Raw genomic sequence first — 56,958 nt, 5'->3', positions numbered from 1 at the left:
TGTTTTTGCGGCGGCGGTATTCTTCTTCCGACAAGCCGAAATCGATCAGGTTGCTGCTCGTCATCTCGTGCAGCGCCTCTTTCACAAACGCGGTCATCGCTTCCAGCGTATAGACCGGTTTTTCGTCCGGCTGCTCCGGCAAGCGACGGCTCATGCGCAAATAGAGCAGGACGCCGATCACGATGAGGATGCCCGCCAGAAGCAAAGCGTTCAGCGCGAACATCATCGGTCATCGTCCTCCTTCCCGCCGAAAAGAGGCTTGTTTCGTCCGACGTTGTTGATGATCGCCTGCGCCAATGCCCGCACCTGTTGCATAAAGGGATCGTTTTCATGATTGCGCGGCACCTGTCGGTTGCGAAATAAAAAACGGACGGCTTCTCCTTGTTGGGTCGCATCCAGCCAGCCCGTATTATGGACAATCGGGTACGCGGGCTCCCGCCGATGAAACTGGCGCTTCATGTTTTTGACGGTCAACGCCGACCCGGGGTCATATTGTCCGAATACAAGCAAATGCTTCCGGTCGGACTGAAGCTGCGCCTCCACCAGCGAAAAAGCTTGCTCCAGTTTGAGCATGTTTTGCGGCATACAGGCGACCAGTAAATCCGCCTGACACAGCAGCGCCTGTGTCCACGCCGACAAATTGCCGCTTCCGCCGTCCAGCAATACCAGATCGTAAGCGCGCCTTGTCAGTTCCAAAAGGGACGCAAGCCATTCCTGTGCGGCGGAAACAAACGATGCATCCGGCTTGTTCGATCCCGGAAGGATGTCGAGTCGGTCGGCGAGCAGCGGCAGCGTGTAATCCCGCAACCTGTTCGGTTCCAGCTTGCGGTTTTGCAAAAGCCTGAGCAGCGCGTCGATGCCAGCGTCAGGCGGGGCGTCCGCATTGCTCATCCAGGACCGTCTCGGGTAAAAGCCGCGTTCGATGGCCGCGTATTCGCTTTGCAAATGCCCAAGCAGCAAAAGGCGCGAGGAGTATTCCAATCCGAGCAGCGCCGCGGCGGCGATCAGATTGCTCGTCGTACCGGCCTGTCCCGAAACCGGGCTCCAAAACACCACGGTAAAACCCATTGTTTCATCTCCTTTCGCATAAAATTACCGGACACGCGAACGCTTTCGGGAGCGCGCCCATGCCCGCCGGGCGGTTTTGGCATCACAATCAAACAACTGTTGCAGCATGTCCAGCACGGTCCGGCGATACGTCCCGGACAGCCGCCTGATGTCGATGCGGCCATGATGCTGGTTGTCCAGTTCGACCGACATATCCCGTTCGTCCAGCGGAAAGCGGAACACGGTGTCCTCCCAACGTATCGCCTGCTGCGGCAGCAGCGAATCGATATACAGCTCGGGTATGGCGATCGGCAGAGTGGGAGCGATCATTTTGTAAAACGACAGCGGCTGACCTTCCGCTTCGTGAAGGCACAGCCGCTGCATCAGTTCCGCGTTTTTATGCATGCCGAGCCGGCTCCAATTGCTGCACCAAACCCGCTTGTCATAGCCCGGCAGCTCTCGTCCTTTCACAAATTCGGTGTGATCGGTGTCGAGCAGCATGACATCGTAGGCCGCTTCGCCTTCGGCTTGAAGCAGGGAGCGTTCCAATTGCGCTCGCGTGATGAGCCCGGTCGCCACATCGATGCCTTCAAATTCCCGCAGCGAATCGCCGAATTCTACTTGCGGCAAATAGCCTTGCATGGACTGGGCAAGGGTGGAATCCACGATCAGCACCTTTCGCTCCATCGCCGTGAGCAGCTTGCCCAGCACAAGGAGCAGGTGGCTTTTGTCCGGCGCGCCGAAAAACACGACTTTTTTCATGACGGCCTCCTTCACTGGTTAAAAATGTGCTCCAGTTTATCCTTGCTGGCAGGCGCTTCCGACGGCGATGCTGGCGCTGATGGCGCTGGCTCTGCGGACGCTTCCGGTTGATCTTCATTCGTCGTTGTCGGAGCGGAAGGGGAAGGCAGCGGCTGCGCGGCTGGCGGTTCGTGATCGACCGTAGCCGTTGCGCCTGCCGGTTGCGGCGATGGAACCGCTTCTTGCATCGCATTGCCTTGCCGCGTGACGATCCGTTCGTTTTGCAGTTGCTGCTGAACCGTTACGCTGCCGCTCGTTACGCGCAGTTTGTCCGACTCGCTCATCGCCTTCAGATTGCCGTCCAGTGTCGAGCGAAGCTGGCGGGCAAGCTCGGTTATCGCTTTTTCGAGCAGGTTCGGATCATGCGCCATCAAATCGAGCACCTTCGGATTGGCGGGATAATTGACCGCCGCCGCTTCCTGCAAGCCTGGCTCGATGTAGGGTAGGGCATACAGCCGCGCGCCTTGCAAGTACGCGTCGATAATTGCGCTCGAAGTCCGTAATATATCCAGTTCATTCATTTCCAGCCAGATGACAGTGCCGGACAACTCCCGCACTTTCTTTTTCGCCAGCAGGACAAAATCCTCGCCGGTCGGGAAGTTGATTCGCACGTCGATATACTGTCCCTTTTGCAGATTGGAGGGAAGCTGAATGACATGAAACTCCTGCACCCGCAAATCCTTCGGGATCGGCGCGCTCTCGTACAGCATGGACGGCATCAACGGCGTGCCTGGCTGCAATTCGATTTTGGCGCTTTTGCCGATGGCCGCATTCTGATCGGTAATCATCCCTTGCGGCACCAGACTCGCGGGCATCGGGACGGACTTGAGGTCTTCCGCCGCCACGGTGCCGCCTGCCGGAATGGTGCGCGCCACGGTCCAAACACTTCTGCGCGATTGTTCCTCTATCGTTTTCAGTTCCTCGATTTGCCTTTCATATTGTTCCTTCATTTGCTCATGCTTCTGCTCTTGCTCTGATTGCTTTATCAGAGAAAAAATAGCCGCAGCCGCAAGTAAACAAACGCTTACGGCAATCGCGGCGATAATAAGCGTCTTGCGGTGCCGATACGTCCACGACATCGCTCACGTCTCCTTTCTCCTATATATTAGGAATTGCATCTCTTACCGGACCTCGTCACGGCGCTTCGGCTTTTGCTGGGTTACAGCCTGATGCTGCTCCAGTTTTTCTTGCGCCCATGCGGGCATATGCTCCGGTTTTAGCAGACCCATAAAATCCTCGCGATTCCAGCGAGCCTCCTCACCGGTATACAGATTGATCACGTAAACGGCGCGACCTCGGGAATAGGCAGAGATGCCAAACCCGCTTAGCGCCAGCACAAGCTGGTTAACTGCGGTGCGATATTCGGGTCGCAACCGTTCCGGCCGGATGACAACAACCTGGTTGTCAATGCGCATGTCTTCACGAATCGGCTGGCATTGGGCTTGGGTAAGGGGAGATAAGGGCACCTTGACACTGGCCCTTTCTTCTTTGAGATCCTCCAGCTCCCATTGCACGCGGGAAACAAAGTCATGCACGGCTTCAAGATAATCCGCGCCGGCTGCAAACGCGTAAAATTGCTCGACACCCAACGAATTGTTTCGGGTGCAGGTACTAACCATGTACGGACGTTCGGCATTGGTTTCGTCTATGCCAAGCAGCACTTCCACCTTCCCGATGGAGATGGCCTGAACGACTTCATACTTGTCCACCATTCGCTTTATTTCTTCCATTGTCCGTCCTCATCTCCTGGAAAATTGCGGTCATTCTTCGTTCCCCGGCTTCGCTTTGATTGGCCGGCTTCACGAGATTTCTTGTTTCGCGTGTGCGGCTGCTCGGTCTCATCCTCCAAAACTTCAAAGCGGTTGAAACCCGGCTTTTCTTGCATCAGGCGCTCATATTGACGACGCCTCCCTTTCGTGAAATACACCATGAATCGCCTCCCCAAAAATGGGCATAAAAAAGCTCTCCGTCCTAGGGGAGAGTGCCTGCCGAACAGGATACAGGCTAACGTTCCTGTTCCCGTTGCCGTTTTTTATACCAGCTTTCCAACAGTTGTACGATCAGGTCTTCCTTTTGCTTTTCGGTAAAGTCCCTCGGAAAGAAACGGTCGATCCGCTCGCGCCGAATGGTCATCTTTTCTTTCTGGTTCGGCTTTTCTTCCGTAAGAATCGAGAAGATCACATCCACGTTGAGCCGCCCGTCCTGGCTCAGTTTTTTCATGCGCTGCGCCTGCGTCAGCGAAGGCGTGCAGTCTTCGGACTGCATCGTTTCGTACAGGGCTTGCTGTTCTTCTTCGGACAAGTAAGAAAGTTCTACGGCCGGATTAAACGCGATCCGTCTATCGTCTACCATTTCGAGAATGGAGGAAGTCAGTTCGGTAAGGCGGATATAGCGCTGGATTTGATTGCGACTTTCCCCTGCTTGATCTGCCAACAATTGATCGGACCGCTTTTGTGTCCCAACTTGGGACACATTTTCTCTATTAGGTCTGCCCACCTGTCTCTTCATCGCCTCCAACTTCATTTTATAGGCGAATGCTTTCTCGCTTGGCGCAATATTTTCCCGTTGCAGGTTGCTGTCCACCATAATAATGGTCGCCTGATCGTCGTCCAGTTCGCGGACGATACAGGGCATTGTCTCCATGCCGGCCAGTTCGCTCGCTTTTTTACGCCGATGCCCGGCTACCATTTCGTAGCCGCCATCGCCTTTCGGACGTACCAGTCCGGGAACAAGTACTCCGTATTGCTTCACGCTGTCCGCCATTTCCAGCATCGCTTCATCCGCCTTCACCTTGAACGGATGGCCGGGAAAATCGCTGATTTCCGATAATGGTATTTCCATCACCTTTTCCCGCTGCTGGTCGGCGCGGCTCTCCTCCGTCGAGAATAAATCAGCGACTGTGGTCAGTTTGATGCTGGCGCGCATGTCGTCTTTCGCTGCCAATGCTCTGCACCTCCTTCGTAAAGGCGGCATACGCTTTTGCCGTTTGACCATTGGGGTCATGAGCATAAATGCTTTTTCCCTTGGCGCTCGTTTCCGCCGCGCGAACGGATAAGGGAATTTCGGTGTTGAACACGCGCAGCTTGTCGCCGTAGTCGCGCCGAAGAATATAGGAAATGTCTTTGGAAAATTTCGTCCGGCTGTCTACCATTGTGAGCAGCACGCCGTCCAAAACCAACTTCGGATTGATCTGCCTGCGTACACGGGCAATGGTCTGCAACAGTTGGGTCATTCCTTTAGCCGGCAAATAATGCGCCTGTACGGGAATAATGACGCTGTCCGCTGCCGCCAACGCGTTGATGGTCAACATGCCTAAACTCGGCATGCAATCGATCAGCACGTAATCGTAGTCGGCTTTAACGGAGTCGATGTACGAACGCAAAATCGTTTCTCTGCTCATCGTATTGACGAGCGATACTTCAACAGCAGACAGTTCAATATTGCCTGGCATCAGGTCAACGCCTTCATGGTGATGCAAAATACCTTCCCGCGCTTCATAGGATTCTTCCAGCATCGTTTTCGCCAGCAATGTGGCCAAAGATACCGACAGATTATCCGGCTCGTGGAACCCTAACGAATCCGTCAGGTTGCCTTGCGCGTCCGCATCGACCAGCAAAACCTTTTTCCCATCCCCAGCCAAACCGATCCCCAGGTTGACCGCCGTTGTGGTTTTGCCCACGCCGCCTTTCTGATTGGCGAGGGCGATTACCTTAGTCATTCCGACATTGCTCCTTTCATGCAAAAAGCCGGTGCGCTGAACATATCAGGGCAACCGGCTTTTTGATTAGTATCTATATAAAAAGAGAACACCGCAAGAAGGGCGTTCTCTTGAATATTCATATGTTGCAGTAACTTCATTTTCAAATATCTCGTGAGCTTATTCCAATGAATTCAACAATCTACACACACGATGTCCAAATCCAGGTTCAAAACAACGGAAACTCCAAACTCCAAACTAATCATTGAGTGGCTGTTTTTGTGAAGTCACTGCCGCTGCGGTTCGCCATCAAGGAAAATTCTTACGGCTCCGTTGAAATCCATTCTTTTGCAAAAAGAATCACCGACTAATGATTGCCTCAACCAATGCTTCCCTCAATTGCAAAACTACATTGATTCAGACTATTTTTACATGCCGATAAAGATTCGGCTTCTTTCACCTAAACTCAGTTCTTTTGAAAGGAATAGACGATGTATTATCCAATTTTCATCAAAATTCCTTTATTTGCTGACTATTTTACATTCTTTTTAATTTGGCACACATTCCGGGAGGTTCTTTAGCTTCCTCACTCGAACAAAAAGAAACTGAACTTGACTTGGATACGCCAATTCTTTACGAATTGCGTCTCATCATCTCACAATTTGCTCGGTTAGCTAGCCAATCCAAAGCGCATGGTGTTAGTCTCCATGCTTGAAGGGCGACAGAGGCATAAATGATCGCTTCCTCCTCACTCCCCCGTGAACGGTATGCGGGAACATAGCCTATTTGGTTGGCATTTGTTGGATTCTGCTAGAGCCTTGATTTATAAGGGTTTTCTTCATTTGAGTATGGTTCTAGTTGGTTGTCGTCTTGATCTAAATGACCGCTTTCGTCCCCAATCCGTCCCCAGTTGAAAAGGAAAGGTTATCCCTCGCTTGAAGGATAACCTTAATGATTTTTGCGTAGGTCGATTAAATCAGTTCAGATTTTTGCAGGAGTCTTTGAACAATAGCAGCTACCTCTGCTCTGGTGATGTACGCTTTCGGCTCAAGCTCTTTACTGTTTCTCCCAGAAACGATTCCTGCCTGCAAGCAGTCGGCAATACCGGTCTTCGCCCAATTGGAAGCCTCGGTCGCATCCGCGAATGGACTCAGCACTTCGTCTGCCGCTTTGGCAGAAATCTTGGCTTTCAGGTCGGTGATCGTCATCGCTTTGGAGATGATGACCATCGCCTGTTCACGTGTGATCTTGTCATTCGGGCGGAATGTTCCGTCTTCATACCCATTGATCAAGTGATACGCATATGCCGTGTTAATGGCACTGCTGTACCAATCTGCTACCTTCACGTCCGAGAATGGTGTAGCCTCATTCTCTAGCTTAAGCCCCAATCCGCGAACGATAATGGTTGCAAATTCAGCGCGGGTAATATCTCGGTCTGGACTGAACATGCCGTTGCCTGTACCGTCGATGACCATCCGTGATCCCATGTCATTGACGGCATCTTTCGCCCAATGGTTCGCGACGTCCTTGAATTCAAGCGGATGCCAGATGACGGAGTACGTACTGTTGGTCACGCTGTTGATTTTTGCGTAGTACTTCCCGTCGATCACAACGACTTTGGTCGGTACATGACGTAAGGTTCCGTCCGGTTCGACGACGACTCCTGTGGTGATTTTGCTCGGATCTGCGCCGTCCGGAATGGCAATGGTTCGTTCTACATACGCGTTGAACTTCGACACTTCGATGCTCGTATCTCCATACGTGCCCCTTACGGTGAAGTTGAGCGGCGGGACGACAAGGGTAAACGTTCCTTTCGCCGCTGCGTTCTCCACGACTTTCACCGTATCGGCTGTCGATGCGGCAATTTCAATCTGCACCTTGATGTCTTGCAAATCCACCGACTTCCCGATCTGATCCGATATGGCGCTAATGTTGATTTGCTGCGCAGGGAGCGTATAGGTCGCTTGATTAGTTTTGATCTCCAGAACCGCTTGCATATCTTCCATGTTTTTAACTATCTGACCGTTTAATTCACCAATGACAACATCGGACTTGGCGTTCACCGGAATCGTGACTACCGCACGCATGCCTTCCGCCGCGAGCTTGTCCTCCAACTTTTTCTGGTCCAAAGCGATGGTCGTCACCGTTTGGTCATTCACTTTGGTTGTCGTTGCCGTTCCCGCATTTTCGACTTTGCCGTTGACAAGTACATCCACACCCGTATTAGTGGTCTCCGGTGTAGTCGAAATCGTTGGCTCTGTCGCTCTACTACTGCTACTACCGCTGGATGGCGACCTCGGGATGACCGCGTTGGACTCGGCAGAAGATGCACCGCTTCCCGCACCATTAATAGCCTTCACCGTAAAGGTATAGCTCGTTCCATTGGTCAGGCCTGTGATCGTAATCGGACTTGTTGTTCCTGTTGCTGTGAAGTTCCCCGGTGAAGCTGTTACCTCATATCCCGTGATCGCATCTCCGCCATTGTCCGTCGGAGCGGTAAAGGTAATAGTCGCTTGGCCGTTACCAGCCGTTGCAGTGACGTTGGTCGGTGCTGCTGGGACGGTTTTCGGCGTTGCACTCACTTCGTTAGAAGCGGCACTGTCTCCGCCCGCATTCGTCGCTTTCACCACGAAGTAATAGGTCGTCCCATTCGTTAATCCGGTTGCCTCATAGCTGTACACCGAACCGCTGACGGTCGCCGCTGCCGCTCCATAGCTTCCCGAGGTGGTGCTCATATAGATTTTGTAGCCCGTAAAGCCAATCACCGGATCCCAGCTCAAGGTCACTTTGGCGTTCCCTGCTACCGCTGCTTGCAGTACCGGCGCTCCCGGTGACGAAACTTGCGGCGTTGCGCTCACTTCGTTGGAAGCGGCACTGTCTCCGCCCGCATTCGTCGCTTTCACCACGAAGTAATAGGTCGTCCCATTCGTTAATCCGGTTGCCTCATAGCTGTACACCGAACCGCTGACGGTCGCCGCTGCCGCTCCATAGCTTCCCGAGGTGGTGCTCATATAGATTTTGTAGCCCGTAGAGCCAATCACCGGATCCCAGCTCAAGGTCACTTTGGCGTTCCCTGCTACCGCTGCTTGCAGTACCGGCGCTCCCGGTGATGGAACTTGTGGAGTTGCACTCGCTTCATTCGAAGCAGCACTCACTCCTCCGGCATTAATAGCTTTGATTACGAAATAGTATCGAGTACCGTTCGTTAAGCCAGATACTTGATAAGTGCACACTGAGCTACTCACTGTAGTTAATGGATCTCCGTATGAGCCTGCTGTTGTACTTTGGTAAATATTATATCCTGTTGCATTTGAAACACTTGTCCAACTGATGATTACATTCGAATTACCCGAAATTGCAGATTGAATCACCGGCGCATTAGGTCGATTCATTGTCCACTTCGCATACAGCGTGACGTTCGCGCTTCCCATGCTGAAGGTGGCATTGGCCGCATAATCCGTTCCGCTGCCGTCCGCCGCTGTGTTCCAACCTGCAAAGGTATATCCCGTCCTCACCAAATTTCCGGTATTGCCCAACACGGTGACGGTTGCTCCCTGCTCATACGTTCCGTTGTCTGTCGGAACGCTTCCTCCGGTGCTGCCGTTGCCGTTATACGTCACGGTGTAGGTCGGGTTCGCTGTCCACTTCGCATACAGCGTGACGTTCGCGCTTCCCATGGCGAACGTATTGCCTGCTGCATAATCCGTTCCGCTGCCGTCCGCCGCTGTGTTCCAACCTGCAAAGGTATATCCCGTCCTCACCAAATTTCCGGTATTGCCCAACACGGCGACGGTTGCTCCCTGCTCATGCGTTCCGTTGTCTGTCGGAACGCTTCCTCCGGTGCTGCCGTTGCCGTTATACGTCACGGTGTAGGTCGGGTTCGCTGTCCACTTCGCATAGACCGTGGTGGTACCCGTGATCGGGGTGTTCGCGAAATCAAACGCGGTCGTATACGTGTTGTCGGTATACCAGCCTGCGAACGTGTATCCGGTCTTCGTCGGGTCGGTCGCCGGTCTCGTCGCATGGCCGTTATAATTCACGGTCTGATCGGCTACGGCCGAACCGCCGTCAGTGTTAAAGCTCACCGTATAACTGTTGATCGTCCACTTCGCATACAGCGTGACGTTCGCGCTTCCCATGCTGAAGGTGGCATTGGCCGCATAATTCGTTCCGCTGCCGTCCGCCGCTGTGTTCCAGCCTGCAAAGGTATACCCCGTCTTTACAAGATTGCCGGCGTTGTCAAGCACAGTCACCGTCTCTCCAAATTTATAGACGTTGTTGTCAACCGGAACTGTCCCTGACGTCGCCCCGTTTCCGTCATAGGTTACTGCGAAGTCTGTCTGATTAACCGTTATAGAAGCGGTAATAACATTTGAATCACTATATCCATCGTTTGCCTTAAATGTAAAACTATCATTTCCGTAGAAATTATTGTTCGGGGTGTACGTAAAACTGCCGTTTGTATTTACGGTCACGGAACCATGGGAAGGGTCCGAGACCTTGCTGTATGTGAGGTTAGCAGCCTTAGCATCTGAAAAACTTCCATTAAACGATATGTTTTCATTGGTTGAAAAGTCTGTCACCGTGGGCGTCCAGTTCCCCTGCAGTTTAATACTTTTGCTCCCCCCCAAAGATTGAGCAGACGAGGTAGAAGGCAGGCCAAGGCCAGCACTGACCGTCCCGGTGGCATCATCCACAATAGTCCCCGAATTTAACCATAATGAATTGGTAGTTTGATAGTTTAACAGTTCAACGCTATCAGTGTCCTGTACTGTGTAGTTGAAAACGAGCGTAGAGGTCCCTGATCCTGAATTATATGTAGCTGCCTGACCGTTATTAAGGACCAACGTCGGCGCACCTGTCACTCTAACAGGCTGATTGAAAGTCACCTTAATCGGAATGGTTGTATTCTTAAAATATGTTCCGTTCGGTATATCAGACGTTACACCTATTACAACCGGAGTATTGATATTTACAAGCCCAGAAACCTCCTCGGGTGATAAAGCCCGATTATACATGCGGAATTCGTCGATATCGCCATTTAGTGGATACCAGTTGCTAGCTAATTTTCCTATATACAAGTCTTTTGTATTGATACTTGAAAAATCAAATGGTTGGGATAAAGTCTTGGAGTCAAACTGTGTTCCGTTTATATAAAAACGGACGTTATTTCCTGAAACAGTCAAGGCTATATGAACCCATTGACCAATCGGCAAAGTATAGGTTGCGCCAGCCGCACCGTTTGGCTGCTGTCCAATACCTATATTATTGTTGCCAGAATAGTAATAATTATAAAGGGTGGATTCACCATCCTTTGAAAATATACTATGAGTTCCATTAGCAACCGTCGAACCATAATTGCCTTCTTGACCTTTATTACTGTTCATTTTTATATAATATGCGACAGTAAAGCCATCACTAAATTGAAGTGAACTGCTTGTTGGAACCTTTACATAACCCCAAGGGGTAGAATCAATACCTTTAAATCGTATAGCTTGTCCTTTAAAACCGCTTTCGTAACTTGTTGAAGAAGGATTAAATACACTGCCGTTATTGTTATTGCCTGAGGCATCATCAGCATTCCCGTCAAATGGCAGATAGAGTACAAGCCCGCTATTTAAGTCATTACTCGCAAATACAGCCCCCGCCGTCTGACCCTCGTTCAAAACGGACGTGTTTGCCGCATAGTTATTCAGATCCTGAACATTCGTTACAAGACCAGTACTTGGCGTGTAAGTCAATGAAGATCCATAAGCATAGCCCGCGGCGTTCGAGATGAAATAACCAAAGTAATCTTGACCTTCGTAGAAAAGACCTTCTGAACCGAGTCCCCATACCGTTCCGTAATTGGAAATAGTCTTGACTAATTGACCATTGGCTTCATAGAGGTTAAGTCTAACGGTATATGCATTAGGATAGGAGCTTGATTGCTGGGTCGCACTATCTACAAATTGAACGTAGCGATCATTGTTAGGACCCCAATCAATTTCTACTCTTGCCGAGCTACCCTGTGTCGCGTCATATATATTTTTAAAATTACTAACCGTAAACGGAGAATTAGCCGTTGGATAAGCGGGGCTACGCTGTACATCGAATACTTGAGCCTTGCCGTACTTACCGGCAAACAACCCTGTATTACTTGCAAAAACCGGTGCGGCGAACTGAGGCAGCATGGTTTGTAGCATACAGCCCAGTATCACATAGACAATGATTTTTTTAAAATTTTGCTTCAATTTATTGGCCTCCTTGTCCTTTCTAAAATATCTGTTTAGATAGCATGAACCTGTAATGAGCGTCCTGGTCGTCGGGGCAGCTCGCACTTCACGGGCCAGGAATACAAAGATGAAAATACTAGACCAAAACGTTGGTCTAATCGTCGATAAATGACGACTTTTGGAAAAAGGACAGACTTGCAGAATTTCAGGCTGTCCCTAAATAATTTATGCTGCGACTATGCTTGAATGCCCCGCCATGGCGAGCGTAAAGATGGATCTTGTCGTTTGTTTCTTAGAAAACCTGACTGTTGTCAGTGAGCCTACATAGTTTATAAACATTTGAATGTATATGAGTGCAGCCCATTTACCTAGTGACGACAAATATTCACAACTTCATCAAAAGCATTGCGACATTAAGCAAACCCATTCTGTCTACGAACTCCCTGTCCATTATATCCGAAAAGTGGTAACAAAAAGGTAACAAAATGAAGGGTTCCATCGATTTATGTCGAAAAAATATATCGCATCTTTTCAAAAATGATGATTTTTGGGGGATACATATGCCATTCGAACCAATTAACGGGATACTTGCCTATTATCAGCTGTGCGGAGACAGAACCAAATCCCTGGATACAATCGTTATGATTCATGGGTGGGCTCTTGATTCAACGGTTTGGGGAGATCTGATCGGGTTATTGGAAACCCATTTTTTCGTCATGATGTATGATCTGCGGGCTCATGGCAAAAGCGGTACTGGGGAGGAGACGATCACATGGGAGCTGCTTTGCAACGATTTATACCAATTAACCGAGCGGCTGGGTCTTAAGCGTGTTCATTTGCTCGCTTTCGGCTACGGCACACATCTGGCCACCAAATATACGCTGCAATATCCGGACCGCGTTCAGTCGTTAATCCTGCTGTCATTGCCGTATATGTCACCGAACCATGTTCATTTCCATCTTTCCCAACATGTATTCCCGGCCATGAAGGAAACGATGGAATCCGGCAATAAACATTTTCTCCGGCAGTATAAGGAATTATTGAAGGGCTATACGACATTGGAAGCCGATCATCCTCTGCTTCTGCATTATTTTCGCGTTGCGCTTAACAGCCCCATGCATCACTTCGCGCATTTGCTTCAGCTTACTTTGAATTCGACTCTGCTGACGGAGTTGTCCCAGATTCAATGCCCGGTTATGATTATGACCGGAGAGCTAAATGCAACGAGTCCAAGCGGACTATTTAATGCGAGCTCATTCTTATTGAAATATCCGACCCTGATTACAATTCCGAACGCATCGTTTCTGCTCTTTCTGGAACAGCCCCAAGAAACGGCGAAATGGATTCATACTTTTATCTCACAGAAATGTCCGATGCTGCGCAATGATTCCTTGAGCACGAAATCAGAGGTCAGCCAGCTCATTCAAACGATTTTTCAGCCAACCGAGCATATTCCGGTACAACATACTCCTATCCTCGACATACAGTTGCTTCACAAGTTCCATGTGAAAATAGATTCCATCCCGATTGCATCGGGTTGGAAACAGCGCCACGCCAAACGGCTGCTGACGTACCTTGCTTTTCATCCCGTCACAACCCGGGAGGTGATCTGCGAGGAGCTTTTTCCTCATTTGGATGCAAACAAAGCCTTGGCCAATTTGAAAGTGTATCTGAATCATCTGGATAAGTTACTGCGGCATCCGACGGTTCCCGTACGGGGCTTGCTGTTTCATCAAGGCACAGTTTCTGTACAATATAAAATCAAATGTGACCTCATTGATTTAATGGAAGTCATCCGGCAAGCATATCATGAACAAGACACTTCCATACGATATCAAATGTGCGAGCAATTGTTGGACGCGTTTTCAAACGACATATTACCGGACATCCACGATGATTGGGCTATTCGTGTGAAAAACCAAATCGAAACCGAAGTCTGCGAATTAAACGAATGGATGGCTAAGTATTGCGCAAGTCAGGCGCTCTATTCTAAAGCTGCGCATTTTTACATGAATATGTTGCACTACCGTTCCGACGAGGAGCATATTTATGATCGTATCATTGAAATGTTCAGTCAATCCGATGATCACCAGGCCAAGAAGAAATGGCAAAGAAAAAAAACTATCGTCCTTCGGAAGCTTGCACAATCAGGCATATGAGAGGCTCACCGAGGTATCAAGAGGCGCCTCCATATTCTTCTATGTTGAATGAGCGACATGGCAACCATCATCACATTTACGGCAACAAAAAAAAACGGCATTTCTGCCGTTAAGCGAACCACTGACCGCATCGCTGCCAGCGATGCGTCTCCTAGCATAGCTAAGTTCTCCTACTAAACACCACCGAATTTGAGCTATACTGTCACATCTCATCTATTTAGCAAAAAAAAGCAATTGGTCGTCCCTTCCCCCTAATTCCTCTCCCCTGATTTAAGAAAAAAGCCGAGGAAAAACAGGAGTGGAAACCCGCTTCTCGCTCGGCTCGTAACACGACTTTTTTATTCTTTGTCACGACCGTTTAGGCTTTGAGATGACTTTGATTGCTTTTTACAGCCGCCTTTCTGATTGACGAGGGAGATCACTTAGGCATTCAGCATTTCTAATTTCACGCAAAAAGCCGGTTGCGCTGAATTTCTTTAATCAGGCGGCCAGCTTTTTAAATTGTATCTATATATAAGAAGAGAACACCGCAAATAGGGCGTTCTCTTGAATATTCCTATGTTGTAGTGGATTCATATTCAAAGCACTCGTGAGCCTATTCCCATGAATTCAACATGTCTACACACCCGACGTCCAAATCCAGGTCCAAAACGACGGAAACCTCAATTTTGTCTTTGAACACCTTATTTTTGAAGTCGCTGCCGTCTGCCGTGAAAGTCATAAAGCGCGCAAAGTGTTGAAAATAAAGGATTTCTACGTATCGATTCGTTGCATTCCTATTACGCACTCCACATGCTTCGTCTGCGGAAACATATCCACCGGCTGAACCTCTTGCGTCTTATAACCTCGATCTTCCAGATACCGAAGGTCACGCGCCAGCGTACTCGGATTGCAGCTCACGTAAACAACACGCTCTGGCTGCATGTCCGCGATTGTTTGCAGGAGTGCCTCGTCGCACCCTTTGCGTGGGGGATCGACGACCACCACGTCTGCCTTCAGACCCCTTTTTTCATACAGGTCCGGGATCACCTTCTCGGCTTCCCCGACAAGAAATTCCGCGTTTGTAATCCCGTTGAGCGCCGCATTTCGCTTCGCGTCGTCAATCGCTTCCTTTACCACTTCCACCCCAATTACCTGCTTGGCCTTCTTGGCCAGGAACAGCGAAATCGTCCCGATCCCGCAATACGCGTCGATAACCGTCTCCTCCCCGGTCAATTGGGCATATTCCAGCGCTTTGCCGTACAGCACTTTCGTCTGGATCGGGTTCACCTGAAAGAACGATCGGGCCGAGATGGAAAATCGGATGTCGTCAATGCGGTCCTCGATCGTGTCCTTGCCCCACAGAGTGATCGTATCCGGCCCAAAAATCACATTCGTGACTGCCGTGTTCACATTCTGAATGATCGACACCAGATGCGGGATCTCGCCGCGAAGACGCTGAATCAGTTCTTCTACCTTCGGAATTTTACGGCCGTTTGTAATCAGCACGACCATCGTTTCATCGGTGTGATACCCGACCCTAGCTACAATATGGCGCACAAGCCCTTTCTTCGAGGCTTCGTCATAAGGCGGAATGTTCAGGTTTTCCAAAGCCCGCTTCACTTTGTTGACGATCTCGTCACTGTACGGATGCTGGATCGGACAGCCTTCCATATCAATAATCTCATGCGTACGGGGCGCGTAGAATCCGGTTACGATTTTTCCGTTTACAAGTCCCACCGGCACCTGCGATTTGTTCCGATACTCCCACGGCACGTCCATGCCAAGCGTCGGATGAACCGGAACGTTTTCCAACTTGCCGATCCGGGTTAGCGAATCGATCACCATCTGTCGTTTATGTTCGAGTTGTCCCTCATACGTCATATGCTGGAGATGGCAGCCCCCACAGCGATGATAGATGGGACAAGACGGTTCTGTCCGGTGGTGCGAGGGGTGAAGCAGATCCATTAAGCGTCCGTAGGCAAAACTTTTCTGGACTTTGACAATCTTGGCCTTCACCCGTTCACCCTTGATGGCGCCCGGCACAAAGATCGTAAAGCCTTCATACCTTCCGACGCCTTCTCCCTCATGTCCCTGACCGGTGATCTCGAGCTCGATAGATTGATTTTTCTGTACTGGAATATTCGCGGTTACTTTTGCCATTCGTTTTCCCTTACCTTATGTAAAATTCGGCCGGCTGCCTCATGGGCCTGTATTCGCCATTCTTCAATCCGGGCAAGCAGTGTGGCATCTCCGCCACCGCCCCATTCAATGTCGTTTTTTTCAATTTCAAAAATCGCATCGGCAGCCCCGCGTCCCAAATGCGCAATTGCAAGGACGTCCGATCGGACGGACTGATGAACCCGACCGGAGACCCCCTCAACCAGCCGGAGAAGCTTCACCAATGCAGATGCAATTTTTGCAGGTGCCGCCACTTGTTTACGTACACAAGCAGGTCCTTCCCCACTCATAATGCTTGCCGTATCCTGTATATCCTCTTCCGCGAAGCGAAGAAGTTTCCTGTGCAGCTCCCAGGCTTCTTCCGCAAAGCCACTCCAGCTTTCCTTATCAGGCGGTGAGGAATGCTTCTCCGACACACGTGTGATGAGAACAGTTAGGCTTGCCAGCAGTGCCCCAACCACTCCGATCACGGCCCCACCTGTTGGACTCGGAAGTTCGGGCCGGCCCACTTCCGTACAAAAATCAGTTACCGTATAGTCTACATAACATTTTGTATTGTTAATCTGTTCCATACGCCCACCTGCTTCCGTTTCCCTAGTATACACCAAAAAGAACCAGTTATCGTACATCCGGTCGAATATAGAAATAACTTCCCGCGACCGACATTTACACTTAATACGCCTCGAATCTTTTAATAAGTAACTTGGGGGGTTACACATTCCATAAAGGGAGGAAACCACGTTGTCTAATGAATATGTTCTCTTCCAAACGGTGAAGATGGCAAAGAACGATGCGGAGTATAAACTCGGAAAGCTCGACAAGCTCATCAAAAAGCTGGAGCGCAAATTAAATCGTTTGGAACATGAGCTTGATCAATTGCCCGTCCGGGCGGAATGAAAGACAGTGGCTTTATTCACAAATCATGAATGAAAAAAACGAGAATTGTGCATTCTACTGAACGGATCTCCTTAACCACGGTTCTTGGGGAGTAGCCAAGCGGTAAGGCAACGGACTTTGACTCCGTCATGCGAAGGTTCGAGCCCTTCCTCCCCAGCCATCGTCCAGTAAGAAAAGCCCCCATCAGGGGGCTTTCTGCATGAAGAATACAGTTGCGCGGTTCCGCTATTCGATTTCTTTCACTGAAACAATCGATACAGGCTTTGAAATGTAGGTTCCGTCCAATTGCGTTTCCTGCAGGACACCCTTTTTTGCCAGTTCTTTAATATTGGCATTGTTCGGATTCGAGACAAAGAGACGCAATTCCTCGTTCGGGAGCAGCGGAAAGATTTTTTGCAGATCAAAAGACCCCCGGTCTTGCTGATAAATTTTCAGCTGGTACCGGCCGAATTGCTGCTCCACCGGTTCTGGAAAGCTCTCCAGCAAAATCCGCTTCATTTTCTCCAATTCCCGATCAACCATTTTCTTTAATTGGTCCAGTTCATAAAATCTGGAAAGAAAATCCTGCATCTCCATCTCCCCCCGACCTGCACGAATCTTGTACACGAGCCAGTCCATGGCGCCCTGTAAAAATGTGTATGATGGGAGAAATGTTTTAGAACTCTTTCAGACCAATACCCGCAAATGATGCTTCAGCACACGAAACTCCTTAGGCAATGAGCCGCCGTACTCCCCGTCCAAATTCAAATCTACGCGCTCGTTGGATGTTATTTTCAACCGGTCAGTCTGAAAATACATCACTCGTTGATTGTGGATGTGTTCACCTCGCAAAGCCTGTGTTGCAAGTTTCACAATATCAGGAATACTTGACTGCTTGATAAGAATCACATCAAACAATCCGTCATCCGGTTCGGCTTCCGGAGCGAGTTTTTCAAATCCGCCTACCCGCCGGGAATTGCAAATCAAGCAGAGCATCGCTTTCCCCGAAAAACCAAAGTTTGGCGCTTCCACTTCAAGATGAATCGCCCCAAGCTGCGGAATTTTCTCAAGACCTTTCATGTAGTAGGCCAACTGACCGAGGGCGGTCTTCATTTTACTGGGCACTTCGTACGTGATCTCCGTTATTCGTCCACACCCTGCAATATTGATGAAAAAATGGTCATTTGCCTGTCCCACATCGAGTGGCCGTACCTGAAACTTGGTGAGTTGTTTGGCCGCCTTCACGAGATTGCGCGGAATTCTGAGAGCTCTTGCCAAATCATTGCTGGTGCCGGCAGGAAGGATTCCGAGAGTAGGGCGAATCGGAGCAGATGACAAACCGTTTACAACTTCGTTGACGGTACCGTCTCCTCCTGCAGCGATCACATAATCAAATTCATCTGCTGCAGCCTTGACGGCAGCTTCCCTGGCATCATCTGAACCTTTGGTCATGTGACAGGATGTCTCGAGTCCTGCAGATTCCAGAATATCCAGAATTTCAGGCAAGTGCTGACGCATCATTTCTTTTCCGGATGAAGGATTATAGATCAGCCGAGCCCTCTGCTTGCTCACAAGACATTACCTCCTGAGAATTGACGTCCCATGAAAACGATTCGGGTCCCACCATCGGGGCAAGACCCATTCTCTCTATTATTTGGGTCCCCAAGAAAGTACTCGGAATTCGCATCGATAGCTTCACGTCACTTTCTTGGGATTATTTACAGTCGTTCCATTAGAAGCTTGTTCACGATTTGCGGGTTGGCTTTGCCTTTGGTCGCTTTCATTACCTGGCCGACAAGCGCGCCCAATGCTTTCTCTTTACCCGCTTTATAATCCGCCACCGATTGAGGATTATTCGCGATCACTTCGTCCACGATCTTGGCAAGTTCTCCTTCATCCGAGATTTGCACAAGACCTTTTTCTTGAATAATCTTCTCGGGATCTCCGCCGGTAGCAAACATGTCTTCAAATACGGTTTTTGCAATCTTGGAAGAGATGGTTCCCTTGTCGATAAGTCCAATCAGCTTTCCAAGGTGTTCCGGTTTCATTTTGGAATCGGTGATTTCCAGTCCGGCTTCGTTCAAGTGTCCAGCCAGTTCACCCATAATCCAGTTGGAAGCCGCTTTTGCATTATCTGTATGCTGCAGCGTTGCTTCAAAGAAGTCGGACACTGCCTTTGTTGCAGTCAAAACTTCGGCATCATAAGAAGGCAGTCCAAGCTGCTCGACATAACGGGCTTTCCGTTGATCCGGCAGCTCCGGAATCGTTTCACGGATTTTGTGTACCCACTCCGGACTGATGATCATTTTGACAAGATCCGGTTCCGGGAAGTAGCGGTAATCGTGTGCCTCTTCTTTTGATCGCATCACGATGGTTTCATTCTTTGCATCATCCCAGCGAAGCGTTTGCTGGATGATGGTTCCGCCTTCACTCAATACCTTTGCCTGACGCTCTTGTTCGTATTCCAGAGCCCGCTGCACATTTCGGAAGGAGTTCATATTTTTCAGTTCCGTTTTGGTTCCGAACTCCTTTTGTCCGAATGGACGGAGTGAAATGTTCGCGTCACAGCGAAGCGATCCTTCTTCCATCTTTACATCCGAGATGTCGCAGTATTGCATGATCGCCTTGAGTTTCTCAAGGTAAGCGCGAGCTTCTTCAGGCGTACGGATATCCGGTTCGGATACGATTTCGATCAAAGGGACTCCTACACGATTGAAATCCACCAGCGTATGAGTCCCATCCGCAGCGTGAGTCGATTTGCCCGCATCTTCTTCCAAATGGACACGGGTGATGCCGATTCGTTTGGTCTGGCCGTTCACTTCAATTTCGATCCAGCCATGCTCTCCGACCGGTTTATCAAACTGTGAAATCTGGTACGCTTTCGGTGAATCAGGGTAGAAATAGTTCTTGCGGTCAAACTTGCTTTCCTCGGCGATCTTGCAGTTCAATGCGGTTGCCGCTTTGATTGCCAGTTCCAATGCACCGCGATTCAATACCGGCAGCACGCCGGGATGTCCCAGACAAATCGGGCATACGTTTGTATTCGGAGGAGCTCCGAAATGGGTCGAGCATCCGCAGAAAATTTTGGACTGCGTTTTCATTTCCACATGGACTTCAAGCCCGATGACCGTCTCAAATTGTGTTGCTGTTGCTTGGGTCATGATCGTACACCTCCTGCCAAAGCGGGACGCAAGTTCAACTTCGCTTGCTGCTCGTAAGCGTGAGCGACTTTCAGAATCGTGGATTCACTGAACGCTTTTCCGATGATTTGCAAACCAACAGGCATTCCATGAGCCAATCCGCATGGAACGGAGATGCCAGGGAGTCCTGCGAGATTCACAGGAATCGTGTAAATGTCGTTCAGGTACATGGTCATCGGATCATGACTCTTCTCACCCGACTTGAATGCAACGGTCGGAGCGGTCGGAGACACGACAACATCATATTTCTCAAACACTTTGTCAAAATCTTGCTTGATCAAGGTGCGAACTTTCTGTGCACGAAGGTAGTACGCGTCATAATAGCCGGAAGACAACGCATAGGTTCCAAGCATGATGCGGCGCTTCACTTCCGCTCCGAATCCTTGTGCCCTCGTCTTCTTGTACATATCGATCAGGTTCTCCGCATCTTCCGCCCGCACACCATAACGAACTCCGTCATAACGGGCCAGGTTGGAGGAAGCTTCTGCGGGTGCAAGCAAGTAATAGCACGCGACCGCATATTTGGTATGCGGCAGGGTCACTTCCTCAACAATTGCCCCTTGAGATTCCAATACTTTAATGGCTTCTTTTACGCGAGCCGCCACTTCCGGGTCGATTCCTTCCGCAAAGTACTCCTCTGGGATTGCGATCCGCAAACCTTTGATATCCCCGTTCAAAGCAGCCAGATAATTCGGAATCTCAACCTTTGCCGATGTGGAATCCATCTTGTCGTATCCTGCAATCGCCTGGAGAACGGCGGCTGTGTCTTCCACATTACGCGCAAAAGGACCGATCTGATCAAGCGATGACGCGAACGCCACCAGGCCGAAACGGGAAACGAGTCCGTACGTGGGCTTCATTCCGACAACTCCGCAGTAGGAAGCGGGTTGGCGAATCGATCCTCCTGTGTCGGAACCCAGCGAAAAGGGAACATGTCCGGCCGCCACAGTTGCTGCAGAACCGCCGGATGAACCTCCCGGCACCCGCTCGGGATCCCATGGATTTTTGGTCGGGAAGAACGAAGAATTCTCATTGGAGGAACCCATCGCGAATTCGTCCATGTTGGTTTTGCCGGCCAGAACGTAGTTCTGTTCGTTTAATTTCTTGACAGCTGTAGCGGTATAAGGCGGTATATAATTGGCAAGAATCTGACTTGCACAAGTGGTCTTGATGCCCTCGGTGCACATATTGTCCTTGATTGCACCCGGAATCCCGTATAACAAGGGAATCTCACCGTCTGGAAGGTTGTCCAATTTTTTCGCATGAGCCAAGGCCTGTTCAGCGGTAACAGTCAAATACGCTTTGATCTTGTTATCCGACTCTTCGATTCGTTGAAGCGCCGCTTCCGCCAACTCCGACGGTTTGATTTCCTTATCCCGAATCTTTGTATGTAAATCTCGAATCGATGCATCCAAAATAGTCATATTACCCCTCCATCACAGCCGGTACGCGGAATTGTCCGGCATCCTCGTCAGGTGCGTTCGCGAGCGCCTGTTCATTGGTCAACCATACACGGGATTCGTCTTCCCGCATTACATTCTGGATCGGAAGCACATGACTGGTTGGCTCCACATTGTCCAAATCAAGCTTTTGCAGTTCTTCCGCATGCTGGAGAATCTTGTTCAGCTGTTCGGTGTACTGCTCCATTTCGTTATCATTCAGTGCCAGCCGTGCCAAATTGGCGACATGTGCAACGTCTTTCTTCGTTATTGACATCAGTCTTCACCACCCCTGTAAACGTCCAAAACCATTCCCCGATTATAGCATAAATGGGGCTTTCTCGCCAATTGAAAGCCCTGTACAGCAGAAAGGACACACATATGTGTGTCCCGCATATTACATCCACTTTTCAGACCAAGATTGAATGGCCTCCACAACCGGTTCCAGATCTCTGCCTTTATCGGTCAATTCATATTCAACCCGTACCGGTGTCTCAGGATAAACGTGCCGGGTGAGAATTCCTAAGGCCTCCAATTCCTTGAGACGTTCGGTCAGCATTTTATCGCTCATTTCGGGAACAATTTCCTTAATGTCCCGAAAGCGTCTTGGTCCGCCTAACAGGACTCGAATGATCAAACCGGTCCATCGCTTTCCGAGCACTTCAATACCCGCCTCATACTTGGGGCACATGGTTGTATAATCCATCCTGATCACCTCTTTTCATTATCATATCATAGAACACTTGACAACCGTTAGTCGACACCTTTATTATACTAAACAAAAGTAAGTAACTCAATTTATTTTTGCCTATAAAACATTTTCCAAACCAAAAGGAGGTTTTTTCAATGATTCGCATCATCCGCTCAAATGAACGGTACCTTGCAGAACACGGATGGCTCACAAGTCGGTTTAGTTTTTCCTTCGCCGAATATTATGATCCCAACAACCGTCTGTTTGGCCCTATGCGTGTACTGAACGATGACATTATTCAGCCGGAAACCGGGTTTGGAATGCACCCGCACGCGGAGATGGAAATCGTTACGTACATGATCAGCGGGGAACTGATGCATGAGGACAGCGCCGGCAACCGGGAAATCCTTCGAGCTGGGGAACTGCAGCGGATGTCAGCCGGAACGGGAATCTATCATTCTGAAGTGAACCCGTCCACGGACACCCCTGCCCATCTTCTGCAGATGTGGTTTCTGCCGGATACGAAAGGGCTAACCCCGTCCTACGAACAAAAAGGTTTCCCGCGGGAAGCAAAAATCGGCCGGCTGCTCCCGGTCGTTTCAAACCGCAAATTCGAAGGCAATCTGCATATTCATCAAGATATGACCATCTATCTGTCCGTCTTGGAGGCGGGAACAAATCTCTCTCATCAGTCGGAAGAGGGACGCCGAACACACCTGTTTGTAATTGATGGCGAACTCACACTGAACGGATCAGAAAAGATGAGCCAAGGCGATGCCGCCCGTATCGAAAACATGACGGACCTTTCCTTTGCCACTGAGTCCAGCGCGGAGTTTATGCTGATAGATCTACCGTAAAATTGCTACGAAGCTCCATTTTCATACGGTTTTATCAACCCATACAACGTTCGTACCGTTGGCACTTCCACTCCAGCCTGCCGGGCAAGCCGTACTGCGGCTCCCTGCAGGCTTTCTACTTCCAATGTCAACCCCTTACGGAAATCCTGATGCATGGAAGAAGTTGAACCTGCAGGAAGCTTATACATCTGCTCAATGAAATTCTCAACAAATCTTTCGGACAGTTGAACGCCTCTAGCCTTCGCCAAATCCCACATTTCAGTTAGTACGAGCCGAAATACCTCTGTGGTCGGCTCATGCATCAACACTTGATCGATCGAAAGACGACTGGCTGTCGTCACCCCGGAGAATGCGGTAATAAACGCATACTTGCTCCAGATATCCACCCGAACATCCTCGCTCAACTGTAAGCTCATATTGGCGTCCTTCGCCGAATCCGCCAAGTGCTCACAGAATTCTCTTTGGCTTGGTTGAAGAGGACCGAATATAATGTTATGCAGCTTACCGGTATGCAAAATTCGCCCTTCCGCATCAAGGGTCGTAATGATTTGACATATGCCTCCCAATACTGCATCTTTCCCAAATTCCTGTTCCAGTAGATCAAAGTGCTCCACACCGTTTAAAAGGGGCAATATCTTGGCTCCCTTTTCCACCAGCGGGCGAAGCGACTCAATTGTTCCCGGTAGATGGTAGTTTTTTACCCCGAGAATGATCAGGTCACACCCGTCAATATCCTCTGCACGAACCGCAAGGTTCGGTTTCAGTTCCGCATTGCCGCAAGGGCTCTGGATAATCAACCCGGTTTTCGTCAACTGTTCAGCCCTTTTTTCCCGGACCAGATAGGTAACATCAAAACCCGCCTGCTGCAATCTTCCGCCAAAATACCCGCCAACCGCTCCTGCACCCACAATTGTTACTTTCATTCTTTCACCCTTCCCCTCTGATTCTTGTCTTCTCATTATGCCTGAATCTTCCGAAAAAGTGGAGCTTAAAAATATCGCTGTTGCTCCCGATTATCAGGGGCAGGGGTACGGGAAGGCCATCATTGAACAGGTATGCTGCCAATTCAAGCATCGCCAATCTTGCTTTCTATCAAAAGGCCGGCAGCAGGAATCCCGAACCAAACGGTCAAATCCGTACAACTCGTTGTTCCCATTTTTGGCCTCAACCAATCCATCCGTGAATAAAACCAATCGATCCTCTTTCGTAAAATAAAAAATAGGTCAAACCAGTAGAGGAAACCCCTTAGGTTTGACCTGACTCAATTCTTTTTCTAACTATTCGATTTCCCCTGTCCAGCCCAGCATGCCGCCGTGCAGGTTAAACAATTTTGTAAACCCGTGCTCACTCAGCAGATGGCAAGCCATGACACTTCGCCGGCCGCTGCGGCAGATCACAAAGTACTCCTTGTCCTTGTCCAGTTCTTCGATGCGGGACTCCAATTCACCAAGCGGTACCAATACCGCTCCCGGGATATGACCGCTCTCGTACTCCTCCGGCTGACGCACATCCAAGAGGACAATCTCCTTCTTCTCTCTTAGAAAATCGGGTCCTTCCTCCCCCGTAATATTGGCAAAAATACGATCCTGCACAGCTTGTACCTCCTCTTTTTCTCCCTTAAAGTTATCACAATTGCCAACTGAAGGAAACTTTTTTAAGGTCGCTTTCGCAACAACCGGAGTCCGTTCAGTGTAACCAGAATGGTCGCTCCCATATCTGCGAGGATCGCAAGCCACAATGTTAACCAACCGGGAAAAACAAGCAGAACGGCGACGAGCTTAACAAGCAGCGAAAAAGCGATGTTTTGTTTAATCACCTTCAGGGCAGCCCGACTCAACCGGATCGCATAGGGAAGCTTGGACAGATCGTCTCCCATTAAGACGATATCGGAGGTTTCCAACACGGTATCCGTACCTGCCCCGCCCATGGCAATCCCAAGCGATGCGGCGGCAAGTGCCGGAGCATCGTTGATCCCATCGCCAACCATCGCGACTTGCCCAAATTGTGATCGAAGGGATCGAATCCGCTCCAGTTTGTCTTCCGGGAGCAGTTCAGCGTAATATTCGTCAATGCCCGTTCGCTTAGCGATCGCCGCTGCTGTTTGACCGTTGTCTCCCGTAACCATCACTGTTTTTTCAATTCCTGATTGCTTCAGCTTCCGAACCGACTCTGCACTTGTTTCCCGGACTTGATCGGCCACCGCCAGAATCCCCAACACTTCTTGCTCTGTCCCGACGAGTATCACAGTTTTCCCTGCTTGCTGCAAACGGGAGACCTCCGGGATCTGTTCCAACGAGCCCAGAAGTTCAGTAAACAAACGGATATTCCCGATATAAAATGCGGTTCCGTTTATACTTCCCGAAGCCCCTTTCCCGGGAATCGCCGTGAATTGTTCGGCTGCGGGAACTTGCAGTCCTTGCTCCTCCGCTTTTCGAACAATAGCCTTAGCCAACGGATGTTCCGACAGTTTCTCCAGAGCGGCCGCAATCTGCAGCAGCTCATGTTTGCCAACACTCGAACGATCCGGCAAGTCATCAACGCTTAACGGAATCGTATCCGTTACTTCCGGTTCACCTTTTGTCAATGTTCCCGTTTTATCAAAAGCAATCGCACGGATTGTGGCGGCCTGCTCCAGGAACACCCCGCCTTTAATCAGCACTCCCTGCTTCGCAGCCGTTCCGATTGCCGTTACGATCGCAACGGGCGTTGATATCACCAACGCGCACGGACAAGCTACAACCAATAAAGCGAGCGCCTCATAGATCCATCGTTCCCATTGTCCTTCGAAGAACAGAGGGGGTACCAAAGCAATCAAGACAGCCAAAATCATAACAGCAGGCGTATAAACACGAGCGAACTTGTCTACAAAAGCTTGCGCCGGTGCTCGTTCGTTTTGGGCTTCCTCGACAAGGTGAATTATTTTGGCAATCGTCGTGTCCCGCACCAGTTTCGTTACGCGGATGCGAACGGCACCCTGCTCATTTAACGTACCGGCATACACAGAGTCTCCTGCCGATTTTTCAATCGGCATCGATTCCCCCGTAATCGCCGCCTCATTCACAGACGTTGTACCCCACAGAATACTGCCGTCAATCGGAATCTTTTCACCTGGACGAACAATAAGCTCATCGCCAACCAACAATTCCTCCACCGGAATTCTGGTTTCCTGCCCGTTTCGAACAACCGCCGCTTCTTTCGGAGCAATCTCCATCAGTGAGCGGATCGACCGGCGAGCTTTCTCCATCGAGTACGATTCGAGCATCTCACTGATCGCGAACAGAAACGCCACCACAGTTGCCTCTTCCCATTCGCCAATCAGGACTGCTCCGGTGACCGCAATGGTCATCAACACGTTCATATCAAATTGAAAGCGGAGCAGATTCCGAATCCCTTTCCGCCCAACACTGAATCCGCCTGTTAGAATCGAGATGAGGAGAATCAATTGTGCATGAGGAAAAACGGCCTTTTCATACAGAATCCATCCTCCTGTCATCAGCAATCCGGCCAGTCCAACGCGAATCGCTTGCCGGTTCGATTCCCAAAACGGCTGCTTGGCGGAGGCGTCTGGTGCACCGACAGGGTGCAGGGTTACAGCCTCAATCCTGCGTGCTTCCTTCTGCAAATCCTCATCACTCATGGTTCCCGTAATGGCCAGTTTTCCCGCGGCAAAATTCAACTTGACTTCCTGAATTTCAGGCAACGCCTGAAGATGGGCCTCCAATTTCGAGGCACAATGGGCTCAGGTCAACCCGGTTACCCGATAGATTTTTTGTATGTTTTTTGGCATCCTTCCCACCCCCTTACTGCAAGTCTGGCGACGTTCAACAGTGAGTGCATTCTTCCTTATTGGGGTGCAGATTTTCTGTTTCAATCTGAATGGTCGTGTGGCTGAGACCGAATTTTTCCCGCAAGACCAATTCCAATTGGCGGAGAACCCGCTGTCCCTCAGTCTGATCCTGAATTACAACATGTCCGCTCATACTGATGAAGCAGGAGGAAACAGTCCACACATGCAGGTCATGCACCTGCTGAACTCCCGTAATTCCCAACATGGCCTTTTTCACTTTTTCCAGATCAAGATGGGGCGGTGTTCCTTCAAGCAGGACATGCACCGTATCTTTCAGCAGACGATAGGAACCTACCAGCACCAACAATCCGATGGCTGCACTCATAATGGGATCGGCGTAGTACCAGCCCGTGAACATCATGATAAGTCCTGCGACAATTGCACCGGCTGACCCCAACGCATCCCCCAAGACATGGAGGAACGCTCCCCGAACATTCAAATTGTGTTGGTGACTCTCTCCGCGGGATAGCACCCATGCACTAAGCAAATTCGCCACCAACCCGATGCTCGCCACGAGGATCATCAGGCCGCTTTGAACTTCGGGCGGATTTTGAAACCGTTCGTAAGCTTCCCAGAAGATGTACAATGACACGACTACCAGCGTTACGGCATTGATCAGTGCAGCCAGTACCTCAGCCCGGTAAAAACCAAACGTCCTTTGTAACGTGGCGGGTTTGGACGCAAACCAAATTGCCAGCAAACTCAACCCCAAGGAAGCGACATCGCTCAGCATGTGAGCCGCATCCGACAAAAGAGCCAAGCTGTTTGTAATGATCCCCCCGACCAGTTCCGCAATCAGAATTCCGCCAGTGATGAGCAATGCAACAGTGAGTGATCTTTTGTCACCATGACCGTGGTGATGATGCCCGAATCCATGGTGATGATGATCATGATGGTGTTTATCTGACACACCGGTTCCCTCCTCATCGGATTAGCGCCCTTTAGGGTGAAACTCCTGGTAATGATCAAACGCCATTTCAATGATTGTTTTCACATGATCATCCGCCAGAGAGTAGAACACCAATTTCCCTTCTTTGCGGTGGCGGGTCAACCCCAGATTACGGAGCAGCCGAAGATGGTGTGACGCATTGGCAACCGTTGTGCCGATAATATTGGCCACATCGCAAACGCACAATTCGTCTTCCTTGGACAGTGCATACGCAATGCGAAACCGTGTGTCATCTGCCAAAGCCTTAAAAATCGACGAAATGCCCGAAGGAATCTCTGCTTCTTTGCGGAGGCGGTTCACTTTCTCCTCGTCATAACAAAATATTTCACATGTATCCGCATGGTGTTTCGTACTCACCCGACCACCTCATTCAAAAAGGCTTTGTTCGTTTTAATATTCAAACGTTCATTTTAATATTAGAATATGCTCTGTTCAAATTATTGTCAATCAATTGGATATCCATTTCGGCTAAAATGTGCGATAATGGGGCATAGCTTATCCAAAAATCATGAAGAGAAAGGAGTTTTTTGATGAAAAAACTTCTTCTTTTGATAGCACTTTCGTTCGTATTCGCGGGATGCTCGCAAACCGCTTCCCCGAACAAGAGCCATGACGCCCAACACAATCACCTGGACGAAACAAAGGGGGACATTCAGCAAACAACAGCTTCAACCGATGAGCTCCCCTCTTTTGTAACGAACAAACCGGAAACCACTCAACTGGCCTATAAACTGGCCGCCAAAAACGACAAACTGCTGCAGCAGATTCCCTGCTACTGCGGTTGCGGCGAGTCAGCCGGCCACAAGCACAATGCCGATTGCTTTGTCAAAGAAGTGAAACCTGGCTCGGTCATGTGGGATTCGCACGGCACCAAGTGCGGGGTGTGTATGGCGATTGCAGTCGAATCGGTAAAACTGCAGTCCGAAGGGAAGTCTGTAAAAGAAATTCGCAGCTATATCGACACCAAATACAGTTCGAACGGAATGAAGCCGACTCCCACGCCAATGCCAAACTAAGATATGAAAAAAGCTCCTCGGTCCGAGGAGCTTTTCCTGTTTCTTATTCTTTCGCCAATTGGACGATATCTTTTAGAATCTCCTGGTTATTCATATTTTCACCCATGGTGTAGATCTTGCGGATGTTGTTATTCCGATCGATCAGGAAGAGAGCCTTTGTCGGATGCACATAAGAACCGTCCGGTTGTTTTTCGGCAAAGATTTTAAAATCCTTCAAGACTTTTTGCGTCTCTTCCTCAGTACCACGATACATAGTCCAGCCGTTCCAATCCACTTTCAGATTGTTTCCGTAGTTCTTTAAAACTTCTCGAGTGTCCCGCACAGGGTCAAACGAGATGGCAACAAACTGGACATCACTTCCGAATAAGTTCTTCTGCTTTAATTTCTCCTGCAGGGATACCATATTGTGGGTTGTCGTCGGGCAAACGTCCGGACAATTCACAAAGATGAATTCGACCAGCTTTACCTTATTGCCTAAGGCCTGGGAGGATTCATAGCCTCCGTTCACGTTTTCCAGGGTCCAATTCGGTGCCCGGTCAATCACGGGAAGTCTTGTTTTCCCCCACCAAATCCAATAGGAGAGCCCCCCGATGAAAGCAATGATTAATATAATAATGAAACTGTTCACTGCATATTTTCCGGTTCTTGATTGCATTTGCCAAGTATCACCTCTTATTCACTATAGCATGTCCCCTCCCTTATAGTTTTTAACATTTGATGAAAACAGGCCAACAAAAAAAACAGGCCAAAACGGCCTGCTTATACCTGGGAAAATCGTTAGTTTTTCACAGATTCGGAAGCGAGCAGAGTCTTCACCCGCGCCGAAAATTCTTCGGCCTCCGGCTTGGTATCGAAGTATCCTGCAACCACAACATACCCCGCTTTATACTTTCGAACTTTTACACTCTTGGCAGGTTCGGTTGGGGGAATAGGTGCAGGCGCTGTTAAGTCGAGCATACCGTTTCCTTCAATTCGTCGATCAAGTCCCAAATCACGCGTATGTCTGCAAATCTGGGCGTAGATTTCTGTTTCGGAAAGCTCTCTTCCAATTTCCGATTCCAGTTTGCGAATCAGAACAGCGGCACCTCCTGAAACATGAGGTGTTGCCATTGACGTTCCGGACAGCTTTGCATACTTCCCGTCAGGGAATGTGGAGGTGATGTTTACCCCTGGTGCCACCATATCGACTTCTTTGTTCGATTCGGAAAACCTGGCCGGTTTTCCATTCACATCAACAGCACCGACGGAAACCACTTCAGGATAGGAAGCGGGATAGGAATATTCGTCCGTATTCTCATTTCCATCCCCATCATTGCCCGCAGCGCAGACCACTAAAATATCATTGGCAACAGCGTCTTTAATCGCCTTATGAAGTTCGGGCACATCTTCGGGGCCTCCCAACGACATGGAAATGATACGGACTTTTTCCCCGTTCTCGCCGCGCCACTTCGCAGCAAATTTTATACCGTCAATGATCGATTGATAACTCCCTGAACCATTTCCACTTAAGACTTTTACAATCAGAAGCTTCACTTCAGGCGCAACACCGACGACTCCAGCACCATTCTCACTGGCTCCGATTGTTCCGGCCACATGTGTACCGTGTCCATTGTTGTCCATAAAGTTACTCGGGTCACCTTTGTAGTCTTGAGTAAAGTTTTTCCCTCCGATAATCCGATCTTTCAGATCGGGATGGTTGTAGTCACAGCCTGTGTCAAGTATGGCAACGACAACATCCGTACCTTTTGATTCCGGCCACACTTCCGGGGCATGAACCGCTTTTACGCCCTCCGGAATTTCGTAGCTTGTTTCTGAAATCGACTCCACAACAAACGGCAATAAATGCACTTGACTCATTACCAAAAACCTCCTCTTATAAATTTGGCTTACAACGATGAGGCTTCTTGTTTTGTATATATAACTTCCACCCGCGAATTAGAAAATCCTTCCTTGATCGTTCCACCGAAACAACGAATAAAAAAACGGCGCAGTTTTTAGCGCCGGAATGTTCGTGGGACTATGCGTTTTGTCAGCTTGAGACTCTTGATCTTGTAGCCAACTTCCTTTCGATAATATTTGTGCAATCTTAATCTGCTTAAAGTGTTTGCCTTTACCATCCTCCGCACGGATAGAATTTTTTGGGGGAAGGTAAACCAGGATGTCAGATCTTCAGGAATCGTTTCATAGGGGACGGTGATCTTCTTATCCCCCCACACAAGGGGCGTTTTCGCCGCCAGGTGAAATCCCCAATCACCGAACGAGGGTACGATTACATGGTAGCTGAGGGTCTTTAATCCTATACTCTTAAGTGTTTTTTTAATGGCCCAGAATACCGATGGAGCATTCTCAGGAGAATGCGACTGACACACGAGGATACCGTCCGGGGTTAAACATCGGAACATTCGCCGAAAGAACTCTGCGGTATACAAGCGGCTTATCACTTTATCTGCCGGATCCGGAAAATCCACAATAATGACATTGTAAGGCTCCCTTTGTTTTGACAAAAACACCCGGGCATCTTGCTGATGGACGGATACACGTCTATCATAGAGAGAACCGGCGTTCAAGGACACAACATCAGGGACGGTTAATGCCACCTGTAGTACCAGCGGATCAAGATCTACGAGATCGACGTGCCCTACATCCCGATACTTGAGGACTTCACGCAGCGCCATACCGTCTCCACCCCCAACGATCAGGATACGATCGCGTTCAGGGACCAGAGTCATAACCGGGTGAACGAGTGCTTCATGGTAAATTCGTTCATCCAATGAGTTGAACTGCAGTTGCTTATCCAAATACATTCGAACATCTTTCGACTTTATTATTAATACGTCATCCTCTTTAAAGCGACCTTGGTAGAGGATTCGATTCGATCCGGACAGCAGTTGCTTCAGTTCAATTAGATCCTCCGAATCTCCGCGAACGGTTCGATTGGAATCGCCCCGCCTGACTTTATACTTGTGTGGCTCCTTTTTTCTGCCCTTGTCTTGGTCTTGGGAGGCCAGGTCGTTCACTGCAGTGAGATTCGTCGTAGGAATAAGTTGTGCACGGGCGTAAAAGTTGTGCAGGGTTAGACGGTCCATGCAGTTTACTGGGGCTCGTGTCCTAGCGGCCAGAACCTTTGCAGGGAAGTCAAACCATGATGAGAGATCATTAGGGAGTGTGCGATGGGGAACGGTTACTTTCTTCCTCCTCCAGATAAGCGGTTGTTTCCCTGCCAGGTGAAATCCCCAATCACCGAACGATGGGATAGTCAAATGATAGCTAATCGTCGTTAATCCGGCACTCTCAAGCGTGCGAGCAATGCTCCAGAATACGATTGGCGCTTTCTTGGGAGAATGGGATTGACAAACAAGGACGCCGTCTTTGGTTAAAAGGCGGGACAAACCGCTAAAGATCTCTGTTGTATACAAGCGGCTTATCTGTTTATCTACCGGATCCGGAAAATCCACAATAATAACGTTATACCGGTTTCGTGCCCGAACCAGGAACTTTTCAATGTCACAATCATGAATACGTAAACGCTTGTCAGAGAAGGCCCTCTCGTTTAGGGCATCGATTTCAGGTACTTCCTGTACTACCCTTAAAACCTCCGAGGAAACGTGAACCAGACTGACATGTCTTACATCCGGATATTTGAGGACTTCACGCAGCAAAAGACCATCATTCCCTCCCACGCTCAAAATACGGGCGTGTCTGGGGGCAAGGAGCATTACAGGGTGAACAAAAGCTTCGTGATACATCCGTTCGTCCAAAGAACTGAACTGCAGTTGCTGATTCAAGTACATGCGTAGAATGTTTGACTCTAGAACCATAAGATCCTGGTACTCGCTAACACCCTCATACAAAATGCGGTGTCGACCTGCCAAAAGCTGCTGCAGCTCGATGAGATCATCGGCGTCCCCGCGGACAGACGACATCTGTGATTTCGGCCGTTTCCATTGGGTCAACAATATCACCTCATCTCCTATACGGATACATTATACGGTCCTATATGGAAAAAAGATTGTATGTTGGCCCAGTGCCTCCGATTGCAGCAAAAAACCATCGGAGAGGCTCCGATGGTATCCATGTTCTTCTTTTTATTTATCTGTCAGCACCACAATGATGGAAGCAAGCGAGAAACAGATTCCCAGCAGATACAAAAACGCAACAGTCTGAATCTGGCTCAACCCGGATTTCATTAACCGGTGATGAGTGTGCTCTTTATCCGGTTTGTAAATCGGACGTTTTTCCTTAATCCGCTTTAAAGTTACGTAGAAGAAGTCAAAGATCGGTACCCCTAGTGCTAACACCGGAACAGCCAGAGAGACCAGAGTGTAAGCTTTGAAAGCCCCCTGTACGGCAATCGCCGCCAGTGTAAACCCAAGGAAGTTCGAACCTGAGTCGCCCATAAAAATCTGAGCGGGGTGAAAATTGTGCCGCAAGAATGCCAACGTGATGGCAATCAATGTCACTGCAAACATGGCGCTGACCGCTTGACCCTTCAGCAGTGAGATAAACAACAGCGACGTTGAAGAAATCGCCGCGATCCCGCCAGCCAACCCATCGACTCCATCCAGATAGTTGAACATATTGGTGATCCCGACTACCCACAAGATAGTGGCGATCACCGATAGCCAATACCAGTCATCAAACCTAAGGTATTCGCCGCCGCCAAAAGGGATGGTAACACCTTTGATCCGAACGTCAAAGTAGATTAATATCGAGGCAGCTAACAACTGCCCGATGAATTTCGGCAAAGCTGGAAAATCCTTGCCTCTCGTTTTGGCGTAGTCATCAATTAAACCCACTGCAAAAATGACAAAAGAGCCCAGTGCAATCCCAATGTACTCACTGTCAATGTCACCCATCAACATCGTGGTAACCAGAAAACCCGCAAACATCGCGGCTCCGCCGAGAAGCGGGATCGGGTCACTGTGAATTTTTCGCTTGTTGGGTATATCAACGAATCCTGTGCGCAAAGCGATCGAGCGCATAACAGGAACCATAGCATAAACGATAACAAAGGCAAGAGTAAAGGTAAATACATGCTGCATAGAAAGCCCGGCCTCCTACCTGCGGTCTTTTAAATCCTTACCATTATATCAGACAACCGTGGGTGAATGAAGAGTTATATTTTTAACATCCCCAACATAACATTTACCATCCAATCCCCCGCTTTTTCACCGGAGGTGAGATCATGAGCTATAACTTGTTTTTAACAATTATTTCGCTGCCCGTTGTATTTTTCCTGGGTCGATACTCCGCCAGATATAAATTCATTCGGGTCCGGCCGCGTCATCGCCAGAACGTGCGTCAGTTTATCCGCGGCAAGTGACTGTCTTCTTTCTCTTTGACGTATGGAAGCACTCAAAGGTTACACAAGTGTCGGATCGATTTTGTGCATACATCGAAATTGCGCGGATTTGAAAATAGTCGTACCCCGGAGGTACGACTGTTTATTTTCGTCACTTTCGTGGGCCCTACAGATAGGCTTCCATCTTCTGTCTCTTTAATTCCTTGATCAACTCTTTAATATGCTGGGAACGGTATTTCGAACATACAAGCGTAATATCTTTTGTATCTACAATGATAATGTCCTGAATTCCCAGAGTGGCAATCAATTTGTCCCCCACACTGTGAATGATGCAATCATGAGTATCCAGATTGACAACGTTTCCTTGGATCACGTTGTCATACATATCCCTCTCGGAAATTTTGTCCAGGGCTCCCCAACTGCCGACATCGTTCCATCCAAACTCACAAGGGATCATGTAGATGTTATCCGTTTTTTCCATAACTCCGTAATCAATCGAAATCGCCGGCAGCCGCGGGTATACCTGCTCAAGGATTGCCTGTTCGTCCGCCGTTCCGAGGGCAGGCCGGATGGTTTCCAACCCTTTATGCAAATCGGGCAAAAAGCGCTTGATCATCCGTTCGATGGTATCGGTATGCCACATGAACATCCCGCTGTTCCAAAAATAGTTCGGCTGTGTAATGAAAAATTCAGCCGTTTCCCTATTCGGCTTCTCAAGAAACCTTTCCACCTTAAATCCTGCAAAAATCCGGTCTTCCCCGCGTGAAGACACCTGCATATATCCGTAACCTGTTTCCGGATAGGTGGGCTTGATCCCCAAAGTAACAATCCCGCGGGTGGCCCGAAGGACATCCCGCCCTTTGAGGAGACATTTGACAAAATCCTCTTCATCCACCACATAATGATCGGCCGGAACAATCAGCAGCTCACTGTCGGGGTGCTGTTTCGAAATCTTATAAGAAGCGAGTCCTATGCATGCGGCTGTATCACGTCCCGCCGGTTCCAGGAGGATGTTCTCCTCCGGCAGCTCCGGAAGCTGCATTCGAACGATATTCCGGTAATTGACATGACTTACAATATGGATCTGTGCAAGCGGAACCAGTTTTCTCAAACGATCGACTGTCATCTGCAGCATCGAACGTTCCCCGGCAATCGTCAAAAACTGTTTGGGCCATTGAGATCGGCTCAGCGGCCAGAAGCGTTCCCCTTTTCCACCTGCCATGACTATCACGTTAAATTCTGACATGTCTCAGATCCTCCCGCCAAGTCCAAATGCTGTTCATGCCAAAATTCCAGCCGGTTGCCACCAGTATGCCCAACAGATTCGAAGCCAACGCATTCACGCCAAGTCTTGAATGAAGAAGATACAGCGTCAACAAATTGATCCCGATCCCGACAGTGGAGATCAAAACATATTTAAGATATCGAATAAGTGCCAGTCCCTGCTTGTCCCCCGGCCAGGTAAAGGTATCGTTTAAAATAAAGTTTGATGTCATCGCGATCAGTGCCGAGCAAAAACCCGACCATAAAGCTGAAAATTTTGCAATGGAGTAAAACGTTTCGAACGCAATCAGATTTACCAGGACACCGGACATCCCAATCAGCAGAAACAGGAATAACCGTCGATCCTCAGGGCTGTTCACGATCAGCCGGTACACATGCCGCAGATAATGAAGCTGTTGTTGTACACTCATTTTTGATTCATCCGCGTACCTCTCCTGAAATTCATAGGGAACTTCCACCACTTCCATATAATTCCCTTTGACAAGAATTTCCAATAGAATTTTCCATCCAATCGGGTTCCATTCAATTCCCCGAATCACATGTCTCCGAAGCATGAAAAAACCGCTCATCGGATCTGTCACCTTGCGGACTCGACGGAGTCCGAGCTGAGCGATCAGTCTCGCCCCTTTTGAAATGAGTTTGCGGTGAATGCGGAGCCCTTTATCCCCTCCGCCGTTGACAAATCGGCTCGGCAATACAAGGTCGGCTCCCCTTTGGATCAGAGTTAACATTTCGGTAAGCAATTCGGGAGGATGCTGCAAATCGGCATCCATCACGGCCAGAATATCGCCTCGAGCAGCTTCAAACCCCAGGATTACCGCCGTAGCCAGCCCCTTTTCCTCATTACGGTGAATGAATCGAAATTCCGGATATTGTTTGTGAATTTTTTCGAGTACACGCGGCGTATCGTCAGTACTGTCATCCACAAAAATAACTTCGTAAGTTTCTCCGTTCAGTGCCCCGCGAATGCGATTCACCAGCAGAGGGATGTTAGCTTTTTCGTTATATGTGGGTATGATGATACTTATCATCGGTGCCTCCTATGTACCTGGCAATGAGGTGAGCATATGACCCGGCGAAATGCCTGGCTTTATACTTTTGCGCTATTTTTGCTTCATCAATTCATCGTGATCGGGGGAAGTTTTGTTTTTGTCAGCCGGCATTTTTCGGTGCCTTCTCTAAAAGAGTATTTGCAGTATGCCCTGATCGACAATTTTGTACGATGGGATTCTCTTTGGTACATCCGGATTGCACATGAAGGATACCGTTGGGACCAGCCCGCCGCTTTTTTTCCGTTATACCCGTACCTTATGGGAGCGCTTCACGATACCTTGGGACTCTCGTACAGGATCGCCGGACTGCTGATTGCAAATGCAGCTTTTCTGTTGGCGATCTACCTGCTCCTTCGATTGCTGGCCATGGATTACCCGCGTGAAACAGTTGTAAAAGCACTTACTCTTCTGGTAGTGTTTCCAACATCGTTTTATTTTTCCGCCGTCTACACGGAATCTTTATTTTTGTTTTTGACGGTAGGGTGTTTTTACTGTATCCGTGAACGGCAGTGGTTATGGGCGGGAGTGTTCGGCTTCTTCGCTTCGATGACGCGAAATACAGGCATTTTGCTTGTGCTGCCTTTCTTGTACGAATATCTCGCGGATAAAAAATTCCAATGGAAAGAGATTCGAGCAGACATTCTTTTGATCGGATTGATTCCAGCCGGAATTGCAGCCTATATGATTCTTCTCTATACCAAAATTGGCGATCCGCTCGGCTTCGTTCACGCCCAAAAGTATTGGAAACGATCCTTTCTCTGGCCCTGGGCGACCGTTTGGCAGGGGACATGGGATATGCTTTTCAAGCCCCGAAACGGTTGGATTCGAAAGCATCGGTTGATTGAAGCGGGGATCGCCTACTGGGAGATCCTCCTTACGGGACTGTCTCTCTGGAAGGATCGTCTGCGGCTGAGATGGAGTTATTCTCTCTACCTAATCGCTGCGGTGACGGTTCCTCTGTTGTCCCCCAGTCCGCTCAATTCGTATTTTTACAGCATTCCGCGGTTCGCCGTCGTGATCTTTCCGCTTTTCGTGATTTGGGCCCTGCTGTTGAGACAAAATCGCTGGTTGATTCCGGTTATTGTCATCAGTATTGTGGGGCAATGGTATCTGCTGGACAAATTTACAACAGGCTATTTTGTTTTTTGATTGAAGCGAGGTACAAGAAAAGGTACACCCACTCCGGTGTACCTTACCAACAAATTTGTTCTTACAACCCCAACGAATTCCGCAGTTCAGGATTATACTTCGGTCTCCAGGAAAACAACTCCACCCAAAAATGAAAGATCGTCAGTCCCAGCAAGCCATAAATCAGCGGTGAATGAAGTTGTTCATTGAGTTTAACCAGCAGGACCGCCAACAGAGTGTACCCAACAGTGAATCCCCAATATAGAAGAAAGAATTTTCTTTACTCCGACTCCACAACTTTATTCGTTTGTTCTTCCCGTCATGATAGTGGTATGCCAGCCCAATATACTGCAGGGAATGCGGGATTGAAATTAACGCATACATCAGGAGGAAGCTGTCGACCAGGAAGTAAATGCAGGCGAATGCAACGACCGCCGCCAACATGGTAAGAAAAGAGGGAGCCACAAGTGTGAGGTTCTTAAAACGCATGCGGAATACGCCAGCCACACAATAACGCTACCCACCACACTGCCAAAGCGGCATCCGCCCAATTTTCGGGAAGGTAAAATCGGTATAAAGTGATTGTATAAAATCCGAACTCACCCGGCCTGGCGAATTGGATCAACATAGGGAAGGAACAGGAGGAGATGTACGAGCAGTTTGTCCAAGCGGTAATCCAGTGGATCTCTTTGACCAGCCTTTGTCTTGTAAAGCATCGCTAATTCCCCAATGTTGCCGGGCGAAATGCCAAAGCCCCCAGTAAACGTACACGGACATGAAAAGGGGCAAATTCCACGCGGATAAAGCGATCGATCCAAGAATGATCAACCAGCCCATGTGTACGTACCGTGTCCTGTCAAAGCGAAAAAAAGTACCGTCCCTGTACAAAAGTGTCCAGTTCGTTCCGATGTGGACTCCTGATAAAAGCAAGGAACCCAAGGCAACTGCTTCGATCATTTTTGAGGAAGCGAAATCGAGGGGATAAAGCAGCAAGACAGCTACTATAGGGCAAATCAACAAACCTAAATCGTATTTTGCGTTCCTTAACCACACCATGAATTATCCCCCCTCATTCAGATTGATTGCCGATCTTGTTCCGCTTCATTTCGAATTTCAACTTCAAGATGATGACTCCCTTTCCCTGAGTTCTTTTAATCTCTTCAACGCTTCCTCCGGGTCCAAGCTGTAATAGTGAAGGTACTGATTCTCGTCAATAATCCGGTGATGCCCTGTCAGTACATGTCTTTGAATCACGAAACGCCCACTGCGTTTCACCTCTGTCCACCAGATCTTTCCGCCCATGGTCTTATACCAGGCTCTCGATTTTCCGTTCGACGCGACCAACTCGATGATGTCCACGACCGATTCCCCAAACAGAGATTGAATCACATCCCCTTTCCGGAACAGAACGGCAGCCAATGCCGCAGCAGTGAAACCAAGAGTTTGTCTTCCCTTCTCGACCTGAACAAGCGTTTTTTTCGATATGCCGATCATTTCCGCCATACTGTCCTGTGTCAGGTCCGCTTCCACACGTATCAATTTCAATTTTTCCGAGACCATTTCATCAAACAGTTCTTGAGTGAGCCGATTCTCTTGAGTTTCCATTGTGACACCTTTCTTTGTTTCATCATATGCGATACAGGTTATTTTAGTGTAAATTTACACTTCTCGAGTATAGTTGTCAATTCAAGATAAAAAACACGCACATATAACATTATTGAATGCACTTTTCATGTACAAATGTAGGGATGTTGAGATACCTACCTCAACATCCCTTTATAACATTCATTCTATCTACATTTCAGTATTTAAATGTTTAATTTTGAGTGTTCAGAAGTTTGGAGACATGCTAGATCACATTTAGTACGTATTTGTGTACCAAACAAACCAGCGTGGGACTATAAGGAGTAGAATTGCGAGTATTGTTTGCCACGAAAAGAATTTTTTCTTGTCTTATAAAACTCGACAGCTCTACCTCCGACTAGAATAGGCCGAACCCCGGAAATTTCCAGAGCTTCCGTTAATAATGAAATATTTGCAAATTTTTTTGAGAGGGTCATCAATGTTTCTTAGCAAACGAAGTTTCGTGAGCCAATCCTCCCTATTTTCCAACATATCTCCACTTCCTCTCCCCAATTCGGATCATATTTTCCTGCCGCCTTCTGCTGGCAATTTCGATTAACAGCAACTTTTCTTCTTCCGATCGAGGCTTATTGTCTGTCGGACGTTGTTGTCTCTTTGACCGAATCAGAGTTTCCATCCCTCGAGCCTTTTGAATCCGCTCATTTATCTCGTCGAGTTTAAAGTTATGCATAATGTCATCTCCGATTCCCAGTCTTTCCATTATTATATAACATGTCCCACCAGCACGTCATAAGACAATCCCCTTCCCACAAACCCAAATGGAAAATTAACTCAGCTAAATTGGAAGTAATTGACGTATTTTTCAACTCCACCTAAACTGAAAGTAAACTATCTGGAGAAGGAGAATCGGTATGAAAAATAAACTGTCTCCCATGCGCCAATTATTGGCTGCTTCCGTAGCACTTTCGATGCTTGTCGGCTGCAGTACCTCCTCAACAACACCTTCTTCAACCCCTGGCACACAGCCATCTCCTCCAGAAAATCCGAATGTGATTCTCGCCACTACCACCAGTACGCAAGACAGCGGGCTGCTGGACGTACTAATCCCGGAATTCGAAAAGAAAACCGGCTATAAGGTCAAACCGATCGCAGTCGGCACCGGGCAAGCTCTTGCAATGGGGGAAAAAGGGGAAGCGGACGTGTTGTTGACCCATGCCCCATCCTCAGAGAAGAAACTGGTGAATGAAAAATCAGTGATCAACTATCAGCTCGTCATGCACAATGATTTCGTTATGGTAGGACCTGCCGCTGACCCGGCCAAAATCAAAGGCAAAAAAACTGCAGCAGAAGCATTGCAGGCAATTGCGGCAAGCAGGTCGATCTTCGTTTCACGCGGAGATGAATCGGGCACCCACAAGATGGAGAAATCGCTATGGAAAAAAGCGAACGTCGAACCGCACGGCGTTTGGTATCAAGAAAGCGGTTCCGGTATGGGGCAAACTCTCAATCTCGCTTCTGAAAAAAGCGGTTATACATTAACTGACCGGGCGACCTATCTGTCTGTAAAGAAAAATTTAAAGCTCGATATTTTGGTCGAAGGCGAAAAAACTTTATTGAACATTTACCACGTGATGCAGGTGAATCCGGATAAATTCCCGAAGGTTAATCAAGACGGAGCGAAAGCTTTTGTCCACTTCCTGATCCAGAAAGAGACGCAAGACAAGATCGGGGAATTTGGAAAAGACAAGTTTGGCCAACCCCTCTTTTTCCCGGATGCGGGAAAGCAGGAACAGGAGATCGGCAACTAAGGGTGTGACTGCATGGAGTTGATTTGGGAAGGTCTCGTGAAAGCCTTCCATATGATCCTAACCGGTGATCCGGAAGTCTTGAAAATTACGCTGTTGACACTTGAAGTATCAGGTACCGCGACCTTTATCAGTCTGCTGATCGGAGTTCCTCTCGGAACCCTTTTGGCAGTAACCAAATTCCCCGGCAAACGGTTTGTTCTGAGTTTGGTGAACACCGGGATGGGGTTGCCACCTGTGGTAGCAGGACTCTGGGTAACCATTTTTCTTTGGCGCTCGGGACCGCTTGGTGAACTCAACTTGCTGTATACTCCAACTGCGATTATTATTGCCCAAGCAGTGATTGCATCCCCAATTGTGATCGGATTAACCAGCGCAGCCATTCAACAAACGGATCCGAAACTTCGGCTTCAAATTCAGGCGTTGGGAACTACCCGTGTTCAGTATGTATGGTTTTTGTTGAAAGAGTGTCGTTACTCTCTGCTGGCAGCAGTCATTGCTGGCTTCGGAGCTGTTGTGTCTGAAGTGGGTGCCTCGATGATGGTCGGCGGCAATGTGAAAGGGCATACCCGCGTGCTCACTACAGCAACCATCATGGAAGTCTCGAAAGGAAATTTTGATGTGGCGATTGCATTAAGCGTGATTCTCGCTCTCCTCTCGTATCTCGTCACAGTGTGGTTAACCTTTCTTCAACAAAAACGACTGGGGGTCTAGCCCATGTTGAACGCCCAAAACATTCTTTGGAAACCCGGGGGCAAGCCCATCTTGCAGGGAGTTACTTTTCGATTGAAAAACGGGGAAATCGTAGGTCTGGTTGGTCCCAACGGTTCCGGCAAAAGCAGCCTGTTAAAAATACTCGCTTTTTTAGAATCACCTACACAAGGAATACTTACCTTTCACGGACAGTCGATCACAGGAAAAGTTCCTCTTTCCATCCGAAGAAAAATTGCGGTTGTGTTTCAAGAGCCCCTCTTATTAAATACTACCGTTTTTGAAAATGTAGCCGCCGGATTAAAAATTCGTGGAGTCCCCAAACCGGAGACCCAGCTTCGGGTCGAGAATTGGCTGACCCGCTTTGGGATTTCGCATCTCGCCAAACAGCATGCCCATTCCTTGTCAGGAGGGGAAGCACAGCGGGTGAGCCTCGCCCGCGCTTTCGTTCTTGAACCGTCAGTATTGTTTATGGATGAACCATTTTCGGCTCTGGATGTTTCAACAAAGGAATCTTTGCTTGAAGATTTGTCCCTGATCCTAAAAACGACTTCCGTAACAGCCGTACTTATCAGCCACGACTTTCGCGACATTCTCCGGCTCACACAACGGACTGTTATTTTGGTCGACGGTAAGATAGCAGCGGAAGGAAATCCATATCAATTGCTTCATTCAGCGCAACCGGATTCCGTTCAACAATTTTTGTCACCCTGGAGAATCTCGTTGATGCGTTCATAAGCTTATAGAAGGACCGATTACAGGAGGGAAAGCCAATTACACGGAATGAATATATTCAATCGTTGTTTACAGCCTCGCAAAGCCCGGAGCAATTATTACCGCGGATAACGTTTTGTGGAAGGATCGTGTCCTCGCCCCTGAAAACCGAGACGCCGATACCGAATCCATCCGTCAATTTAACCGGAAGATGGCGGAAGATCCCCGGCTGGAATCATTATTGCCCTCGATATACGACGGATTCGCAGTAGCACGAGTCAAATAAGGAGGTTATTCGTATACCGACATTATTTCTTTGGGATATCGATGGAACATTAATTCGTGGAAAAGGTGCAGGCAAGCGGGCAATGAACGAAGCTTTCCTGTCCCTATTCGGAATATCTGACGCTTTTGACGATATCCGAATGGCAGGAGGGCTGGACCTGCCTTTTATCCACTCTGTTTTTCAAAAACATCATGTAGACTTTGATCGATTGCCGGAATTTACGGATGCTTATTTTAGCTTCTTAAAGCGGGAAGCGAACAGGGGAAATTTTGAATTGCTGCCTGGAGTCACGGCGATCTTGGAGCAGATCGATAAATTTGGAAAATGGCGGTCGTATCAAGTTGGGGCCATTTGGCCTGAATCGATATTTTCCTGTCGGCGGTTTTTGCACAACTATTGTTGAACGTTATCAAGTTCTCCAAGAAGGAATTGAGCGCGCCCGCAACCATTACAAAATCAATTTTACTCCCGATCAGGTAATTGTTATCGGTGACACGCTCAAGGATATCGAAGCCGCAAGAAAAATTGGGGCCAGAGTGATTGCGGTTGCAACCGGCGGAAATACTTACGAGGAACTTCTTGCAAAAGAGCCGGATTTGCTTTTAGCCAATTTCACCAATGACCGGCTCTTTTTTTCTCTGCTCGATTGACCACCGAGGCACCGGTGGTTTTTTCTTACGCCAAATAAGTACTCAGCCTTGCTTGAACCGCCGGCCATTCTTCATCAAGAATACTGTATACACTGTATCACGGATAAATCCGTCATGCAGAATTCGATGACGTCTCAAAACACCTTCTTTAACCGCACCTAATCTTTCGATGGCACGTTGTGAACGAATGTTTCGCGCATCAGTTTTAATCTGCACCCGAACGGTTTGCAAATTCTCAAAACAATGCTTTAACAGGAGAAACTTACACTCCGTATTGATTCGGGTTCGCCACACCTTCGGGTTGAGCCAGGTCCATCCGATTTCGAGATTTCGATTCGGAATGGAGATATCCAGAAACCGGGTACTGCCTACAATCTCATCATTTTCCTGGTCTATAATGACGAAAGGAAATTCACTGCCTTTCGCCCTTGCAAGCAGAGCTGTTTCAACCAACTTTTTCATGTCGTCCAAACGTTCAACCCGCATCGGCATATAGTCCCAGATCTCCTCGGATCCCGCCGCTTCAAACAAGCCTTCCACATGCGAGTGTTCCATCGGAACCAATTCGGCTCTTCCCCCAATCAGCACAACCGGTTTGATCTTCAATCCCGCTCCCCCCTGCCACCAATGCACCGCACCCAGTTTTTTATTGTTGTGATTCCAGCCACTGAAGCAACGTTGCTTCGTCCAAAACTTCGACACCAAGTTCCCTCGCCTTATCGAGTTTGGAGCCCGCTTTCTCGCCTGCAACAAGATAATCGGTATTTTTTGATACCGAACCGGTAACTTTACCGCCCCGCTGCTCAATCAAACGTCCAGCTTCTTTGCGGTCCATGGAAGCGAGGGTTCCGGTCAGAACAAATGTCTTGCCAAGGAATGGGGAATCTTCAGTTGCGATGACTGCCGGTCTTTGATAACGGAAGTTCACACCGGCTTGCCGAAGCTTTTCAATCACCCGCTGCGCGGTTTCCTGTTCAAAGTATTCCTTGACCGACTCCGCCATCTTCGGGCCGATCTCGGGAACCGTTACCAGTTCCTCGACACTCGCCTGCATCAGACCATCAAGTGTATCGAAATGATCGGCCAGGAGTTTGGCCGCTTTTTCCCCGACAAAACGGATTCCCAAACCAAAGATTAACCGCTCAACCGAATTGCTCTTCGACTTCTCGATCGAATCGAGCAGGTTCTGGGCAGATTTTTTCCCCATCCGCTCAAGGGGCAGCAGGTTGTCCATGGTGAGATAGTACAGGTCAGCCGGATCACGAACCAATCCGTTTTCAAACAACTGCGTAACGATTTGCTCCCCAAGCCCATCGATATTCATCGCATCACGGGACACGAAGTGAATAATTCCTTCCCGGTTGTGTGCGGGACATTGCGGATTGATGCATCGAAGCGCAACTTCCCCTTCTAACCGTACCAATTCGGCATTACATTCCGGACAATGCGCAGGCATGAAGAAGGGTCTTTCGGCACCCGTTCTCTTCTCCGTTACCACGCGGACAATCTCTGGTATGATATCCCCGGCTTTCTGAACGACAACCGTGTCTCCAAGCATGACATCCAGTTCCCGGATTCGATCTTCATTGTGCAGAGTCGCACGTGAGACAGTTGTACCCGCCAAACGCACCGGATCCAGAATGGCAGTCGGTGTGACTGCACCCGTACGACCTACATTGACAATAATGTCACGCAAAATGGTCTCCGCTTGTTCCGCTGCAAACTTGTACGCAATCGCCCAACGAGGGCTTTTTGCAGTTGTTCCCAAACGCGGGTACAAATGCGTTTGGTTCACTTTGATCACGATGCCGTCAATCTCGTAGGGCAACGCTGCACGCTGTTCACCGGTCCACGACTGCACAAATTCAATTACCGCTTCAATGTCAGGCAGCACTCGCCGTTCCGGATTCACTTTAAATCCGAGTTCATGGAGAAGGTCCAATCCCTGTGAGTGCGTAGGTATTGTCTCACCTTCGATCGATCCGATCGCGTAAGTAAAGATCGACAGGTTGCGCTTCCCCACAATGCGGGGATCCAACTGCCGCAAAGAGCCTGCCGCCGCATTTCTCGGATTTGCAAAAAGCGGTTCGCCCGCTTGTTCTCTTTCCTGGTTGATCCGTTCAAACTCCCGTTTCGGCAAGTACGCTTCACCGCGAACCTCCATCGTGAGCGGTTTGGACAGAATTAACGGCAGCGCCTTAATGGTCTTTAGATTCGCGGTGATATCCTCGCCGACTTCTCCATCGCCTCGGGTAGCACCTCGAACGAAAACTCCATTTTCATAGATCAGCGAAACCGCCAACCCGTCAATCTTCAGCTCCACCACATACTCGAACGCTTCGCCTGCCACAAGAGACTTTACGCGGCGGTCAAAGTCACGCAAGTCTTCCGGTCCAAACGCATTGGCAAGAGACAGCATTGGATTTCGATGGGCCACTTTTTCGAACCCTTCCAACACTGTGCCGCCTATTCTCTGTGTAGGCGAGTCAGGTGTGATCAGATCCGGATATTCCGCTTCGAGTGCGATCAATTCCTGCATCAGTTGATCGTATTCATAATCGCTAATAGTTGGTTGATCCAACACATAGTAGCTGTAATCATGCTTTTTAATAATCGACCGCAGTTCTTCGATTCTTGCTGTCGCTTGTTCGCGAGACATTCACTGCACCGTTGCCAAGAACTTATAAAAGTTTATAAATCCTTGTTTGCTTCCTTGTTCATCGAGTCCGCTTTTGCCGAAGCTACTTACGTTTGATATGACTCTCCGAAGGCGTAAATTCGGATGCAACGAATCCTACATATTGGCGTTAACGTTCAGGTGTCAGATCGCCAATTCGATAGGTTGATGGCCGCGTTCAGGTCACGGTCCATCGCAAGTCCGCAATGACATTCGTATGTACGGTCAGACAGCTTCAAATCTTGCTTGATCTGCCCGCAGAAGGAACACTGTTTAGATGATGGGAACCATTTGTCGGCCAGGATGAAACGTGCCTCAATCTTCCCGCACTTGTATTTCATCTGCCGGACAAATTCATGCAGCTTTTGTCCGGCAATGGCCTTGCTCAAGTGACGGTTCTTCATCATCCCTTTCACATTCAAGTCCTCCATCACAACGGCGCTCGGCTTGGTTTTCGCGATCGCGCTTGTTGCTGGTGAATGTGATTGGTGCGGATATTCGTTAGTCTCCGGTGAAGCAAACGAATCGACCTTTCAACTTTTACAATGTTGCAAGTCTTGACGAAACGGTTTCCCTCCTTGTTCATTTCGTATTTTCGGGAAACTTTGCGCTGCAACCTGCGCAAGCGTTTCTCCGCATTTCTTACGGCAGCAGATTTGTTGATGTTTTTGAATACCATACCATTACTGCATACGGCCAATTCCTTAACGCCTACATCAATGCCGATGACTTCTCCGGTCAGTTCCGGCTTTTCCGTTTTCTGCTCGATCCCGACAGATACATACCAATATTTCCCGTCAAACGATACTCGCGGATTGCTGTATTTGTCCGATTCGGGAAATGGTTCACTCGTTTGTACCCACCCGATCTTTTCAAGATAGACGGCTCTTCCTTCTACTTTAAACCGGTCATATCTGCTGTAAAACGCCGGTTTTGACCGTTTCCTGCTTTTGAACTTCGGTTTCCCGGATTGGCCTTTGAACATCTTCTTGTAGGAGCCGCAAGCGTCTTTGACGGCCTGTTTTGTAGTCTGTGCTGATATTTCATTCAGCCACGCATAGTCTTCCGTCTGCTTCAGCCTCGTCAGTTCTTTCCGCAGTTGACCGTCGGAGATGAACTTTCCGCCGTTCCGACAATTTTCTTCCTGTCGGGCAAGTGTCCAATTATACACCCAGCGAGCGGCTCCTGCGGAATGCCATAGTTGTTTCTCTTGTTCAGGAGTCGGTTTGATTCTCACTTTTTTCGCCAGAATCATCTTCTACAACTCCTTAAGCACTCCTGGCTCTGTTTGCTCGCTTGCCTTGCAAGCGGCAACTAGAATGGCGACTGAATACAGTAACGATTTGAACAAGGTCTTCGGGAGGAAACGATGAGTTCCAGCAACTGATTGAGTCCTTCACCCCGCCAAAGTGACGAAATCGTCGGCAGGGACCCGATCAGTTATTCTTTCGTAATAGGAGCAAATTTCGCAAGCAGTTTCCGCACTCCGGTCGGAGGGGCAAACTCAACGGTTAATTCAAGATCCTCTCCGTTGCCGGCACGTTCGACAATCGTTCCTGTTCCCCAGGCTTTATGTTTGACCTTATCGCCGACCTCCCAGGAAACGGACAAGTCTGCGCCAAATCCCTTCGGGATATGAGTGCCTATCGTTGCGGAACGAACCGCACGATTCCCCGTACTTCCGGTTGCAGCACCACCGAACGCCCCGCCTCCGAACCCTCGACCCAGTCCTCCGCCACGTACCGCAGAGCCGGTCTCTTCAACGAGATCGGCCGGAATTTCTTTAAGGAAACGAGACTCCGGATTGCTGCGGGTTTGCCCAAACAACGTTCGGGTTAAGCACGTTGTCAGGTACAATTTCTCCTCCGCCCTAGTGATTCCCACATAACAGAGGCGACGTTCCTCTTCCATTTCATCCGGATCGTCGAGTGAACGGCTGTGCGGAAAAATTCCTTCTTCCAATCCCGCAAGAAATACGATCGGAAATTCCAGCCCTTTTGCCGAGTGAAGGGTCATCAAAGCAACCGCATCCGACTCCCCTGTCATCGAATCGACATCCGCCACGAGCGCCACTTCAGACAGGAATGTAATCAACCCTTCTCCCGGATAGCGTTTCTCGAATTCTTGTGTGACAGACAGAAACTCCTCCAAGTTTTCCAAACGGGTTTCCGCCTCAATTGTTTTCTCCGCTTTCAATTCCGCCCGATATCCGCTGATTGTCAACATCTCATCGGTCAATTCGGTTACGGACAGATATTGTTGTTGAGTTGCCAGATTACGGATCATGAGCACAAAATCTTGAATCGCCTTCGTGAAACGGGCGGAAAGTCCGATTTGTTCAACTTCCATCATGGCAGCAAACATCGAGATCCCGTTTGCATCTGCATAAGCCCGAATCTTGTCCAATGTACCGTCCCCGATCCCCCGCTTGGGAACGTTGATGATCCGGTTTAACGAGATATCGTCATTCATATTGGCGATGAGACGAAGATAGGCGAGTACGTCTTTAATTTCTTTCCGTTCATAGAATCGAATTCCCCCGACAATTGTATAAGCGATCGATGACTTCACCATTACATCTTCCAGCACACGTGATTGGGCATTCGTCCGGTACAGAACCGCGCAATCTTTATAAGAAAATCCTTCATCCAGCGCTTTTTGAATCTGCTGCACGATAAAATAAGCCTCTTCATGTTCGTTCATCGCCCGGCAGAGGACAATCGGTTCCCCTTCCGGCTTGTCCGACCACAGGTTTTTCGCTTTGCGCTGTGTATTCAGTTGGATCACGGCGTTTGCCGCATTCAGGATTTTCTTTGTGGAACGGTAATTTTGCTCCAGCTTAATCACAACCGCATCCGAATAATCCTTCTCGAAGTTCAGAATGTTCCAGATGTCGGCCCCCCGCCAGCCATAGATCGACTGATCCGAATCTCCCACCACACAGAGGTTGCGCCGTTTCGAAGCAAGCAGCTTGATGAGCCTGTACTGGGCATGGTTGGTATCCTGATATTCATCCACGTGAATATAATGGAATTTATTCTGATAATATTCGAGCGTGGACGGGTCGCTCTCAAACAACTCCACCGTCTTCATGATCAAATCGTCAAAATCGAGCGAGTTGTTGGCCCGCAGCCTTTTCTGATACCTTTCGTATACCTGTGCAGCCACTTGCTGAAAAATATCCTTTGCTTGTTTGGCATACGCCTGCGGACCCAACAGCATATTTTTGGCGCCCGAAATATGGCTCAAAATCGCACGCGGCTCGAATTTTTTCGAATCCAGATTCAAATCGGCCAAACATTGCTTAACGGCCATCAACTGGTCGGCCGAGTCGAGAATGGTGAAGCTGGATGCATACCCGATTTTCTCTATCTCGCGGCGCAAGATCCGCACACACATCGAATGAAACGTGGAGACCCACATATCCGCCGCAATGGACCCTACCAATTTTTCTACACGATCCCGCATTTCACGGGCTGCTTTATTTGTAAATGTAATCGCCAAAATCGACCAGGGAGCCACCCGATGCTCGTGAATCAAATACGCAATCCGTCTCGTCAGCGTACTTGTTTTCCCCGAGCCGGCACCTGCCAGAATCAAGAGCGGTCCGTCTTTATGCAGAACCGCCTCCCGCTGCTGCGGGTTCAGACCTTGTAAAATCACATCCGAATTGCCGATTGAAATCATTCCTTCACCGCCTGTAAAATACTAACCGCAAACATACGTTCGCAACTTTATTATCATTGTAGCATTACTACTTCAATAAAAAAAGGCTCCTTTCCTGCAAAGGAACCTCACCATTATTTTCCCCTGTTATCCGCCATCCGGACCATCATCAAATCCGATGCATAGGGTCCAACCTTGGCGTACCATTTTTTTAATGAAGTGGGTGAAATCGTATCCATGTTGCGCGGCATCATCATATGAAATTGGATCAATGTTGCCACTTCAAGAGCCAGTTCGATCGGGTAGCCCATTCTGGGCAAAATCTTCAACGCCAACTGTGCCCCGACGTTCTCATGGTCATAAAAATGTCCCATTAAATCTGTTTTCACATATTGCTCCGGGATGTCGGTCCCGTTTACCCGATAAGTCGCACCCGAGTCGAGGCCGTTCCGGATCCGTTCCCCGTTCTCGATCACTACCCGTTCTTTTTTTGCATAGGATGCATACGGTTCAACGATTACCCCGAGAAACTGCTTGATTCCCGGATACCCTTTGCCAATATCGTGCAGAAGAAGCGTCCAAACCATTTTCAAGGAAGTCCCCGCAACAAATGCGGTTGCCTCCAGAATATGATCAAATACGCTGTATGTATGGTACGGGCTGTGCTGATCGAGCCCGATTGTGCCTTTATATTCCGGAATAAACTTCAGTAATGCCCCTTCCCGTTCAAGCCTTCGAAATACCTTAACCGGATCGCTTACCAGTTCTTTTTCATTTTGTTGAAAAAATTCTGCCGCCTGACGGTCAACCTGTAAGTCCTGCAAAATCTCAATACGGTTCAGGCTTTCTGCGTAAGTCGGGATTTGAAGATCACGGTGAATTCCCTGATGCACAAAAATCGCTTCCGTATGTGCGCCACATTCTTTGGCTAAGTTGATAAAAGGAGCCCGTACCTTTGGTGTTCGAAAAGGTGCTTGGATCGCGACGTCCTCACCTGCATTCAGCTTTTGTCGAGCTTGAGCCAACAAGGCTTCAACCTCTTGCGAAGACACCGTGCCATTGATCCGCAAAGTCAACGTGGTCATACATTCCACCCTCTCATATGGTATACTAATTAGCGTACATGATTCCTAAAGAATGTCCGATCCGGCATTTGCATAGATTGAAACAACGGAGTCAACCCTAGACTCGTATAAGGAGTGATATCAAACTTATGAATATTGTCATGGCACTGCTTGCGCTCGGAATTCTCATCTTCATTCACGAACTGGGACACTTCTGGGCAGCTCGTGCAACAGGCGTCAGAGTGGAAGAATTCGCTGTCGGGTTTGGACGTCCGATTTTTAGATTCAGACGGAATGAAACCGTTTATCGTTTGAACTGGATCCCTGTTGGCGGATATGTAAAGATGCTCGGTGAAGACAATCCGGAAGCTGCCAACGCTCCCGACAATTTTAACAATCGCCCGCTTGCCGCCCGCATGCTGGTGATCGTCGCCGGCGTGATCATGAACCTTGTCGGTGCGGTCGTGATTCTTGCGTTAATGATCAACTTATACGGGATGCCGACCGGTAACCTGAAAGATATATACGTTTCCAATGTGGTCCCGGATTCAGTCGCCCAAAAGGCGGGAATACAGCCGAATGACCGCCTCGTTGCCATCAATGGCAAAAAAATCGTCACTCAAAAGGACTTCACAAATGAAGTACAAGCCAATGAAGGTCGTCCTGTTACTATACAAGTACTTCGCGACTCGAAGACCCTTGACCTGCAAATGACGCCAATCCGGCAAGGGGATAAGCCGCCCATGGTGGGAATCAGCATCGGCGGAACCCCGGTGTATGAACAATACGGCGGTTTTCTTCAAAATACGAAGGCTGCGATTCAGCACACCGGTCAGTTGACTTATCTGACAGTCGATGGATTAGCCAAATTGGTTACCGGTCAATTCGCTTTTAAAGATATGGCAGGTCCGGTAGGTATTATCAAGATCACAGGAGAAGCGTCAGAGGCCGGACTTTCCAACTACCTGCACATTATGGCTTTGCTTTCCGTGAACCTGGCGGTCTTGAATCTGGTACCGATTCCCGGGTTAGACGGAGGCCGACTGGTATTCCTCATCCTGGAGGGCTTACGGGGCGGGAAAAGGATCCCGATTGAAAAGGAAGCTTCGATTAACCTGATCGGTATCCTGTTCCTGCTCGGATTGATGGTGATTGTCACGTTCCAAGACGTGTTCAAACTGATCTCCCCGTGAAAATTCGACAAAAATGTGAAGATTCGACAAGTCTATTGACGATGTTTCGACAGCCAAGGTATAATCCTTCACATAGTAAAGAATACCCATTTCGTAACGGCCCATGACGAACATTCTTGTCGTTGTGGGTCGTTTTGCTGCGAATTAAAGAAAAACCCCGCAAATGAATGTACCTGAAATCCCGCATCCATTTGTGGGGTTTTATTTTCTTAAGGAGTGCACAGCCCTCACCGTTTCTCTTACGACATCCATTCCTTTTTCATAAAGGGCGTTGCCGACGACAATTGTATCCGCAATATCTGCCATTTCAACAGCCTTCTCAGCCGAGTCGATACCGCCGCCGTACACCAGATGTACATTTGTGTTCTGACGGACTGCCCGCACCCAATCAGGATCACCGTATTTCCCGCTGTATTCCAGATAGATCACTCGAATCCCAAAAATCTGTTCCGCTGCAGTTGCGTAAGCGACAGCCTTTTCCGAACTCTGCGGAACCGCGGACTGCGTGAGTTTCGCTACAGCCGCGTCGGGATTCAAGATGATGTACCCTTCCGTAACCACTCGTTCCCAAGGAATGATTCTGCCGAACTGCTCTACGGCTTCCACATGCTTGCCGATCAGCCAGTCGGTATTCCCCGCGTTCAATGCCACCGGAATGCCGTATCCGTCCGCGTCAGGCATAACCGCAGACTGGTCGGAAATTTCCTGCCATACGGGCAAACTTGGTGCAAAAATGCGAAGACGCCTCATCAGATCGGCCGTTTTTTCAAATGTAATCCCCTGCGTGCCCCCGATTAAAACGGCATCTGTCGCGATTCGCCCTAACTCTTCCAATTGATGGTTCGCAATTGCCCGGTCGGGGTCCAGTTTCACCACGTGCCGCCAGGAAGTCCAAGGCAGTTTTCCGGCACTCATTTATTCAATCGGTCCAAAATCAGGTTGTATCCTTCCGTCCCGTAATTGAGACATCGCTTAACGCGGCTTATAGTGGCTGTGCTCGCACCCGTCTCCGCCTCAATTTGACTGTACGTAAACCCTTTCCGTAACATACGGGCCACTTCCAAACGCTGTGCCAGGGATTGAATTTCATTGACCGTAGCCAGATCATCAAAGAATTGATAACATTCCTCCAGTGTTTTCAACTGCAAAATTCCTTCGAAAAGCTGCTGCAACGTTTTGTCCCCACGAAGCTTATCGAGCTGCATCCGAAATTCCTCCCGAGTCCCTTTCAATCTTAAATGCGTTACCATTGTACCACGTCATAGACAGTAAGAAAAGCGGACACCCATTCACATCTTTAACCAGTCAAAACGATTAATATTCCCGAAAAATCCCCATACTATGTAAAGAATTGGCATTTGCCAGTCACGGCGCAGGTATCGGGGGAGGTTTTAAAAATGGGGTTTTCAATAAAAAAATGGGTACAGGAAGTTTGTATGGTCATGCTGCTCTGTTCGTTCGTTATCTTAGCCAATGTGCTAATCGGGTGGATGGTCATCCTGACTCATTACTCTTTTTACATGGCTGTTTTCTTTTTTTTATTTATCCCCGTGTGGTTATTTGCATTCGGCCTGGTCTTTCATTCCAAATGGAAATGGTATTTCATGTTGCCTGGAAGTTTTTTGGCGGGTCTTTTTCTTTGTTTCACATTTTTCATTCGAGGCGAAGATCTATCCTTTCGGATCTTGAATGCACTGCTGCTCGCTTCGATCGGAAGCCTGTCTGTCCTTGGCGGATGGGCAATCCGTGAATTGATCCATAGCATCAGGAAAGTGTTTGCAAATAAAAAAGGGAAGCAGCGTTCAGAAGAACACCCGACTTCCCTGGGGCTGTAGGATTACACCAGAACCTTTCGGTCACGCAGATTCTCCACCATCGCACTGTTCATTTTTTCAAGCGATTCCATGGCTTCCCGATACATTCCCTGCTTTTTGAAAATATCCCCGTATACCGCGTATACTTTCACCTTATCAGCGGCAGAACCGGTTGTCTCGACAATGGCTGCCGCTTTCTGAATCCACTCCAAAGCACTTTCATACTTTTCCTTCTCCAACTCAATGGTGGCCAACATTCGGTAAATCGTGGCCCGCTCCATTTCATCAACGGGTTTTAACTCAAGAGCCTTTTCGCAATGGAGAATTGCCTTTTCATACTGTTTGTCTTGAAATAATACGCGGGCCAGTGCAGCATGGATCGAGCCGGTCTGCCCCTTAAAGCCGTAATTCTCATAGAGAGACATGCAGTGTGCGAGGATCGCAATTCCTTCGTCGGTGGATCCTGTCTCGCCCAAAACAACACCCGACTGCGCTTCGGCATCAATTGCGGTTTGAAAGGATCTCAAAGCTTGATACAAAGCTGCTGCAGCCTGGGAATAATGCAGGGCAAGATCGTAGTTTTCAAGATTTCGGTTGGCTTTAGCAAGATCAAGATAGATATCTGCAATTTGACGCAGATTATGGTTATCTTTTAAAGCAACAGAAGCTTCTTCAAAATATTCCTTTGCCTGATCCCATTCCGAAATTTGACTGTGAATCGTCCCCAAATGGGAGGCGATTTCGCCAAGTATAAACGGATCGGTGTTTGGTTCTTTTTTCGCAAGATCATATGCTTTTTTCAAATAATGGACAGCGATGGGATAGTTCTGCTGGGAGTAGGCAACTGCCCCGAGCTGGTTCATAATCCGTATCATCTTCACATTGTCTTTGCTGGCAATGGCAGCATCCAGACAAGCTTCGAACAACTCGGCTGCTTTGTCAAATTCTCCCACTTGCAGATAACAGTAAGCCAAATCATATTTAATATCCGTTTGCGAGATTTGCGTAGAAGGCGTATCGTTCATTTGACCAAGAAGTCTGATCGCCTCCTGATAATCTCCTTTGTGCATGATCGCATGAGCAAGTTTATAAGCACTCACTCTCTCCAACTGTGATTCGACATCGGTGAGAAAATATTCAATCGGTGTCTCTAGTTTTTCCGAGATCTGAGCCAGCAGTTGGTGAGATGGATTCGCTTTATCTGATTCGATTTGGCTAATCATACTTGGAGTAACCAGACCTTCACTTAACTCGCTTTGAGTGAGCCCTTTCCGAATACGTAACTCTCGGATTTTCTGCCCCAAAGTTAATTTCATTTGTTCTTACCCCCACATTTAGGTTACACATTCCATTATAATGTTCTTCATTATGCTGTCAAACCAATATTAAAATATTACTTATAAATCCCCGATTTCAATCAGGGTTCGACATCAATGTGATTTAATTCGACATCATGAAAGGTTTAGAAAAACCCCTCTTGTACCAGAGGGATTTCATAAATTAGGGCAGAGAGGTCCTGGGTGCATTCAAGATGTCTTTGTATCGATCGGATAGAATCTTTACATCCACCTGCTTGCGAAGCTCCGGGAGCAGTTGTTCCGGAGGAATCCCTTTTGATTGTTTGATCGCCAATTCGATTTGCGGGGCGAATTTGATCCAGAGTGGGGGTTGTAGCTTGCTTTTTCTCAAGAACTTGAATAATGTGGTAGCCAAAATCGGTCTTTACCGGTTCCGAAATCGCCCCGGCCTTCAGAGTGAAGGCGATTTTATCGAACTCAGGCACCATATTCCCCTGTTCAAAGAAACCAAGGTCGCCTCCTTTTACGGCAGATGTTGAATCCTTGGATTTCTCCTTTGCAATTTTAGCGAAGTCCTCACCTTTTTTCAGGCGATCCAAAACGGCCTTCGCCTCCGCTTCCGTATCTACTAATATATGTCGGGCTTTCACTTGTTCTTTTTGACCATAGTCCTTACCGTGTTCGTCGTAATACTTTTTAATTTCGTCTTCGGTTACCTGGACATCTTTAGCCGCCAGCTTTATCAAGAGGATATGGGTTCTGATTTCTTTCTTTAATTCCTCGAGAGTAATCCCGTCTTGAACAAGCGATTGATGAAAAGTCTCTTCAGACGGAAATTGTTTCTTGAGTTTCTCCAATTCGGGTTCGATCTCTTGAGCGGTCACGGTGATGTTGTTTTTCTTTGCGACCTGTTCAATCACTTGCTGGTGAATCAATTGAGTAAGGACTTTGCTTCCTCCCATTTTCTCCAGTTCCTGCAGCAAATCCTGTTTTGTAATGGTTTCCGGTCCTACCGAGGCCAATGTTGTATTTGCCGAGCCAAAAAACCAAATGGCGCCGATCAAAGCGGCTCCTGCAACGGCTCCTCCGACCGCATACCAAATGTGCTTCATCAATTCGTCTCCTCTCCTGTTGCCTGACTAGGACAAGCGATGTTCATTATACCATGGAAAATAGAGAAGAGACCCAAGAATGGGTCTCTTCGATTGAATGGAGCGGGCGATGGGAATCGAACCCACGCGACCAGCTTGGAAGGCTGGAGTTCTACCATTGAACTACGCCCGCAGAGTTATGGTCGGAGCAGCAGGATTCGAACCTGCGACCTCTTGGTCCCAAGCCAAGCGCGCTACCAAGCTGCGCCATGCTCCGAATGTAAGTTAAAAAATTCAGCAGCTGGTGGGCCCACCAGGACTCGAACCTGGGACCAACCGGTTATGAGCCGGCCGCTCTGACCAACTGAGCTATAGGCCCCGAATGTACCCCATAAGGGGAAGTACTGGAGCGGAAGACGGGGATCGAACCCGCGGCCCTCGCCTTGGCAAGGCGATGCTCTACCGCTGAGCTACTTCCGCAAGTTACCTTACAAGAATACCACGTAGTTGAAACAAGAATCAAGAAGAAATGATTGGCTGGGGTACTAGGATTCGAACCTAGGAATGACGGAGTCAAAGTCCGTTGCCTTACCACTTGGCGATACCCCAATGTACTGCCTAGCAACGACCTACTCTCCCAGGGCTCGTGCCCAAGTACCATCGGCGCTGGAGAGCTTAACTTCCG

At 48.7% G+C, this 56,958-nt stretch carries 55 protein-coding genes, 6 tRNA genes, 1 rRNA gene and 3 pseudogenes (1 of these 65 only partly in view); 15 read left to right on the top strand and 50 right to left on the bottom strand.

Annotation, left to right across the window (positions count from 1 at the left end):
- The 10 genes from ACFO8Q_RS22340 to ACFO8Q_RS22295 all read right to left on the bottom strand — a co-directional run.
- Positions 1-226 carry the 5' end (the start) of an ATPase, T2SS/T4P/T4SS family gene (locus ACFO8Q_RS22340; RefSeq protein WP_380029268.1) on the bottom strand. It extends 1,646 nt beyond the left edge of the window, so the window shows 226 of its 1,872 coding nt (coding positions 1-226); its start codon is at positions 224-226; the stop codon falls past the left edge of the window.
- Positions 223-1,068 carry a hypothetical protein gene (locus ACFO8Q_RS22335; protein ID WP_380029266.1) on the bottom strand — a complete coding sequence of 282 codons (846 nt, stop codon included), beginning with the start codon at positions 1,066-1,068 and terminating at the stop codon, positions 223-225. Before ACFO8Q_RS22335 ends, ACFO8Q_RS22340 begins: the two co-directional genes overlap by 4 nt.
- Positions 1,069-1,092: 24 nt before the next feature.
- Positions 1,093-1,809 (bottom strand): hypothetical protein, encoded by a 717-nt coding sequence (locus ACFO8Q_RS22330; protein ID WP_380029264.1) that lies wholly within the window; start codon positions 1,807-1,809, stop codon positions 1,093-1,095.
- A gap of 11 nt (positions 1,810-1,820) precedes the next feature.
- Positions 1,821-2,927: an SAF domain-containing protein gene (locus tag ACFO8Q_RS22325; protein WP_380029262.1), complete on the bottom strand. Its 1,107-nt coding sequence runs from the start codon at positions 2,925-2,927 to the stop codon at positions 1,821-1,823.
- 42 nt (positions 2,928-2,969) lie between these two features.
- Positions 2,970-3,578, bottom strand: a complete 609-nt coding sequence (locus tag ACFO8Q_RS22320; protein WP_380029260.1) for a hypothetical protein — start codon at positions 3,576-3,578, stop codon at positions 2,970-2,972.
- The gene (locus ACFO8Q_RS22315) at positions 3,566-3,778 is read right to left on the bottom strand and encodes a hypothetical protein (RefSeq protein WP_380029258.1); all 213 of its coding nucleotides are present in this window, start codon (positions 3,776-3,778) and stop codon (positions 3,566-3,568) included. The genes ACFO8Q_RS22320 and ACFO8Q_RS22315 overlap by 13 nt, the downstream gene beginning before the upstream one ends.
- A 74-nt stretch (positions 3,779-3,852) precedes the next feature.
- Entirely contained in the window at positions 3,853-4,791 is a 939-nt protein-coding gene (locus ACFO8Q_RS22310; protein WP_465251895.1) for a ParB/RepB/Spo0J family partition protein, read from the bottom strand.
- Positions 4,739-5,566 (bottom strand): ParA family protein, encoded by an 828-nt coding sequence (locus ACFO8Q_RS22305; RefSeq protein WP_380029256.1) that lies wholly within the window; start codon positions 5,564-5,566, stop codon positions 4,739-4,741. Before ACFO8Q_RS22305 ends, ACFO8Q_RS22310 begins: the two co-directional genes overlap by 53 nt.
- Positions 5,563-5,706 (bottom strand): hypothetical protein, encoded by a 144-nt coding sequence (locus ACFO8Q_RS22300; RefSeq protein ID WP_380029254.1) that lies wholly within the window; start codon positions 5,704-5,706, stop codon positions 5,563-5,565. The genes ACFO8Q_RS22305 and ACFO8Q_RS22300 overlap by 4 nt, the downstream gene beginning before the upstream one ends.
- An 810-nt stretch (positions 5,707-6,516) precedes the next feature.
- Positions 6,517-11,730: an InlB B-repeat-containing protein gene (locus tag ACFO8Q_RS22295; protein WP_380029252.1), complete on the bottom strand. Its 5,214-nt coding sequence runs from the start codon at positions 11,728-11,730 to the stop codon at positions 6,517-6,519.
- A 590-nt stretch (positions 11,731-12,320) separates the two neighbouring features.
- On the opposite strand from ACFO8Q_RS22295, the gene ACFO8Q_RS22290 reads away from it, so the two are divergent.
- Entirely contained in the window at positions 12,321-13,919 is a 1,599-nt protein-coding gene (locus tag ACFO8Q_RS22290; RefSeq protein ID WP_380029250.1) for an alpha/beta fold hydrolase, read from the top strand.
- A 5-nt stretch (positions 13,920-13,924) separates the two neighbouring features.
- Here the strand turns inward: ACFO8Q_RS22290 and ACFO8Q_RS22285 are convergent, their stop codons facing one another.
- From ACFO8Q_RS22285 to ACFO8Q_RS22275, 3 genes are all read right to left on the bottom strand, one after another.
- Entirely contained in the window at positions 13,925-14,077 is a 153-nt protein-coding gene (locus tag ACFO8Q_RS22285; protein WP_380029248.1) for a hypothetical protein, read from the bottom strand.
- A gap of 595 nt (positions 14,078-14,672) precedes the next feature.
- The gene (rlmD, locus tag ACFO8Q_RS22280) at positions 14,673-16,061 is read right to left on the bottom strand and encodes a 23S rRNA (uracil(1939)-C(5))-methyltransferase RlmD (protein WP_380029246.1); all 1,389 of its coding nucleotides are present in this window, start codon (positions 16,059-16,061) and stop codon (positions 14,673-14,675) included.
- Positions 16,049-16,651 (bottom strand): cyclodeaminase/cyclohydrolase family protein, encoded by a 603-nt coding sequence (locus ACFO8Q_RS22275; RefSeq protein WP_380029244.1) that lies wholly within the window; start codon positions 16,649-16,651, stop codon positions 16,049-16,051. Before ACFO8Q_RS22275 ends, rlmD begins: the two co-directional genes overlap by 13 nt.
- Positions 16,652-16,820: 169 nt before the next feature.
- Here ACFO8Q_RS22275 and ACFO8Q_RS22270 point away from each other — a divergent pair, with 169 nt between their 5' ends.
- Positions 16,821-16,976: a hypothetical protein gene (locus tag ACFO8Q_RS22270; RefSeq protein ID WP_380029242.1), complete on the top strand. Its 156-nt coding sequence runs from the start codon at positions 16,821-16,823 to the stop codon at positions 16,974-16,976.
- An 85-nt stretch (positions 16,977-17,061) separates the two neighbouring features.
- A tRNA-Gln gene (locus tag ACFO8Q_RS22265) sits at positions 17,062-17,136 on the top strand.
- Between the two features lie 65 nt (positions 17,137-17,201).
- On the opposite strand, the gene ACFO8Q_RS22260 is transcribed toward ACFO8Q_RS22265, so the two are convergent.
- From ACFO8Q_RS22260 to ACFO8Q_RS22235, 6 genes are all read right to left on the bottom strand, one after another.
- Entirely contained in the window at positions 17,202-17,546 is a 345-nt protein-coding gene (locus ACFO8Q_RS22260) for a hypothetical protein (RefSeq protein ID WP_380029240.1), read from the bottom strand.
- 96 nt (positions 17,547-17,642) lie between these two features.
- Positions 17,643-18,527 carry a diacylglycerol kinase gene (locus tag ACFO8Q_RS22255; protein WP_380029238.1) on the bottom strand — a complete coding sequence of 295 codons (885 nt, stop codon included), beginning with the start codon at positions 18,525-18,527 and terminating at the stop codon, positions 17,643-17,645.
- Between the two features lie 146 nt (positions 18,528-18,673).
- Complete coding sequence (gatB, locus tag ACFO8Q_RS22250) at positions 18,674-20,116, bottom strand: Asp-tRNA(Asn)/Glu-tRNA(Gln) amidotransferase subunit GatB (protein ID WP_380029236.1); 1,443 nt, start codon at positions 20,114-20,116, stop codon at positions 18,674-18,676.
- Positions 20,113-21,579: an Asp-tRNA(Asn)/Glu-tRNA(Gln) amidotransferase subunit GatA gene (gene gatA, locus ACFO8Q_RS22245; RefSeq protein ID WP_380029234.1), complete on the bottom strand. Its 1,467-nt coding sequence runs from the start codon at positions 21,577-21,579 to the stop codon at positions 20,113-20,115. The genes gatB and gatA overlap by 4 nt, the downstream gene beginning before the upstream one ends.
- Before the next feature lies 1 nt (position 21,580).
- On the bottom strand, positions 21,581-21,871 hold the full coding sequence (gatC, locus tag ACFO8Q_RS22240) for an Asp-tRNA(Asn)/Glu-tRNA(Gln) amidotransferase subunit GatC (RefSeq protein ID WP_380029232.1): 291 nt from the start codon (positions 21,869-21,871) through the stop codon (positions 21,581-21,583).
- A 120-nt stretch (positions 21,872-21,991) separates the two neighbouring features.
- Positions 21,992-22,300: a winged helix-turn-helix transcriptional regulator gene (locus tag ACFO8Q_RS22235; protein WP_380029230.1), complete on the bottom strand. Its 309-nt coding sequence runs from the start codon at positions 22,298-22,300 to the stop codon at positions 21,992-21,994.
- A gap of 140 nt (positions 22,301-22,440) precedes the next feature.
- Here ACFO8Q_RS22235 and ACFO8Q_RS22230 point away from each other — a divergent pair, with 140 nt between their 5' ends.
- Entirely contained in the window at positions 22,441-23,142 is a 702-nt protein-coding gene (locus tag ACFO8Q_RS22230; protein WP_380029229.1) for a pirin family protein, read from the top strand.
- 5 nt (positions 23,143-23,147) lie between these two features.
- On the opposite strand, the gene ACFO8Q_RS22225 is transcribed toward ACFO8Q_RS22230, so the two are convergent.
- A complete protein-coding gene (locus ACFO8Q_RS22225; protein WP_380029227.1) occupies positions 23,148-24,065 on the bottom strand; it encodes a ketopantoate reductase family protein in 918 nt (305 codons plus the stop codon).
- Between the two features lie 37 nt (positions 24,066-24,102).
- Between ACFO8Q_RS22225 and ACFO8Q_RS22220 the strand changes: the two are divergent.
- Positions 24,103-24,171: pseudogene (locus ACFO8Q_RS22220) on the top strand (hypothetical protein); the annotation flags it as partial.
- Here the strand turns inward: ACFO8Q_RS22220 and ACFO8Q_RS22215 are convergent.
- The 5 genes from ACFO8Q_RS22215 to ACFO8Q_RS22195 form a co-directional block, all read right to left on the bottom strand.
- Positions 24,159-24,314 (bottom strand): hypothetical protein, encoded by a 156-nt coding sequence (locus ACFO8Q_RS22215; RefSeq protein ID WP_380029456.1) that lies wholly within the window; start codon positions 24,312-24,314, stop codon positions 24,159-24,161. The pseudogene ACFO8Q_RS22220 and the gene ACFO8Q_RS22215 sit on opposite strands and share 13 nt — an antisense overlap.
- A gap of 105 nt (positions 24,315-24,419) precedes the next feature.
- A complete protein-coding gene (locus ACFO8Q_RS22210; RefSeq protein ID WP_380029225.1) occupies positions 24,420-24,734 on the bottom strand; it encodes a rhodanese-like domain-containing protein in 315 nt (104 codons plus the stop codon).
- A gap of 62 nt (positions 24,735-24,796) precedes the next feature.
- A complete protein-coding gene (locus ACFO8Q_RS22205; RefSeq protein ID WP_380029223.1) occupies positions 24,797-26,929 on the bottom strand; it encodes a heavy metal translocating P-type ATPase in 2,133 nt (710 codons plus the stop codon).
- Positions 26,930-26,963: 34 nt separating this feature from the next.
- Positions 26,964-27,899: a cation diffusion facilitator family transporter gene (locus tag ACFO8Q_RS22200; RefSeq protein ID WP_380029221.1), complete on the bottom strand. Its 936-nt coding sequence runs from the start codon at positions 27,897-27,899 to the stop codon at positions 26,964-26,966.
- Between the two features lie 21 nt (positions 27,900-27,920).
- Positions 27,921-28,295, bottom strand: a complete 375-nt coding sequence (locus ACFO8Q_RS22195) for an ArsR/SmtB family transcription factor (RefSeq protein WP_380029219.1) — start codon at positions 28,293-28,295, stop codon at positions 27,921-27,923.
- 173 nt (positions 28,296-28,468) lie between these two features.
- Between ACFO8Q_RS22195 and ACFO8Q_RS22190 the strand changes: the two genes are divergently transcribed.
- Positions 28,469-28,954, top strand: a complete 486-nt coding sequence (locus tag ACFO8Q_RS22190; RefSeq protein WP_380029217.1) for a PCYCGC motif-containing (lipo)protein — start codon at positions 28,469-28,471, stop codon at positions 28,952-28,954.
- A gap of 43 nt (positions 28,955-28,997) precedes the next feature.
- Here the strand turns inward: ACFO8Q_RS22190 and ACFO8Q_RS22185 are convergent, their stop codons facing one another.
- The 4 genes and pseudogenes from ACFO8Q_RS22185 to ACFO8Q_RS22170 form a co-directional block, all read right to left on the bottom strand.
- Positions 28,998-29,609: an SCO family protein gene (locus tag ACFO8Q_RS22185; protein WP_380029215.1), complete on the bottom strand. Its 612-nt coding sequence runs from the start codon at positions 29,607-29,609 to the stop codon at positions 28,998-29,000.
- A 290-nt stretch (positions 29,610-29,899) separates the two neighbouring features.
- Positions 29,900-30,811, bottom strand: a pseudogene (locus ACFO8Q_RS22180) (S8 family peptidase); the annotation flags it as partial.
- A 137-nt stretch (positions 30,812-30,948) separates the two neighbouring features.
- Complete coding sequence (locus ACFO8Q_RS22175) at positions 30,949-32,907, bottom strand: spermine/spermidine synthase domain-containing protein (RefSeq protein WP_380029213.1); 1,959 nt, start codon at positions 32,905-32,907, stop codon at positions 30,949-30,951.
- Between the two features lie 132 nt (positions 32,908-33,039).
- The gene (locus tag ACFO8Q_RS22170; RefSeq protein WP_380029211.1) at positions 33,040-33,996 is read right to left on the bottom strand and encodes an MraY family glycosyltransferase; all 957 of its coding nucleotides are present in this window, start codon (positions 33,994-33,996) and stop codon (positions 33,040-33,042) included.
- 143 nt (positions 33,997-34,139) lie between these two features.
- Between ACFO8Q_RS22170 and ACFO8Q_RS22165 the strand changes: the two genes are divergently transcribed.
- Positions 34,140-34,277, top strand: a complete 138-nt coding sequence (locus ACFO8Q_RS22165) for a hypothetical protein (protein WP_380029209.1) — start codon at positions 34,140-34,142, stop codon at positions 34,275-34,277.
- A 145-nt stretch (positions 34,278-34,422) separates the two neighbouring features.
- On the opposite strand, the gene ACFO8Q_RS22160 is transcribed toward ACFO8Q_RS22165, so the two are convergent.
- Together ACFO8Q_RS22160 and ACFO8Q_RS22155 are read right to left on the bottom strand one after the other, a co-directional pair.
- Positions 34,423-35,502 carry a mannose-1-phosphate guanylyltransferase gene (locus tag ACFO8Q_RS22160; RefSeq protein WP_380029207.1) on the bottom strand — a complete coding sequence of 360 codons (1,080 nt, stop codon included), beginning with the start codon at positions 35,500-35,502 and terminating at the stop codon, positions 34,423-34,425.
- A complete protein-coding gene (locus tag ACFO8Q_RS22155) occupies positions 35,489-36,571 on the bottom strand; it encodes a glycosyltransferase (protein ID WP_380029205.1) in 1,083 nt (360 codons plus the stop codon). The genes ACFO8Q_RS22160 and ACFO8Q_RS22155 overlap by 14 nt, the downstream gene beginning before the upstream one ends.
- Positions 36,572-36,607: 36 nt before the next feature.
- Here ACFO8Q_RS22155 and ACFO8Q_RS22150 point away from each other — a divergent pair, with 36 nt between their 5' ends.
- Positions 36,608-37,741 (top strand): mannosyltransferase family protein, encoded by a 1,134-nt coding sequence (locus ACFO8Q_RS22150; RefSeq protein WP_380029203.1) that lies wholly within the window; start codon positions 36,608-36,610, stop codon positions 37,739-37,741.
- 162 nt (positions 37,742-37,903) lie between these two features.
- Here the strand turns inward: ACFO8Q_RS22150 and ACFO8Q_RS22145 are convergent, their stop codons facing one another.
- From ACFO8Q_RS22145 to ACFO8Q_RS22130, 4 genes are all read right to left on the bottom strand, one after another.
- Positions 37,904-38,227: a hypothetical protein gene (locus ACFO8Q_RS22145; RefSeq protein ID WP_380029201.1), complete on the bottom strand. Its 324-nt coding sequence runs from the start codon at positions 38,225-38,227 to the stop codon at positions 37,904-37,906.
- Positions 38,228-38,341: 114 nt separating this feature from the next.
- Complete coding sequence (locus ACFO8Q_RS22140) at positions 38,342-38,776, bottom strand: hypothetical protein (protein WP_380029199.1); 435 nt, start codon at positions 38,774-38,776, stop codon at positions 38,342-38,344.
- A gap of 63 nt (positions 38,777-38,839) precedes the next feature.
- Complete coding sequence (locus ACFO8Q_RS22135) at positions 38,840-39,325, bottom strand: helix-turn-helix transcriptional regulator (protein WP_380029197.1); 486 nt, start codon at positions 39,323-39,325, stop codon at positions 38,840-38,842.
- Positions 39,326-39,821: 496 nt separating this feature from the next.
- Positions 39,822-40,034, bottom strand: coding sequence for a hypothetical protein (locus ACFO8Q_RS22130; RefSeq protein WP_380029195.1), 213 nt, complete (start codon positions 40,032-40,034; stop codon positions 39,822-39,824).
- Positions 40,035-40,215: 181 nt separating this feature from the next.
- On the opposite strand from ACFO8Q_RS22130, the gene ACFO8Q_RS22125 reads away from it, so the two are divergent.
- The 5 genes from ACFO8Q_RS22125 (at position 40,216) to ACFO8Q_RS22105 (ending at position 43,470) form a co-directional block, all read left to right on the top strand.
- Complete coding sequence (locus ACFO8Q_RS22125) at positions 40,216-41,112, top strand: ABC transporter substrate-binding protein (RefSeq protein ID WP_380029193.1); 897 nt, start codon at positions 40,216-40,218, stop codon at positions 41,110-41,112.
- A 12-nt stretch (positions 41,113-41,124) separates the two neighbouring features.
- Positions 41,125-41,823 carry an ABC transporter permease gene (locus ACFO8Q_RS22120; RefSeq protein ID WP_380029191.1) on the top strand — a complete coding sequence of 233 codons (699 nt, stop codon included), beginning with the start codon at positions 41,125-41,127 and terminating at the stop codon, positions 41,821-41,823.
- Positions 41,824-41,826: 3 nt separating this feature from the next.
- Complete coding sequence (locus ACFO8Q_RS22115) at positions 41,827-42,558, top strand: energy-coupling factor ABC transporter ATP-binding protein (RefSeq protein ID WP_380029189.1); 732 nt, start codon at positions 41,827-41,829, stop codon at positions 42,556-42,558.
- Positions 42,559-42,607: 49 nt separating this feature from the next.
- The gene (locus ACFO8Q_RS22110) at positions 42,608-42,820 is read left to right on the top strand and encodes an O-methyltransferase (protein WP_380029454.1); all 213 of its coding nucleotides are present in this window, start codon (positions 42,608-42,610) and stop codon (positions 42,818-42,820) included.
- A gap of 317 nt (positions 42,821-43,137) precedes the next feature.
- Positions 43,138-43,470, top strand: a complete 333-nt coding sequence (locus ACFO8Q_RS22105; protein WP_380029187.1) for an HAD hydrolase-like protein — start codon at positions 43,138-43,140, stop codon at positions 43,468-43,470.
- Positions 43,471-43,512: 42 nt separating this feature from the next.
- Here the strand turns inward: ACFO8Q_RS22105 and ACFO8Q_RS22100 are convergent, their stop codons facing one another.
- The 5 genes and pseudogenes from ACFO8Q_RS22100 to ACFO8Q_RS22080 form a co-directional block, all read right to left on the bottom strand.
- On the bottom strand, positions 43,513-44,076 hold the full coding sequence (locus ACFO8Q_RS22100) for a GNAT family N-acetyltransferase (protein WP_380029185.1): 564 nt from the start codon (positions 44,074-44,076) through the stop codon (positions 43,513-43,515).
- A 40-nt stretch (positions 44,077-44,116) separates the two neighbouring features.
- Entirely contained in the window at positions 44,117-46,129 is a 2,013-nt protein-coding gene (gene ligA, locus ACFO8Q_RS22095; RefSeq protein WP_380029183.1) for an NAD-dependent DNA ligase LigA, read from the bottom strand.
- 155 nt (positions 46,130-46,284) lie between these two features.
- Positions 46,285-47,402: pseudogene (locus ACFO8Q_RS22090) on the bottom strand (RNA-guided endonuclease InsQ/TnpB family protein).
- Between the two features lie 185 nt (positions 47,403-47,587).
- On the bottom strand, positions 47,588-49,834 hold the full coding sequence (gene pcrA / locus ACFO8Q_RS22085; protein WP_380029180.1) for a DNA helicase PcrA: 2,247 nt from the start codon (positions 49,832-49,834) through the stop codon (positions 47,588-47,590).
- Between the two features lie 113 nt (positions 49,835-49,947).
- A complete protein-coding gene (locus ACFO8Q_RS22080) occupies positions 49,948-50,898 on the bottom strand; it encodes an ATP-binding protein (protein ID WP_380029178.1) in 951 nt (316 codons plus the stop codon).
- A 128-nt stretch (positions 50,899-51,026) separates the two neighbouring features.
- On the opposite strand from ACFO8Q_RS22080, the gene rseP reads away from it, so the two are divergent.
- Positions 51,027-52,070 carry an RIP metalloprotease RseP gene (gene rseP, locus ACFO8Q_RS22075; RefSeq protein WP_380029175.1) on the top strand — a complete coding sequence of 348 codons (1,044 nt, stop codon included), beginning with the start codon at positions 51,027-51,029 and terminating at the stop codon, positions 52,068-52,070.
- Positions 52,071-52,271: 201 nt separating this feature from the next.
- On the opposite strand, the gene ACFO8Q_RS22070 is transcribed toward rseP, so the two are convergent.
- Complete coding sequence (locus ACFO8Q_RS22070) at positions 52,272-52,985, bottom strand: geranylgeranylglyceryl/heptaprenylglyceryl phosphate synthase (RefSeq protein WP_380029173.1); 714 nt, start codon at positions 52,983-52,985, stop codon at positions 52,272-52,274.
- Complete coding sequence (locus ACFO8Q_RS22065) at positions 52,982-53,275, bottom strand: YerC/YecD family TrpR-related protein (RefSeq protein ID WP_380029170.1); 294 nt, start codon at positions 53,273-53,275, stop codon at positions 52,982-52,984. Before ACFO8Q_RS22065 ends, ACFO8Q_RS22070 begins: the two co-directional genes overlap by 4 nt.
- Before the next feature lie 192 nt (positions 53,276-53,467).
- Between ACFO8Q_RS22065 and ACFO8Q_RS22060 the strand changes: the two genes are divergently transcribed.
- Complete coding sequence (locus tag ACFO8Q_RS22060; protein ID WP_380029168.1) at positions 53,468-53,905, top strand: hypothetical protein; 438 nt, start codon at positions 53,468-53,470, stop codon at positions 53,903-53,905.
- Positions 53,906-53,907: 2 nt separating this feature from the next.
- Here ACFO8Q_RS22060 and ACFO8Q_RS22055 read toward each other — a convergent pair whose 3' ends face one another.
- From ACFO8Q_RS22055 to rrf, 8 genes are all read right to left on the bottom strand, one after another.
- Entirely contained in the window at positions 53,908-55,200 is a 1,293-nt protein-coding gene (locus ACFO8Q_RS22055) for a helix-turn-helix domain-containing protein (protein WP_380029165.1), read from the bottom strand.
- 146 nt (positions 55,201-55,346) lie between these two features.
- Positions 55,347-56,294 carry a peptidyl-prolyl cis-trans isomerase gene (locus ACFO8Q_RS22050; protein WP_380029163.1) on the bottom strand — a complete coding sequence of 316 codons (948 nt, stop codon included), beginning with the start codon at positions 56,292-56,294 and terminating at the stop codon, positions 55,347-55,349.
- A gap of 98 nt (positions 56,295-56,392) precedes the next feature.
- A tRNA-Gly gene (locus ACFO8Q_RS22045) sits at positions 56,393-56,466 on the bottom strand.
- Positions 56,467-56,473: 7 nt separating this feature from the next.
- Positions 56,474-56,550: transfer RNA gene (locus ACFO8Q_RS22040), tRNA-Pro, on the bottom strand.
- Positions 56,551-56,575: 25 nt separating this feature from the next.
- A tRNA-Ile gene (locus tag ACFO8Q_RS22035) sits at positions 56,576-56,652 on the bottom strand.
- A gap of 26 nt (positions 56,653-56,678) precedes the next feature.
- A tRNA-Gly gene (locus ACFO8Q_RS22030) sits at positions 56,679-56,753 on the bottom strand.
- Between the two features lie 54 nt (positions 56,754-56,807).
- Positions 56,808-56,882, bottom strand: a tRNA-Gln gene (locus ACFO8Q_RS22025).
- A gap of 7 nt (positions 56,883-56,889) precedes the next feature.
- A 5S ribosomal RNA gene (rrf, locus tag ACFO8Q_RS23970) occupies positions 56,890-56,958 on the bottom strand; the annotation flags it as partial.

Source organism: Effusibacillus consociatus, from assembly GCF_042652925.1.
In the GTDB taxonomy this organism is placed as follows: Bacteria; Bacillota; Bacilli; order Tumebacillales; family Effusibacillaceae; genus Effusibacillus; species Effusibacillus consociatus.
The sequence above is the reverse complement of the archived record's forward strand: the minus strand, read 5'-3'. Positions and strand labels throughout refer to the sequence as shown.

What these genes read in the sequence shown, in the direction of transcription:
- ACFO8Q_RS22295 (WP_380029252.1), bottom strand. Translation starts at nt 11,730, where the DNA reads ATGCTACAAACCATGCTGCCTCAGTTCGCCGCACCGGTTTTTGCAAGT.
- ACFO8Q_RS22140 (WP_380029199.1), bottom strand. Translation starts at nt 38,776, where the DNA reads ATGGTGTGGTTAAGGAACGCAAAATACGATTTAGGTTTGTTGATTTGC.
- gatC (WP_380029232.1), bottom strand. Translation starts at nt 21,871, where the DNA reads ATGTCAATAACGAAGAAAGACGTTGCACATGTCGCCAATTTGGCACGG.
- ACFO8Q_RS22185 (WP_380029215.1), bottom strand. Translation starts at nt 29,609, where the DNA reads ATGCAATCAAGAACCGGAAAATATGCAGTGAACAGTTTCATTATTATA.
- ACFO8Q_RS22275 (WP_380029244.1), bottom strand. Translation starts at nt 16,651, where the DNA reads ATGGAACAGATTAACAATACAAAATGTTATGTAGACTATACGGTAACT.
- ACFO8Q_RS22335 (WP_380029266.1), bottom strand. Translation starts at nt 1,068, where the DNA reads ATGGGTTTTACCGTGGTGTTTTGGAGCCCGGTTTCGGGACAGGCCGGT.
- ACFO8Q_RS22120 (WP_380029191.1), top strand. Translation starts at nt 41,125, where the DNA reads ATGGAGTTGATTTGGGAAGGTCTCGTGAAAGCCTTCCATATGATCCTA.
- ACFO8Q_RS22235 (WP_380029230.1), bottom strand. Translation starts at nt 22,300, where the DNA reads ATGGATTATACAACCATGTGCCCCAAGTATGAGGCGGGTATTGAAGTG.
- ACFO8Q_RS22055 (WP_380029165.1), bottom strand. Translation starts at nt 55,200, where the DNA reads ATGAAATTAACTTTGGGGCAGAAAATCCGAGAGTTACGTATTCGGAAA.
- ligA (WP_380029183.1), bottom strand. Translation starts at nt 46,129, where the DNA reads ATGTCTCGCGAACAAGCGACAGCAAGAATCGAAGAACTGCGGTCGATT.
- ACFO8Q_RS22305 (WP_380029256.1), bottom strand. Translation starts at nt 5,566, where the DNA reads ATGACTAAGGTAATCGCCCTCGCCAATCAGAAAGGCGGCGTGGGCAAA.
- ACFO8Q_RS22190 (WP_380029217.1), top strand. Translation starts at nt 28,469, where the DNA reads ATGAAAAAACTTCTTCTTTTGATAGCACTTTCGTTCGTATTCGCGGGA.
- gatB (WP_380029236.1), bottom strand. Translation starts at nt 20,116, where the DNA reads ATGACCCAAGCAACAGCAACACAATTTGAGACGGTCATCGGGCTTGAA.
- ACFO8Q_RS22300 (WP_380029254.1), bottom strand. Translation starts at nt 5,706, where the DNA reads ATGAAGTTACTGCAACATATGAATATTCAAGAGAACGCCCTTCTTGCG.
- ACFO8Q_RS22225 (WP_380029227.1), bottom strand. Translation starts at nt 24,065, where the DNA reads ATGAAAGTAACAATTGTGGGTGCAGGAGCGGTTGGCGGGTATTTTGGC.
- ACFO8Q_RS22315 (WP_380029258.1), bottom strand. Translation starts at nt 3,778, where the DNA reads ATGGTGTATTTCACGAAAGGGAGGCGTCGTCAATATGAGCGCCTGATG.
- ACFO8Q_RS22165 (WP_380029209.1), top strand. Translation starts at nt 34,140, where the DNA reads ATGAGCTATAACTTGTTTTTAACAATTATTTCGCTGCCCGTTGTATTT.
- rseP (WP_380029175.1), top strand. Translation starts at nt 51,027, where the DNA reads ATGAATATTGTCATGGCACTGCTTGCGCTCGGAATTCTCATCTTCATT.
- ACFO8Q_RS22330 (WP_380029264.1), bottom strand. Translation starts at nt 1,809, where the DNA reads ATGAAAAAAGTCGTGTTTTTCGGCGCGCCGGACAAAAGCCACCTGCTC.
- ACFO8Q_RS22155 (WP_380029205.1), bottom strand. Translation starts at nt 36,571, where the DNA reads ATGATAAGTATCATCATACCCACATATAACGAAAAAGCTAACATCCCT.
- ACFO8Q_RS22160 (WP_380029207.1), bottom strand. Translation starts at nt 35,502, where the DNA reads ATGTCAGAATTTAACGTGATAGTCATGGCAGGTGGAAAAGGGGAACGC.
- ACFO8Q_RS22080 (WP_380029178.1), bottom strand. Translation starts at nt 50,898, where the DNA reads ATGACCACGTTGACTTTGCGGATCAATGGCACGGTGTCTTCGCAAGAG.
- ACFO8Q_RS22320 (WP_380029260.1), bottom strand. Translation starts at nt 3,578, where the DNA reads ATGGAAGAAATAAAGCGAATGGTGGACAAGTATGAAGTCGTTCAGGCC.
- ACFO8Q_RS22260 (WP_380029240.1), bottom strand. Translation starts at nt 17,546, where the DNA reads ATGCAGGATTTTCTTTCCAGATTTTATGAACTGGACCAATTAAAGAAA.
- ACFO8Q_RS22060 (WP_380029168.1), top strand. Translation starts at nt 53,468, where the DNA reads ATGGGGTTTTCAATAAAAAAATGGGTACAGGAAGTTTGTATGGTCATG.
- pcrA (WP_380029180.1), bottom strand. Translation starts at nt 49,834, where the DNA reads ATGATTTCAATCGGCAATTCGGATGTGATTTTACAAGGTCTGAACCCG.
- ACFO8Q_RS22150 (WP_380029203.1), top strand. Translation starts at nt 36,608, where the DNA reads ATGACCCGGCGAAATGCCTGGCTTTATACTTTTGCGCTATTTTTGCTT.
- ACFO8Q_RS22230 (WP_380029229.1), top strand. Translation starts at nt 22,441, where the DNA reads ATGATTCGCATCATCCGCTCAAATGAACGGTACCTTGCAGAACACGGA.
- ACFO8Q_RS22170 (WP_380029211.1), bottom strand. Translation starts at nt 33,996, where the DNA reads ATGCAGCATGTATTTACCTTTACTCTTGCCTTTGTTATCGTTTATGCT.
- ACFO8Q_RS22285 (WP_380029248.1), bottom strand. Translation starts at nt 14,077, where the DNA reads ATGCTAGGAGACGCATCGCTGGCAGCGATGCGGTCAGTGGTTCGCTTA.
- ACFO8Q_RS22135 (WP_380029197.1), bottom strand. Translation starts at nt 39,325, where the DNA reads ATGGAAACTCAAGAGAATCGGCTCACTCAAGAACTGTTTGATGAAATG.
- ACFO8Q_RS22065 (WP_380029170.1), bottom strand. Translation starts at nt 53,275, where the DNA reads ATGCAGCTCGATAAGCTTCGTGGGGACAAAACGTTGCAGCAGCTTTTC.
- ACFO8Q_RS22130 (WP_380029195.1), bottom strand. Translation starts at nt 40,034, where the DNA reads ATGCATAACTTTAAACTCGACGAGATAAATGAGCGGATTCAAAAGGCT.
- ACFO8Q_RS22325 (WP_380029262.1), bottom strand. Translation starts at nt 2,927, where the DNA reads ATGTCGTGGACGTATCGGCACCGCAAGACGCTTATTATCGCCGCGATT.
- rlmD (WP_380029246.1), bottom strand. Translation starts at nt 16,061, where the DNA reads ATGGCAAAAGTAACCGCGAATATTCCAGTACAGAAAAATCAATCTATC.
- ACFO8Q_RS22290 (WP_380029250.1), top strand. Translation starts at nt 12,321, where the DNA reads ATGCCATTCGAACCAATTAACGGGATACTTGCCTATTATCAGCTGTGC.
- gatA (WP_380029234.1), bottom strand. Translation starts at nt 21,579, where the DNA reads ATGACTATTTTGGATGCATCGATTCGAGATTTACATACAAAGATTCGG.
- ACFO8Q_RS22115 (WP_380029189.1), top strand. Translation starts at nt 41,827, where the DNA reads ATGTTGAACGCCCAAAACATTCTTTGGAAACCCGGGGGCAAGCCCATC.
- ACFO8Q_RS22050 (WP_380029163.1), bottom strand. Translation starts at nt 56,294, where the DNA reads ATGAAGCACATTTGGTATGCGGTCGGAGGAGCCGTTGCAGGAGCCGCT.
- ACFO8Q_RS22070 (WP_380029173.1), bottom strand. Translation starts at nt 52,985, where the DNA reads ATGAGTGCCGGAAAACTGCCTTGGACTTCCTGGCGGCACGTGGTGAAA.
- ACFO8Q_RS22125 (WP_380029193.1), top strand. Translation starts at nt 40,216, where the DNA reads ATGAAAAATAAACTGTCTCCCATGCGCCAATTATTGGCTGCTTCCGTA.